Origin of the sequence: Nocardia mexicana NBRC 108244 (genome assembly GCF_001613165.1) — a bacterium.
In the GTDB taxonomy this organism is placed as follows: domain Bacteria; phylum Actinomycetota; class Actinomycetes; order Mycobacteriales; family Mycobacteriaceae; genus Nocardia; species Nocardia mexicana.
On record NZ_BDBV01000121.1, the window covers coordinates 1 to 41,092 of the forward strand.

Here is a 41,092-nt window from a genome sequence, read left to right on the forward strand (position 1 = left end):
GCCCCGCGCTGTGACGCCACCGCGGGCCGCGGCCGATCCGTCGGCAGCTCCAGGCATTCCGGCAGATCGGTGAGCCGGTTCATCCAGTAGCCCAGCTGCAGCGCGGACACACTCGCCGGATCGTCCTCGTCGCCCAGCACGGCGCGCTGCCACAGGCTGTAGTCGGCGTACTGCACCGGCAGCGGCTCCCAGCTCGGCGCCGCACCCGCGCATCGCGACGCGTACGCCGTGGCCAGATCGCGGGCCAGCGGCGGCAGCGACGCACCGTCGGCGGCGATGTGGTGGACCACCAGGCCCAGCACGTAGTCGTGAGTTCCCGTGCGCAGCAGGTGCGCGCGCAGCGGCGTCTCCGTCGTCACGTCGAATCCGCGACCGGCGATCCGGCGCAGCCGCGCCTCGGCCTCCGACGGCGGCACCTCCTCCACCGGGAGTTCCGGGGTGGCCTCCGCGACGACCACCTGGGACGGCCCCTCCGGACCGTCCGGGTAGACGGTCCGCAGCGACTCGTGCCGCGCCACCACGTCACCGAGCGCCGCGCTCAGCGCGGACACATCCGGCTCGCCGTGCAGCCGCAGGGCGATCGCGATGTTGTAGGCGCCCGAGTACGGGTCGAACCGGTTCAGGAACCATAGCCGCTGCTGCGCCGGTGACAGCGGAATCCGTTGCGGCCGTGTATTGCTCACCAGCGACGGCCGCTCGCGCGTACCCGTCTGCCGACCCACCAGCGCGGCCAGTGCCGACACGGTCGGCGCCTCGAACAGCGACCGCACACCGATCGGGGCGCGCGCCGCGGCGCTCAATCGCGCCGCCACCCGGGTGGCGGTGAGCGAGGTGCCGCCGAGGGCGAAGAAGTCGTCGTCGAGGCCGACCAGGGCCAGCCCCAGCACCTCCGCGTAGGCCCCGGCAACCAGCTGTTCGAGCGGCGTCACCGGCGCCCGGAACTCCGCGAGCTCGGCCGCCGGGACCGGCAGTGCGGTGCGGTCGAGCTTGCCGTTGGCGGTCAGCGGCAGCGCCTCGAGCACGACGAACGCGGCCGGGACCATGTACGACGGCAAGGCGGCGGCCAGCTGTGCCGGGACGGTCGTCGTATCGATCGTCTCCCCCGCGGCGGCCACCAGATAGGCGATCAGCCGGTCGCCGGTGTGCTCGTCGCCGTGCGCGACCACGGCGGCCGCGGCGATCTCGTCGAGTGCCAGCAGCGCCGCCTCGATCTCCCCCAGCTCGATCCGGAAGCCCCGGATCTTCACCTGGCAGTCGGTGCGGCCCAGATATTCCAGTTCGCCCGCGGTGGTCCACCGCACCAGATCGCCCGTGCGGTACAGGCGTTCGCCCGCCCGCTCCGAGAAGGGCTGGGCCACGAAGCGTTCCGCCGTCAGCCCGGGACGCCCGTGGTAGCCGTGGGCCACCTGCGTGCCCGCCAGGTACAGCTCGCCCGCGGTCCCCGGCGGCACCGGGCGCAGGCGTGAGTCCAGCACGTACACCTGGCTGTTCCATTCCGGCACGCCCAGCGGCACCGTTCCGGCGCAGTCGTCGACGACGCGGCGCGCGGTGATCGACACGGCGGTCTCGGTGGGGCCGTACAGGTTCCACAGATCCACGCCGGGATTGGATTCGCGGAATCGGCGGGCCGTCGGACCCGGCAGCGCCTCGCCGATCACCAGGACCGCGCGCAGCGAGGAGGGCAGGGACGCACCGGTGGACAGCAGCGCATCCAGGGTCGACGGCACCAGGTGCAGCACCGACACGCGGTGGGTCTCGATGGCCTTCGCCAGGTACACCGGGTCGCGATGGGTGTCCGGCGCGGTCACCACGATGCCGCCGCCGCTGACCGGGGCCGACCAGAATTCCCACACCGACAGGTCGAAGGTGGCCGGGGTCTTCACCAGCACCGTGTCGCCGACGCCCATCGCGAATTCCGCACGCTTCCAGAGCAATTGGTTCACGATCGCGCGATGCGGCACGGCGACGCCCTTGGGCCGCCCGGTCGATCCGGAGGTGAAGATGAGGTACGCGGTGTGCTGCGGCAGCAGCGCCGAGGGCCGGTCGCGGTCGGTCACCGGCGCCGCCGAGACCTCCGCCAGCTCGAGCTCGTCGACATCGACCATCGGGACGGACGCGGACAGCGACGACCGGTCCCGGCGGGTGGTCAGCACGCACAGCGGCGCGGCGACGTCGAGAATGTAGTCGCGCCGATCCGCGGGCTGATCCGGATCCAGCGGCACGTACACACCACCGGCCACCGACACCGCGTACATCGCGACGACCAGGTCCACGGAGCGGCGCATCCCCAGCGCCACCCGGGTCTCCGGCCGCACACCGAGCGAAATCAGGTGGCGCGCCAGGCGATTCACGCGGCCGGAGAACTCCGCGAAGGTCAGCGAGCGGGCCGGTTCCTCGCCGTCGGTCGAGACGGCCACGGCCTCCGGCGTGCGGGCCACCTGCTCGGCGAACAGGGCCGCCAGGGTGGTCTCCGGCACCCGCTGACGGGTTTCGTTCCACTCGTGCAGCATGGTGTGCCGCTCATGGGCGGCGAGCACCTCGAAGTCCCCCGCCGGGCGGTGCGGTGCCCGGACGATATCGCGCACCAGGCGCCGGAAGCGGTCGGCGATCACGGTCGCGGTCGACTCGTCGAAGAGGTCGGCCGCGTAGGCCAGGTGACCGGTGATCCCGGCGGGCGCCCCCGCCTCGTCGTAGCGGTCGGCGACGACCAGCTGCAGGTCGAATTGCGCTATCTGCAGGTCGATTTCGGCGGACGACACGGTGAGCCCGGGCAGGTCTATTTCCACCGGAGCCAGATTCTGGAACGAGAATCCGACCTGGACCAACGGGTGGCGCGCCGTCGACCGCACCGGATTGAGCGCCTCGACCAGCCGCTCGAACGGCACCTCCGCATGGGCGAACGCCCCGAGGTCGGCCTCGCGCTGGCGGTCGAGCAGGGCGGCGAACGAGTCGGCGCCGTCGACCCCGGTACGGAACACCAGGGTGTTGACGAACATGCCGATCACACCGTCGAGTTCGCGCTCACCGCGGCCCGCGATCGGCGTTCCCACCGCGATATCCGACATCCCCGACAGCCGGGCCAGCAGCATCGCGTACGCGGTGTGCACGGCCATGAACAGCGTCGCGCCGCCCGTATGCGCCAGCTCCACCAGTCCCGCGTGCAGCTCGGCATCGATCGACACCGGTACGCGCCCACCGCGGAACGACTGGGCGGCCGGCCGCGGCCGATCGCAGGGCAGGGTCAGTTCGTCCGGCAGGTCCGCGAGACACTTTGTCCAGTAGGCCAGCTGCACGGCGGCGCGGCTGCCCGGCCACGATTCGTCGCCGAGCGAATCCCGCTGCCAGACACTGTAATCCGCGTACTGCACGGGCAGCGGAGCCCAATCCGGCGCCTGGCCGGCGCGGCGGGAGCGGTAGGCCGCGGCCAGATCGTCGGCCAGCGGCGTCAGCGACCAGCCGTCCGCCGCGATGTGGTGCACGACGATGGCGAGCACATGATCGTCGGGGCCCGTGCGCAGCAACCGCACCCGCAGCGGGGTGTCGACGGTCAGATCGAAACCCGCGCTCGCGAACTCCCGCAACCGATCTCGCAGCTCGGCTGGGTCGACGTCGACGACCGGCAGCGACACCGCCGACTCGTCGGCGGGCACGATCACCTGGCTCGGCCCGTCGTCGCCGTCCGGGAAGACCGTGCGCAGCGTCTCGTGCCGCTCGACGAGATCGTCCACCGCCGCGCGCAGCGCGTCCGTATTCAGCTCACCGCGCATGAGCAGCGCGAACGGGATGTTGTAGGTGCTCGATTCGGGATCGAACCGGTTGATGAACCACAGGCGCTGCTGCGCGGGCGACAGCGGAATCCGCGCCGGGCGCGGCCGCGCCGCGAGCCGCACCGTCCGGGCCTCGCCGCCCATGTGCCGTCGCACCTGCGCCGCGAGTTCGGCGACGGTGGCGTCCTCGAGGAACAGGCGCACGGGCAGCCGCGCCCCCACCACCGCTCCGAGCCGGGCGGCGGCGCGCGCCGCCGACAGCGAATTGCCGCCGAGCGCGAAGAAACCGTCGTCCAGGCCCACCCGGTCCAGCCCGAGCACCTCGGCGACGGTTTGCGCGGTCGCATGCTCGATGGGCGTCCCGGGCGCACGGTAGGCCCGGACCTGCGCCGCGGGCGCGGGCAGCGCCCGCTGATCCAGTTTTCCGTTGGGGGTCAACGGAATCGCGTCGAGCACCACGTAGGCCGACGGCACCATGTACTCGGGCAGTACGGCGGCGACACCCGCGCCGACCGAGACCGTATCGGGCGCCGCGTCCGGGTTTCCGACCAGATAGGCCACGATCCGCCGGTCGCCGGGCACGTCCTCGCGCACGACGACGGCGGCCGACCGCACGCCGTCCTGGGTCAGCAGCGCGGCCTCGATCTCGCCGAGTTCGATGCGGAATCCGCGCATCTTCACCTGATCGTCGCCGCGGCCCAGGTAGTCCAGCCGCCGCTCGGCATTCCACCGCCCGCGATCGCCGGAGCGGTACATCCGGGATCCGGGCGCGCCGAACGGATTCGCCACGAACCTGGTGGCGGTCAGGCCCGGCCGCCCCAGATATCCGCGGGCCAGCTGTTCGCCCGCCACGTACATCTCACCCGGCACCTCCATCGGCACCGGCCGCAACCGGCTGTCCAGCAGCAGGGTCCGCAGGCTCGGCAGCGCCCGGCCGATGCCACCGGCGTGCCGCCGCGCCGTATCCGGCCGATACAGGCCGCGATGGGTCACGTGCACCGTGGTCTCGGTGATTCCGTACATGTTCACCAGCCGCGGCGCGCGGTCGCCGTGGCGGTCGAACCAACCTGCCAGTCGGCGTAATTCGAGTGCCTCGCCGCCGAATACGATGTATCGCAGAGCCAGTGGCGGTTCGGTCGGCGTATCCCGCTGCCCTGCGGCGGCTTCCGCGGCATCGAGCTGATAGAACGCCGACGGCGTCTGGTTGAGGACCGTCACCCGTTCGCGGCGCAGCAGGTCCAGTAGGTGTTCCGGCGACCGCGCGGTGTCGCGGTCGACGACCACCAGCGTGCCGCCGTACAGCAGTGCGCCCCACAGTTCCCACACCGAGAAGTCGAAGGCGTGGGAGTGGAACATCGTCCACACGTCCGAGGCGCCGAATCCGAACTCCGCCTGCGTGCTCGCGAACAGCGTCGTCACATTGCGATGCGGAATCTGCACGCCCTTCGGGCGGCCCGTCGAGCCCGAGGTGTAGATGACATAGGCGGTGTGGTCCGGCCGCAGTGCGACCCGGCGATCCGCATCGGTGACCGGTGACCGGCCGGCCGAATCCGCCGGGTACGGGTCGATCACCGGGAGGCCCGCGGGCACGACATCGCGCACCTCGTCGGTCGCCACCGCGCAGACCGGGCGCGCGTCGGCGAACAGGTACTCGATGCGTTCCGCCGGATACGACGGGTCGACCGGCAGATATCCGGCGCCGGACTGCACCACCGCGACGATGGCGACGACCAGCTCCACCGACCGCGGCAGCGCCACGGCCACCAGCGTCTCCGCTCCGGCTCCGGCCTCGATCAGGCTGTGCGCCAGCCGGTTCGCGCGCTGCCGCAGTTCACCGTAGGTGAGGCTGTCGTCGCCGCACCGCACCGCCACCGCGTCGGCGTGGGCCTGCGCCACGGCGTCGAACACCTCGGCCAGCGTGGTCTCGGCCGCGATCGCCGGCCCGGTCTCCGCGACCAGAAGCTGCTGCTCGTCCGCGCGCACCAGCGGCAGATCCGCGACCACCGCCTGCGGCCCGGCGGCCAGAAATCCGCTGAGGTAGTTCAGGAAACGCCGGTGGTGGGTCCCCAGCTCGGCGGCATCGTAGCGGTCGGGATTGGCGATGAAGTCGATGTGCAGCCCGTCGTCGCCCGCACCGTTGTAGAGGGTGATCGACAGGTCCTCCACCGGACCGGTGGAGACCATGTGGATGGTCGCGTCGGCGGCGCCGAGCCGAATTCGGTTGTGGAACAGCATCATATTGACGACGGGCCCGAAGAATCCGCGGCGGTTGTCGGCGATGCCCAGATCCCGCCGCATATCCTCGTGGCGGTAGCACTGGTGCCGCAGCGCCTCCTCCAGACGTTCCGCGACAGTGCCCACGAGCCGGTCCGCGGTGGCGCCGGATTCGACCGAGATGTGCAGCGGCACCACATTCGACACGTATCCCGCCGACGCGCGCAGCAGCGGTGTGGTGCGCGCCGTGACCGGCAGGCTCAGCACCACGTCGCGGGTCCCGGTGACGGCGGAGAAGTAACCGGCCAGCGCGGCGAGGAACAGCGCGGGGCGGGAGACCCCGAAACGCTCTCGCGCCGAACCGAAAAGCACGGTGGCCGCCCCATCGATGGTCCCCGCCTCGGTGCGGCGGCGCCCGCTCGCCGGAGCGGGGTTGTCGCTCAGGCCGAACCATTCGGGCAGCCCCCGCAGCCGCTCCGACCAGTACCGCCGATCCTCGGTGAAGGCCTCCGATTCGCGGTATTCCAGTTCCGCCGCGGCCACCGCGGACAGGTCCCCGGCCGAGGACCGGCTCAGCTCGGTGCCGCCGACGATCGCGTTGTACCGCTCCACGATTCGGGCGACCAGCAGCATCGAGCCGTAGCCGTCGATGGCGATGTGGTGCATCTTCGCGTACCACAGGTAGTGGGTGTCGGCGATCCGCAGCACCGCGGAGCGGAACAGCGGGCCCAGCACCGGCATCGGCGTACTCGCGTCGCGCTCCATCCAGCGCCGCGCGGCGGCCGACGGATCGGCCTGCGACCGGAGGTCGACCACCTCGGAGGCGAGCGGGGCCTCGGGGTCCACCAGCTGCCAGGGCGTGCCGTCGACCTCGACGATCCGCAGCCGGAAGCTCTGCAGATCGTCCGCGCACCCGCGGATCGCCTCGTCGAAGGACTCGATATCGAACCCACCGGGAACGTCGACGTACTGGGCGACCGTCAGCGGCACGTCCGGAGCGATGTACTGAGCGTTCCAAATTCCGGACTGAGCGGCCGAAAGGGGGAAGCGCCTCGGGGCCGCGGGCTCGGTACGGCCTGCGGACTCGGGGGCCAACGAGGTCATGCAGTCGCTCCATTCGAGGGTGGGGTGGTGCGAGACAGCGGTGACGCAAGGGATGGGCCCGGGGCCGGAATCGCATCGGCGGGCTCCACCTGGCAGTCGTTGCCCAGGGGTCATACGGATTGGTCGGTTTGCCTTGCACTCCGTCGGCACCCGGTGCCACCGGGGCGGCTCCCCCGATCCCGAGAAATGGTCACCGGCGCCAAGTACGCTCGGGTTATGCGCTCCATTTGGAAGGGCTCGATCGCCTTCGGACTGGTGAATGTCCCGGTAAAGGTCTATACGGCCACCGAGGACCACGACATCCGGTTCCATCAGGTGCACGCCAAGGACGGCGGGCGGATCAAATACGACCGCGTGTGCACCGTGTGCGGGCAGTCGGTGCAGTACGCCGATATCGATAAGGCGTACGAGTCGCCGGAGGGCGACAAGGTCATCCTGACCGACGAGGATTTCTCGAAGCTGCCCGTCGCGGAGAAGCACGAGATTCCGGTGCTGCAGTTCGTGCCGTCCGAGCAGATCGATCCGATCCTGTTCGACAAGAGCTATTACCTGGAGCCGGATTCCACCACCCCGAAGGCCTACGTGTTGCTGGCCACGACGCTCGAGGAAGTGGACCGGGTCGCCCTGGTGCATTTCACGCTGCGCCAGAAGACCAGGCTCGCCGCGCTGCGGGTACGCGACGGCGTCCTGCTGCTGCAGACGCTGCTGTGGCCCGACGAGGTGCGCGCGGTCGATTTCGAATCTCTCGACGGCGCCGCCGCCCCGCGCAAACAAGAGATTTCGATGGCCGAAACCCTGGTCGAGAGCATGTCCGACGATTTCGACCCGGGCCTGTACACCGACGAATATCAGATCGAGCTGAAGAAGATGCTCGACGAGGCCATCGCCTCGGGTTCCAACAAGGTGATCCGCCGCGAAGAGGAGGCGGCGCCCGCGGAAATGGATGCCGAGGTCGTCGACCTGGTCGCCGCGCTGCAGCGCAGCCTGGAGGCCACCGGCCGCCGGGGCTCCGATCCCGGCGGCAAGTCCGAGGAGAAGAAACCGGCGAAGAAGGCCGCGAAGAAGGCGCCCGCCAAGGCCGCGAGCAAGACCGCGAAAAAGGCCACCCGAAAAGGCGCCTGACGCGGCTCATCCATGCACCGCCCCCGGGCTGGCAAACTGTCGGCATGGAAGCCGATACCGCCATCGTCCCCATGGGCCTGGGCCATCTGCGTGAGGTGCTCGACCTCGGCACCGAGGTGTTCGACACCGAGGCCAAGCCGTACACCTCGTGGTCGCTGACCTCGGTGGCCGAACATCTCGACAGCCCGGACGGCTCGTGCTGGGTTGCCCTGGACTCGGACCGTGTGGTCGGTTTCGTGCTCGGTTCGATGGAGTTCGAGCTGCGCGACGACTGGGGGTATCTGGAGTGGATCGCCGTCGCGCCGGATATGCAGGGCCGCGGCATCGCCGGGCGCCTGGTCGACATCTGCTGTAAGACGCTGTTCGAGCGGGGCGCGCGCCGCATCGTCACCGACGTCGAATCCGGCAATACCGCCTCGGCGACGATGATGACCCGGCACGGCTTCACCGACACCACCGTCGTCACCCTGTTCGTTCGGCCCAACCCGGACGAGCCCGAGCCGGACACCGTGGCGCCGGGGCTGTCCCCCGCCACCAAGCGCACCTTGGCGCGCACGGGGCGGCTGCGGCGCTGAGGACGCGGTCATCCCGGCGCCCACTGTCATTTTCCGGTGGGCCGAAGTTGTCGGTGCCGCCGCATAGGGTGGGCGGCATGACATCAGCGGATGCGACCATGGCGGCGATCAACGAGGCGGTAACCCTTGGGCGGCAAGGAGATTCAGCCACCGCCCGGGACCGGCTGACGGCCCTGTGGGAGAAGATCGGCGCCGAGGGCGACCCGCTGCACCGCTGCACCCTCGCCCACTACCTGGCCGACCTGTTCGACCACGCCGCCGACTCGCTGACCTGGGACGTGCGCGCCCTGGACGCCGCCGACGCACTCACCGACGAACGCGCCCGACAGGAGCACGCCTCGCTGAGCGTGCAGGGCTTCTACCCGTCGCTCCACCTCAACCTGGCCGACAACTACCGCCGCCTGGGCGCCTTCGACACCGCCCGCCGCCACCTCGAGGCCGCCGAGGACAGGGCGGGCGTGCTGGCCGACGACGGGTACGGCGCGGGCGTGCGAGCCGGAATCACCAACGTACGCAACGCCATTGCCGACGGCTCCACCGACCGCCTGCCCACGCACTGACGTCTGATTCCGGCCGACAGCATGCCGGAAATGACGAGACGGGCACCGAGGCGCGGCACCTACTTCCGGAACTTGGTCTCCAATTCGTGCAGCGTCGCCTGCAACTCGGCGGGATCGTTCGTTTTGAAGATGCCGTCGTAGCCTGCCTCCTCCCGGACCGCCGCCTCGACCTCCGGGTCGTGGTACAGGCGGGTCACCTCGAGGAGTTTCGGGTCGTCCTTGTCCGCGGCGCGGGCGGCGAACACGTTGATGTACTGCTGTAGTTCGGGGCGCTGCGGATCGTCGGTGAATATCACCCGGTCCCGGCCCAATCCCGCCTGGCGGGCGAAGGTGTCGTCGACGAAGGCGGCGTCCACGCTGTCCAGCGACTGCGCGGTGAGCGTCGGGTCCAGGGTGGTGAGACGCACCTTCGACGCGGAGGCGTCGACATCCTCGAGTTTCGAGTCCCAGCTCGCGCCGCCCTTCAGCACGATCAGGCCCGCCGCCGCCAGCCCCAGCAGCGGTCGCACCTGGTTGGCGGGGTTGTTGCTGAGGGTTATCTGCCCGCCCGGCGGAATCTCCGCCGCCGATCGGTGCGCGGTCGAATACAGGGTCAGCGGGAAGATCTCCGTCGCGCCGATCGGCACCAGGGTGTCGTCGTTGCTCACGTTGTAATTCGCCAGGTACCGAATGTGCTGGAATTTGTTCAGATCGATACGACCTTGCGCCAGTGCGGGATTCGGCTGATTGTAGTCGGTGAAATTGACGTACTCGATCGTGATGCCCTGATCCGCGGCCTTCTTCTGCAGCACATCCCAGTGCGGGAGCGCACGATCGTTCACCCCGATCCGCACCACGTCCGGACGCTGCTCCGCACCGCAGGACACCGCGGTAGCGGCCAGGACGAACAGCACGGGAATCGCCAGAAATCGGCGCAGAGGTCGCATTGTCGGCAACCTAGCCTCGCGGTCGTCACGCGGCGAGAGTTCCGCTCATCACAATCGCAACCGTTGCCCCCGCCCGCCCGGCACCGCTTGGATTGCCGGGGCATATCGCGACGAACATTCGGGAGTACGAGTGAAATTCCATCGGATACCGGCGATCCCGGTGCTGATACTGGCCGCTGCCGCCACCCTCACGGCGTGCGGCGGCAGCGACGCGTCCTCCGACAATGTGGTCCGGATCGGCACCACCGACAGGGATTCGTCCTGGGACGTGTTCGAGCGGAAGGCGAAGGACAAGGGCATCACGCTGCGGATCACCAATTTCTCCGACTATCGGCAGCCGAATCTCGCACTGTCGCAAGGGCAGATCGATGTGAACCTCTTCCAGCATCTGCAATTCCTGGGCCAGTACAACGTCGCCAACAACGACGATCTCGCCCCGGTCGGCGCCACCTACATCGTGCCGCTGGGCCTGTATTCCAAGAAGCACAAGCAGGTTTCCGAAATCCCGCAGGGCGGCGAGATCGCCATTCCCAACGATCCGACCAATCAGGCGCGGGCACTCAACGTGCTGCAGAAGGCCGGGCTGATCAGGCTCGCTCCCGGAGTGCCACAGCCCACTCCGGCTGACGTGGACAAGAATGCCTCGAAGGTGAAGGTGACCACCGTCGACGCCGCCCAGACGGCGCTGTCCCTGGATTCGGTGGACGGATCGATCATCAACAACACCTTCCTGGACCGTTCGGGCGTCGACCCCAATTCGGCTCTGTTCAAGGACGATCCGACCGATGCGGCCGCCGAGCCCTACATCAACGTGGTGGTGTCGCGCGCGGCGGACAAGGACAAGCAGGCCTACCGGACCGTGGTCGACCTCTGGCACGACCCGGAGGTGCAGCAGGCGCACGCCGAGGTCACCAAGAGCACGGCGGTCGAGGTGCGCCGCAGCGGTCCCGAGGTCCAGCAGATCCTGCAGCGCGTGCAGGACGGCATCCGAGCGCAGAAGTGAGCCAGCAACCGGCCCCACCGGCGGTCGAATTCCGTTCGGTCACCAAGGTTTTCGCCACCGGAAAGCGGCGCGACACCGCACTCTCCGATATCGACCTGAGCATTGCCGCGGGCGAGATCTTCGGTGTCATAGGCTATTCCGGCGCGGGCAAGAGCACGCTGGTGCGCTTGATCAACGGCCTGGAGAAGCCGACGGAGGGCACCGTTCTCGTATCCGGGACGCCGATCACCGGCGTCGCCGAGTCCGACGTCCGCCGGCTGCGCCGCGATATCGGCATGGTGTTCCAGCAGTTCAACCTGTTCCGCTCGCGCACGGCGGCGGGCAATATCGAGTATCCGCTGAAGGTGGCGGGGCGGCCGCGGGCCGAGCGCAAGGCCCGGGTAGCGGAACTGCTGGAGTTCGTGGGGCTTTCGGACAAGGCGCGCAGCTATCCGGACCAGCTGTCGGGCGGGCAGAAGCAGCGCGTCGGCATCGCCCGCGCGCTGGCCACGTCCCCGTCGCTGCTGCTGGCCGACGAGGCCACCTCGGCGCTGGATCCGCAGACCACCGGCGAGGTGCTGCGCCTGCTGCGAAAGATCAACCGGGAGTTGGGCGTCACCATCGTCGTGATCACCCACGAGATGGACGTCATCCGGTCCGTGGCCGACCGGGTCGCGGTGCTCGCGGAGGGCCGCATCGTCGAACTCGCCGACACCTTCGACGTCTTCTCCGCGCCCCGGGCCGACGCCACCCGCACCTTCATCGATACCGTGCTGCACAACCGACCCGGCGCGGACGAGCTGCGGCGCCTCGGCGAACGCCACGCGGGGCGACTGGTCACCGTGCCCGTCGACGATCACCGGGGCGTCGGATCGGCGCTGACCACCGCCGTCCGTGCCGGGGTCCGATTCGAGGTGGTCTACGGCGGCGTGAGCGCGCTGCAGGACAAGACATTCGGCAGCATCACGCTCGCCCTGGACGGCCCCGATGACGCGGTCGCGCAGGTCGTCGACGACCTGGAACGGAGGACCGCGTGACTCTCGCTGCCGCACAGACCGATTGGGACAAGCTGCGGCCGGTCCTGACCGAATCCATCGGCACCACCCTCTATCTGGTGCTGGTCACCTTCGTCGTCGGCGGAATCATCGGGTTGCTGCTCGGCACGGCGCTCTACACCACGCGCAAGGGCGGCCTGCTGGCGAACGCACCGATCCACCTGCTGCTCAACGTCGTCGTCAATGTGGTGCGGCCGATCCCGTTCATCATCCTGCTGGCCGCGCTGGGACCCGTGACGCTGCAGGTGGTCGGCACCACGATCGGCACCGACGCGGCCGTCTTCGTCATGATCGTGGCCGCCTCGTTCGGCATCGCCCGCATCGTCGAACAGAACCTCGTCACCGTCGACCCGGGCGTCATCGAGGCGGCACGGTCGATGGGCGCGGGACCGCTGCGGATCATCTTCACGCTGCTCATCCCGGAAGCCCTGGGCCCCTTGGTCCTCGGCTACACCTTCGTGGTGATAGCGATCGTCGACATGTCCGCGATGGCCGGAACCGTCGGCGGCGGCGGGCTCGGAGATTTCGCCCTCGTCTACGGCTACCAGCGTTTCGACTGGCAGGTCACCCTCGTCGCGACACTCATCATCATCGCGGGCGTGCAGGGCGTGCAGTTCGCGGGCAACCTGCTGGCCCGGAAGGTGTTGCGCCGCTGACCTATACGCCCTTGGGCGCGCGCGAGGACATGAAGCCGAACAGATAACCGGCCACCCGCCGCATCTGGATCTCCTCGGCGCCCTCGGTGATCCGGTAGCGGCGGTGGTGGCGGTAGATGTGCTCGAAGGGCGCGTGCCGCGAATAGCCGAGGCCGCCGTGCACCTGCATGGCGCGGTCCGCGGCCTCGCAGCACAGCCGGTTGGCCCAGTAGTTGCACATCGAGACCTGTTCGGAGGCGGCGAAGGTGCCGCGGTTGTCCATCGTCCAGGCCGTCTTGTGGATCAGGGCGCGCAGCATCTCGCACTGGGTGTGCAGCTCCACCAGCGGGAACTGGATGGCCTGATTCTCGGCGAGTGCCTTGCCGAACGGCTTGCGCCGCTTGGCATACGCGACGGACCGATCGATGCAGTATTGCGCCGCACCGAGACTGGACGCGGCCTGGCGGATGCGGTTCTCGTTGAAGAAATGCTGGACCACCGCCAGGCCGCGCCCCTCCGCGCCGAATATCGCCTCGCCCGGCACCCGGACATCGCGCAGTGAGACCCGGCCGTGGTCGGTCGGCATGTTGAAGGTCCACAGGTATTCCTCGACCCGGAACCCCGGCGTCGTGGTGGGGACCAGGAATGCGGTGATTCCGGCGGCGTCCCCCGGCTCGCCCGCCGTCCGCGCGAAGATCAGGTCCGCCTCGGCGGCGTGTATGCCGCTGTTCCAGGTCTTCTCGCCGTTGATGATCCAGTCGTCACCGTCGCGGACGGCGGCGGTCGTCATGTGGGTGGCGTCGGAGCCGTGCTCGGGCTCGGTGATGCCGAAGGCGAAGAATCGCGTCCCCGAGGCCAGGCCGTCGACCCACTCGGCCCGCTGCCGCGGCGAACCGTACTCCAGCATCAGCAGCAGGCCCACGTTGTTGGCGACCACGGCGTGCTCGTTCTGCAGATCGCAGTGCAGGCCCAGGCCGCGGCGGGCCAGATGTTCGCGGATCACGGCCATGCCGAGGTTGGTGCCGTCGCGGCCGCCGTACTCCTCCGGAAAGGCGTACCGGTAGTGCCCGGCGGCGTCGGCGCGTCGGCGCGCCTCGGCGAGCAGCGCCTCCCATTCCTCGGTGGGCAGCCCGCCCCGCTCCCAATCGGTGCGGGCGTTCTCGCGGCGGTGGTCGAAGAAGCGGATGTTGTCGTCGGCCCGCTCCAGCGGGGCGATCTCGCGCTCGATGAACTCGTCCAGTTCCGCGAGATAGTCGACCAGTTCCTTCGGTAGCTCGAAATCCACTGCCGCTACTGCCTTTCCGGGCGTATCTGCATGAGCAGATCCCACTCGATCTCCGGGATGCGCCGTCCGCTGGCGGCCATGACGATATCCCGGACCGTACCGTCCAGGTAGGCGGCGGCCTGCTGGGCCAGGCCCACGCCCCAGCCGAGCGTGCACAGCACCTTCCACCACCGGAACCGGTCCTGATCGAAGCGGCCGCCGCCCAGCTCGTAGCCGCGGACGAACGGTTCGCGGCCGCCGAACCCACCGAATTCGGCGGCGTCGGCCCGGAATCGCCACATGCGCAGCGCCGCCCAGGCCGCATCGCGCATCGGGTCGCCGAAGCGCCGCGCGCCCTCCCAGTCGAGCACCGCGCGCAGGCCGTCGCCGTCGACGATCAGGTTGCCGTTGCGCATGTCGGTGTGCAACAGGGCCTTTCGCTCCGGCGGGGACGGCACGCGGTGTTCCAGCCAGCGCAGCGCGGCGGCGAACACCGGCCGGTCGGACAGCAGCGCCCGCACTCCGCGCTCGGCCTCGGCCAGTTCCGTTGCCGCCGGGTCGCTTTCGGCGTCCCCCGGCAGCCGGTCCGGCGCCGCGCCCGGATCCACGATGTGCAGGTGCGCCATCGCCTGCCCCAGCTGGTAGGCCACCCGCTCCCCGATCCCCGCGGCCTGCACCAGCCGCAGCACCTTGCGCGGCACGGTCTCGCCGTCGACGTGTTCGGAGATCAGGAACGGCGCGCCCAGGTAGCCGTCCTCGGTGCAGGTGGCGACCACGGGCGGCGCCGGAACGCCGTGCTTGCGGGCCAGTTCACGCACCGCCGCCTCGGCCTCGACCGGAATCTGCTCGATGGCGGCGGGGACGATGGTGGCCACCAGCCGCACCGACCGCCCCTGCCGCTGCGCGTCGAAGACCACGGTCCGCCGACGCGCACCCGCCGACACCTGCCGCACGTTCGAAACCATCACGGCACCACCGAGTTCCGTCGCCAGGAAGCGGCTCAGGCCGGGTCCGATATTGCCGTTCACTCCCCCTCCCACGCATCGTATCCGGGCTTGGCGACCGCCAGATCCGCCCGCACGACCTCCACCATCGCCTGCCACCGCGCCAACTCCGATTCGTCGGCAGCCGGCAAGGGCTGCTCGCGATCCGCGACCGGCGGTGCCAACTCGAGTTCCCGGCCCAGCATTCGCGCCAGATTCGCGCCCACCCGCGCCCGATGCTGCAGATTCTCCGGCAGCTCCGGCAGCAGCACATCCTGCAGCAGCTCGGCCAATGCCTCCAACAGTTCCGCCGACGACGGTCGATACTGCATCTACGGCGCCTCCTCACACCAGAACTTCAGCATGACACGAATTGCAGCATCGCCCACTGGGTTTCGCACCCCGTAACGACATTCCCGCGACCGCATCCCCTACCGGCCGGTTCCGGCGCCGAAACCGGAATCGAGAGCCCGGCATCTGATCACAGCACCCGCAGCACGTCATCCCGGCCCGCTTGTGGCCGGGATCCACCACGGACAGTGGATTCCGGCCACAAGCATGCCGGAATGACGAGGCTCAGCCGCTGAGCCGGGCGCACACGGCCGTGTCGACTCGCAGCGCCGAGATTCGCCAGGCGCGACGCCGCCCGCCCGCGCCGAGCCGCTTGCCCCAGCTGGAACCCGCGGCGGCGATATCGGCGGGTTCGAGGGCCCGGATCCCGGTGACGGCCAGTCCGTGGTCCGCGTACGGGGCGATCAGGTCCGCCACGGTGGCGGCGTCCTCGATCGCGGGCAGGCCGGGCAGGCCGTCGCGTTCGGTGACCGATAGCAGGATGTCCAGTGCCGCACCGGGTTTCATGATTCGCGACAGCCCATTGAGCACCGCCGCATCGCCGGTCAGCAGGCCGCGCAGCAGGGAGCCCCACGGAAAGTTCACCGTCACCTCGTCGGCGATACCGTCGAGTTCCGGCGGCAGATTCTCCGCGGCGGCCGCGACGAACAAGACGTTGGGCAGGCCGCCGCGGGGCCGCAGCGCGCGGCGCGACGATTCCGCCATACCGGCCGCGTTCGCGTCCACGCCGATCACCAGGCGCTGCGCGTCGGCCGCCGCGGCCGCGAGCACCGCACGTCCGTCACCCGTGCCCATATCGATCCGCACGGACCGATACCGGGCGACCAGGTCCCCGGCTTAACCGATGTCTACGTCCCGGATCTTCTTTCCACACACGATTCGCATGCACCGGACGTTATATGCACGCGACCGATAGGCGCACGCCATTTTCGCGGGATCGACCGCCCACGATCGGTGCCGCGCGGCCGGACGCGAACCCCGCCGCGCGGCGACTCAGCCCGCGTTCTTCGTGCAGGCGGTCAGCACGATGTTCGCCGGGCGGGGGCTGGCGCTGCCCAGGTCCGGGAACGGCGGCGCGGTCGGGCCCAGCACGTCGCGGGCCTGCTTCTCCGCCTCCACCGTGGTCGGGCCCCACCCGACGGCCACCCGCCGGTCCGCGCCCTGCGCCACGGCGCCGCAGCCGTCGGTGAAGTGCAGGACGACGCGGCAGTCACCGATACCGCAGTGGCCGACGGCCGCACCGTCGGCGGCGCCGGCGTTGTCGTAGTTGGCCGCCGACGCCACCGTTCCGGTGCTGTCGGACAGCGCGATCGCACCGTGCAGCGCGCCTTCGGCCGCCGCGGGCCCGGCGGCGCCGAACCCGGCGATCGCCGAACCGGCCAGCACGACAGACGCTTTGGACAACAAGGACATGAAGGGATCCACCCCGTTCCTGAAGGGAATTCTGACGGCTGGATCCTTCTCCTAACCAGGAGATCTGTCCAACTCACCTTCGTGACAAGGCATTTCCTCAGACTCGCTGCGCGATCACCAGCAGCACGTGCACGGGCCGGTCGTCGACGAGGTGCCAGCGGTCGCGCATGGTCGACGGGAAGTTCATGAAATCCCGTGGGCCGAGCCGGAACCGGCCCGCGCCGACCACCTCCACCTCCAACTGTCCCGACACCACATACACCCCGCTGATCCCGGTCGATTCGAACCAGCCTCCGACGAACTGCCCGGGTTCGATGAGGTACTCGATCACCTCCAGTGGGCTGTTCGGCCGCATGTGCAGCGCACGCCCCAGCGCGGCGTCGGGGCGATCCGCCACCGGCAGCCGCACGCCCTCGTCGGCGCGCACCACCGCCACCCGATCGGAGCCCGGCGCGGGCAGGAGATCACCCGGCGCCACCCCCAGCGCCGACGCCAGCCGGTATGTCGTGATCATCGACGGAGCGCTGACGCCCCGTTCGATCTGGCTCAGGAACGGCTGGCTGATCCCGGCCCGCCGGGCCAGGTCGCGCATCGACAGCCCCAGCTTCTCCCGCAAATCCCGAACCACCCCGCCGACCAGCTCCGACAGTGTCGCTTCGTCGGGAGTCCCCGTCCCCGCTCCGGTTTCGTTCACAACGCGAGTCTGCCCGATCGGCCGCCCGGCCGCCGCCGCGGCGTTTACACGATCGTGATCCGAATGAACGTTCACGACATACAAATACCCGATTCTGACTGCTGTTGCTTATCAGCCCTCGCATAATCGGAGCGTGCCGATGTCCGTCATCGAAGGCGATCCCCCGCTGCACCCACCCGCACCGCCCGGTACCGCACCGCGGTCACTGGTCGAACAGCGCGGCATCGACCACATTCCCGACTCCGAGCGCCGCGGCACCGTGCGCCAACTCGGCCTCATGTGGAGCGGGGTGATCCTCAACGTTCAGGTGGTGGTGTACGGCACCCTGCTGGCCGTCCTCGGCCTGAACCTGTGGCAGGCCGCCGCGGCGATCGCGATCGGCGCCTCGACCTGGGTCATCGCCGGACTCGCCAGTCTGCCCGGCCCCGCCGCCGGGACGACCACCTTCGCCGTCAGCCGCGCCCCGTTCGGCCGAAACGGGATGCGCCCCATCGCATTCTGCAACTGGCTGCAGCAGATCGGATACGAGGTCCTCGATCTCGTGCTGCTGGTACTGGCCGGGTCGGCGCTGCTCGACATGGCGGGTGTGCACGTCGGCACGGGCACGAAAGTGGTTCTGCTGGTGGTGTTCTCGATCGCGCAGAGCGTGCTGCCGAGCCTGGGGCACGCGGCCATCACCCGCGTGCTGCACCTGCTGGTCGCACCGTTCGCCGCGCTGTTTCTCGTCATGGCCTGGCTGACCGTCGACAAACTGCAGCTCACCGGCGGCCAGCCCGCGAGCTGGACCGTATTCCTCGGCGGTATCGCCTTGGCGTGCAGCGCCAGTGGCCTGGGCTGGAGCCCGAACGGCACCGACTTCTCCCGCTATCTGCCGCGATCGACCTCGCGCATTCGCATCGTCGCGGCGGTGACCCTCGGCGGTGCGGTCCCGCAGGCCCTGCTCATGCTGCTCGGCGTGGGTGTCGCGCTGCTGACCACGACCGCATCCGATCCGATCAGCGGGTTGCCGAGCGTATATCCGGGCTGGTTCCTCGCGCCGTACCTGGTCCTGGTGATCGCGCAGATGATCTCGCTCAACGCGATCGATCTCTACTCCTCCGGAGTCACGCTGCAGGCCATCGGGATTCGGATCGGGCGCTGGCAGGCTGTGGTGCTGGACGGGGTGATCTGCGCGGTCATCGGTGCGGTCGTGGTGTTCTCCGCGGACTTCAACACCTTCGTCGGCAACTTCCTGCTGTTCATGATCGCCTGGTTCGCGCCGTGGGTCGCGATCTTCGTCGTCGACTACTTCCTGCGCCGCGGCCGCTACGACCGCGATTCGCTCGGCCCGACCGGCGGACGCTACCGGCGTCCGCTCGGCCTGCACGCACCCGGAGTCGCCGCGCAGGCCGCGGGCACCCTCGCGGCGCTGTGCTGGATCGACACCTCCGTGTTCACCGGACCGCTCGCACACCTGTGCGGCGGTGCGGATCTCAGCGTCCCCGCCGGGCTCCTGGTCGGCGGGGCCGTGTACTACCTCGCCGCCCGCAAGTCCGTGGTGGCCGAATCGGGCGACGATGCCGAGAGGTCGCCGCGGTGAGCATTCCGATCGCCGACATCGACACGCCGTTATCATCATCTCGAGAAGGAGCACCCATGGAATTCCATGTGCCCGTCATTGATATCTCGCCCTACGTCGGCGCCGGCACTGCCGCCGAACGCGGACGGGTCGCCCGGCAGCTCGACGAGGCCGCACGCACGGTCGGCTTCATGCAGATCGTCGGGCATACGGTGCCGCAGCGTGTGATCGACGATTTCGCCGCCGCGCTCGACGCATTCTTCGGCCTCGATCTCGGCACCAAGAACGGCTATCGGACCCCGCCGGAGATCAACCGCGGCTACTCACCGCCGAAGAGCGAGAGCCTCAGCCTGAGCCTGGGTGTGGAGTCGGCGAGTCGGATGAACGACTTCTTCGAGGCCTTCAATATCGGTGCCGCGGCCTCCGACTATCCGGGCATCGACCTGCCTGCCGTCGACTATGCGGAAAACCTGTGGCCGCAACAGATTCCGCAGTTCCGCGCGCCGGTGCAGGCGTACTTCGCCGAGGCGGCCCGGGTCGCCCGCACCCTCACCACCGTCTTCGCCGACGCCCTCGAGCTTCCGGCCGGGTACTTCGACCGATTCACCGATCACTCCCTGGATGTGCTGCGCATGAACAACTACGCGCTGCCACCCGGCACGGTCGACCTCGACGGCGATCTGATCGGTATGGGCGAGCACACCGATTACGGCATCGTGACGGTGCTCTGGGCCGACCAGGCGCCCGGGCTGCAGGTACTCGGCGCCGACCGCCGCTGGCACGACGTCCGGCCCGCCGACGGTGCCCTGCTGGTGAATCTCGGGGATCTGATGGCGCGCTGGACCAATGAGCGCTGGCTGTCGACTTTGCACCGTGTGGTGCCGCCCATCGTGGACGGCACCATCGAAAGGCGCCGCAGCGCGGCCTATTTCCACGACGGCAATATCGACGCCGTCATCGCCACGCTCCCCTCCTGTCTCGGCGAGGGCAGCAAGTACGAGCCCACCACCGTCGCCGAGCATATTCGCGCGAAGCTCGCGGGATCGCGTGCACTGCAACCGAATACGAATGCCGAGCGCGAGGCCGCCCGGGTCCGCGCCGCCGCCGGGACGAAGCGGTGAACGGCGGGGGGCTCCGGCGAAAAACAAGCCGGAGCGAGGAAGTACCGTCAGCGTCCCTGAGCGACGAAGTACCGTCAGCATGCCGGAGCGAGGAAGTACCGACGGCGTCCCGGAGCGGCCGAGTATCTATTTTCGCCGCGCTGCCGAAGGTGAGCCTGCACTGTCACCTCACCGGGTCGGTCTTGCCCGCGACCGTTGTGGAACTGGCCGCCAAGTACGGCGTCCCGGTGCCCGGCGGCCGGACCGCCGACACCCTCTACGACATCGACAGCCACGAGGATCTCGACGAGTTCCTGCGCGTCTACGACATGGTCGGGCAGGCGGTTCGCGAGGCCGACGACTTCCGCCGTATCACCTATGAATCCCTGACCACACTGGGCGCCGACCACGGCGTGCTGTACCGGGAGATCTTCGTCAGCCCGCCCGCACATCCGCACGCCGACTACCGCACCCTTCTCGACGGCGTCCGGGCCGGAATGCGGGAAGCGAAGCAGGACACCGGAATCGACAGCCGCATCATCGTCGCGATCAACCGTGAGGACACCCCGCAAGCCGCCGTGGACCTGGTGCGGGAGGTGATCGAACACCGCCGCGACGAGGTGGTCGGCATCGGGCTGGACTATGCCGAAGTGCACGGCCCGCCCGGACAGTTCCACGAGGCGTACCGGCTGGCCGGGCAGGCGGGCCTGCACCGCACGGCGCACTCGGAATCCGGACCGCCGCCGAATATCGAAATCCTCCTGGATGTGCTCGGCTGCACCCGCGTCGACCACGGCTACCACGTCGTCGACGACCCCCGGATCACCGAGCGCTGCGTCACCGAGGGCATCGTATTCACCTGCACCCCGGTCAGTTCCGATATCGGCCGCTACTCCGGCAGCGGCAACGGCAAACACGAGAAGATCGCCGCCATGGTGGACGCCGGGCTGCGGGTCACCGTCGATTCCGACGACCCGCCGATGTTCGGCACCGACCCCACCAACGATTTCGCCGTGCTGTCGAATGCCCTCGGCTACGGCCCCGAGCAGTTGCTGAGGTTCACGATGAACGGTGTCGAAGGCTGCTGGCTCGACGACACCGAGCGCGCCGCCCTGCATCGACGCGTGCTGGCGCGTGCGGCCGAGGCAGACGCTCACGACCTGACAGCAGCCACCCGCCGCGGACCGGGATGACAGGCCGTCTCGGGGTACCGATCACCAAGGCCCGACGAAGAATTCGAGTGTCGCCAGCGCCAGCGCGCCCAATAGGGCCACGGCGAATCCGGCGCCCGCGCAGGCCCAGCCCACCCGCGCCGAATCGGTCCCGGCGGTGCGCTGCACCAGCCATCCCGCGACCGTGCCCCCGAGCGCCAGCACCATCACACCGCCGAGTATCAGATAGAACACGCTCGCGAACGCCGCGTTTCCGGCCTCCGACAGCCCGCGCGCGTAATCGCCGAACGGAACGGGGAACCGGTACACGGTCGCCACCACCGCCGCCGCCAGCGGCGCGGTCACCACGGCCGCCATACCGCCCACCAACGGCCCTATCCAACTGATACGTCCCGGAGCGCTCATCGCCGCGAGCCTACGGTACGAACCGGCGCGGCCCGCGGCGAGCGATCACACCGGACGTATCACACCGTGAAACCGAGGGCTCGCAGCTGTTCCCGCCCGTCCTCGGTGATCTTGTCCGGACCCCACGGCGGCATCCAGACCCAGTTGATCTTCATATCCTCGACCAGGCCGCTGCGCACCAAGGCGTTGCGGGACTGATCCTCGATGACATCGGTCAGCGGGCACGCCGCCGACGTCAGCGTCATGTCGAGGATCGCGGTGTCCTCCTCCAGCCGCATGCCGTAGACCAGGCCGAGGTCGACGACATTGATACCCAGCTCCGGGTCGACGACGTCGCGCATCGCCTCTTCGATGTTCTCGAGCTGCTCCATCTCCTCGGCGGAGAGCTGCCGCTCGTCTGCGGGTGTTTCACTCATGCCGTTCCACCGTTCCCCATCACGCGCTTGGCCTCCTCTGCAGAGGTTATCCGGACCACGGCGTCCTTGAACGCCATCCAGCCCAGCAGCGCGCATTTCACGCGTGCCGGATACTTCGAGACGCCCGCCAGCGCGACCCCGTCGCCGAGCACGTCCTCGTCGCCCTCGACGGTCCCGCGGCTGGAGATCATCTCGTTGTAGGCGTCGACGACCTTCAGCGCCTGCTGCACCGGCATGCCGATGACCTGGTCGGTCAGGATCGAGGTGGCGGCCTGGCTGATCGAGCAGCCCTGGCCGTCGTAGGACACGTCGGCGACGTCACCGTTGTCGTCGATGTGGACGCGCAGGGTGACCTCGTCGCCGCAGGTGGGGTTGACGTGGTGCACCTCGGCACCGAACGGCTCCCGCAGCCCGCGGCGATGCGGGTGCTTGTAGTGGTCCAGGATCACTTCCTGGTACATCTGCTCCATGCGCATGTCTTATGCAACTCCAAAGAACTGCTGAGCCTTCCGCACCGCGGCGACCAGCGCGTCCACCTCGTCGAGGGTGTTGTAGGCCGCGAACGTGGCACGTGCGGTGGCCGGAATGCCGAGGCGGCGCATCAGCGGCCACGCGCAGTGGTGGCCGACGCGGATCGCGACGCCCTCGTCGTCCAGGATCTGGCCGACGTCGTGCGCGTGGATGCCGTCGACCACGAACGACACCGCGCCGCCGCGGCCCGCGTTCTCGACGGGGCCGATGATCCGCACGCCGTCGATGGCGCCCAGGCCCTCCAGCGCGGCGCCGACGAGCGCATGCTCGTGTGCCGCAACGGCGTCCATGCCCAGCCCCTCCAGGTACCGCACCGCCGCGGCCAGCCCGATCACCTGCGAGGTCATCGGCACACCGGCCTCGAACCGCTGCGGCGGCGGGGCGTAGGTGGTGCCCTCCATGGTGACCGTCTCGATCATGGAGCCGCCGGTGATGAACGGCGGGGTCTCCTCCAGCAGGGCGCGGCGGCCGTAGAGCACGCCGACGCCGGAGGGGCCGAACATCTTGTGCCCGGAGAAGGCCGCGAAATCGACTCCCAACTCGCGGAAGTCCACCGGCATGTGCGGCACCGACTGGCAGGCGTCGAGCACCGTCAGCGCGCCGACTTCCTTTGCGCGGCGGACCATTTCGGCGACATCGGTGATCGCACCGGTCACGTTGGACTGGTGGGTGAACGCGACGACCTTGGTGGCGGGCGACAATTCGAGCGAATCGAGGTCGATCCGGCCGTCGTCGGTGATGCCGTACCACTTCAGGGTCGCACCGGTGCGGCGCGCGAGTTCCTGCCACGGAACGAGATTCGCGTGATGCTCCAGCTCGGTGATCACGATCTCGTCACCCGGGCCGACGTGGTACGGGAACCGGTCGTCGGCGAAGGAGAACGTCACCAGGTTCAGCGATTCGGTGGCGTTCTTGGTGAACACGATCTCGTCGGCGTCCACGCCGACGAAGCGGCCGACGTCGGCGCGCGCCGCCTCGTAGGCGTCGGTCGCCTCCTCCGACAGCTGATGCGCGCCGCGGTGCACCGCCGAATTGTGGGTCGTCAGGAAGTCGCGTTCCGCGTCGAGCACCGACAGGGGGCGCTGCGAGGTCGCGCCGGAGTCCAGATACACCAACGGTTTTCCGTCCCGGACCGTGCGGTTCAGGATCGGGAAGTCGGCCCGCACGCGGGCCACGTCGAGGGTGCGGCCCGCGGCGGGCTGCACGGCATTGGACACCGTAGCGGTCATATCAGGCTCCAGCGGTAGCGGTCTGAGTGAAACGCACGTAGCCATTCGCGTCGAGTTCCTCGGCGAGTTCGGGACCGCCCTCGGCGACGATGCGGCCGCCGACGAACACGTGCACGAACTGCGGCTGGATGTAGCGCAGGATGCGGGTGTAGTGGGTGATCAGGAGGACGCCGCCGTTCTCGCGCTCCTTGTAGGCGTTGACGCCCTCGGAGACGATGCGCAGCGCGTCCACGTCCAGGCCCGAGTCGGTCTCGTCGAGGATGGCGATCTTCGGCTTGAGCAGGCCCAGCTGCAGGATCTCGTGGCGCTTCTTCTCACCGCCGGAGAAGCCCTCGTTGACCGAGCGGTCGGCGAAGGCCTGGTCGATCTCCAGCTCGGACATCGACTGCTTGACCTCCTTGACCCAGTGCCGCAGCTTCGGGGCCTCGCCCCGGACCGCGGTGGCGGCAGTGCGCAGGAAGTTCGACATCGAGACGCCCGGGACCTCGACCGGGTACTGCATGGCCAGGAACAGGCCCGCGCGGGCGCGCTCGTCGACCGACATTTCCAGCACGTCCTCGCCGTCCAGGGTGATCGACCCCTGGGTCACCGTGTACTTCGGATGCCCGGCGATGGCGTAGGACAGCGTCGACTTGCCGGAGCCGTTGGGGCCCATGATGGCGTGCGTCTCACCGGATTTCACGGTCAGGTTCACGCCCTTGAGGATCTCCTTCGTCTCCTCTTCCGGCGTGGTGATCTCGACGTGCAGATCCTTGATTTCGAGGGTGGTCATGTAATTCCTTCGGGACTCGGAGTGTGGATGGCTAGGCGCCGACGGCGGCGAGTTCGGCCTCGACGGCCGCCTCGAGCCGCTCCCGGACCTCGGGAACCGCGATCTTCTGGATGATCTCGTGGAAGAACCCGCGCACCACCAGGCGCCGCGCGGCCTCCTCCGGGATGCCGCGAGCGCGCAGGTAGAACAGCTGCTCGTCGTCGAAACGGCCGGTGGCCGAGGCGTGTCCGGCGCCCACGATCTCGCCGGTCTCGATCTCCAGGTTCGGCACCGAGTCGGCGCGGGCGCCGTCGGTGAGCACCAGGTTGCGGTTCACCTCGAAGGTGTCGGTGCCCTCGGCCGCCGCGCGGATCAGCACGTCGCCCACCCACACCGTGCGGGCATCGGGCTTCTTCGACTGCGGATCACCCTGCAGCGCACCCTTGTACAGCACGTTCGACTTGCAGTTGGGCACCGCGTGGTCGACCAGCAGCCGCTGCTCGAAATGCTGCCCGTCGTCGGCGAAGTACAGGCCCAGCAGTTCGGCGTCGCCGCCGGGGCCGTCGTAGCGGACGGTCTCGGTGAGGCGCACCAGGTCGCCGCCGAGGGTGACGTTGGTGTGCCGCAGGCTGGCGTCGCGGCCCAGCTTGGCGTGCTGCGCGGTGGCGTGCACCGCGTCGTCGGCCCAGTCCTGGACGGCGACGACGGTCAGCCGGGCGCTGTCGCCGAGCACGAATTCGATGTTCTCCGCGTAGGTTCCGCTGCCGCGCTGATCGATGACCACGGTGGCGACGGCGAAGGCGTCCAGGCGGATCTGCAGGTGGCCGTAGGCGGTCTTGCCCTCGCCGGGGCCAGTCACCGTCACCGAAATCGGTTCGGCGACTTCGGTTTCCTTGCCGACGGAGATGACGGTGGCCTGTTCGAAGCCGGAGTATGCCTGCGCGGCAACGCGATCCGACGGCACGCCGCCCTCGCCGAGCCGGGAGTCGGTGCGGTCCACCGTCTCCACGGTCACACCCGCGACCGGGGCGACCTCGACGGTCGCCGCGCCGTCGCGGGTGGCGGTGCCGTCGTGCAGCCCGCGCAGGCGGCGCAGCGGGGTGAACCGCCACGCCTCGTCCTTCGCCGAGGGCACCTCGAAGGCGGCGACGTCGAAGGACGCGAACACCTCGCCCTTGTTGATCGCCGGAACCTTGGCCTCCCCGGCCTCTGCCACGTTCTCGACCGGCATCAGCCGACGGCTCCTTCCATCTGCAGTTCGATCAGGCGGTTCAGCTCGAGCGCGTACTCCATCGGGAGTTCCTTGGCGATCGGCTCGACGAAGCCGCGCACCACCATCGCCATCGCCTCGTCCTCGGTCAGTCCGCGGCTCATCAGATAGAACAGCTGATCCTCGGACACCTTGGAGACCGTGGCCTCGTGGCCCATGGTCACGTCGTCCTCGCGGATGTCGACGTACGGGTAGGTGTCGGAGCGGCTGATCGTATCCACCAGCAGCGCATCGCATTTCACGGTGGACCGCGACCCGTGCGCGCCCTTGTTCACCTGGACCAGGCCGCGGTAGGAGGCCCGGCCACCGCCGCGCGCCACCGACTTGCTGATGATGGTCGAGGAGGTGTGCGGCGCCAGGTGCAGCATCTTCGCGCCGGTGTCCTGGTGCTGGCCGACACCGGCGAACGCCACCGACAGCACCTCGCCCTTGGCGTGCTCGCCGGTCATCCAGACCGCCGGGTACTTCATGGTGACCTTGGAGCCGATATTGCCGTCGACCCACTCCATGGTCGCGCCCGCCTCCGCCTTGGCCCGCTTGGTGACCAGGTTGTAGACGTTGTTCGACCAGTTCTGGATGGTGGTGTAGCGGCAGCGGCCGCCCTTCTTCACGATGATCTCCACGACCGCCGAGTGCAGCGAGTCGGACTTGTAGATCGGCGCGGTGCAGCCCTCGACGTAGTGCACGTAGGCGCCCTCGTCGACGATGATCAGCGTGCGCTCGAACTGGCCCATGTTCTCGGTGTTGATCCGGAAGTAGGCCTGCAGCGGGATGTCGACGTGCACGCCCGGCGGCACGTAGATGAACGAGCCGCCCGACCACACCGCGGTGTTCAGCGCGGAGAACTTGTTGTCGCCGGCCGGGATCACCGTGCCGAAGTACTGCTGGAAGATCTCCGGGTGCTCGCGCAGCGCCGTATCGGTGTCGAGGAAGATGACGCCCTGGGCCTCCAGGTCCTCGCGGATCTGGTGGTAGACGACCTCGCTCTCGTACTGCGCGGCGACACCGGAGACCAGCCGCTGCTTCTCCGCCTCCGGGATGCCCAGCTTGTCGTAGGTGCTCTTGATGTCCTCGGGCAGGTCGTCCCAGGTGGCGGCCTGCTTCTCGGTCGAGCGCACGAAGTACTTGATGTTGTCGAAGTCGATGCCGTCGAGATTGGAACCCCAGCCCGGCATCGGCTTGCGGTCGAAGATGCGCAGCGCCTTCAGGCGGATGTCGAGCATCCACTCGGGCTCGTTCTTCTTGGCCGAGATGTCGCGCACGACGTCCTCGGACAGGCCGCGCTTGGCGCTGGCGCCCGCGGCATCCGAGTCGGCCCAGCCGTAGCCGTACTTGCCCAGAGACGCGATGGTCTCCTCCTGGGTCAGCGGCTGCACCTGGTCGGCGGTGGTCGTCATTCGGCACTCCTTCCGGAGTCGTTCGTCTTCACCGTTGCGGGCTGTGCAACGGTTCGAGGGGCGTTCGGTACATCGTTGGGCAGCACGAACAGCGGTACGTGCGTGGTGCACGCACAGTCTCCGTTGGCGATGGTCGCCAGCCGCTGCACGTGGGTGCCCAGTAGCTCGCGGAACGCCTCCAGTTCGGCGGCGCACAGTTCCGGGAACTCCTCGGCCACGTGGGCCACCGGGCAGTGGTGCTGGCAGATCTGCACGCCCGCACCCACCTTCCGGGTGGACGCCGCGAAGCCCGCCTCGGTGAACGCCTCGGCGATCTCCTCGGCCTTCGCGGCGGTGGATTCCGGCGTGTGCCGGGCCAGTTTGTCGATTCCGGCGACGATCGTGCCGACCCGCTGGCGGGCGAAGGCGGCGATCGCGGAATCCCCGCCGAGCTCGCGCAGCTGGCGCATGGCCGCACCGGCGAGATCGTCGTAGGCGTGACCCAGGCGGCCCCGGCCCGTGGCGGTGAGCTGATACTGCTTGGCGGGACGGCCGCGGCCCTGCTGCTGCCACGGCGCCGAGCGGGTCGCGCGGGCCTCCCCGGATTCGATCAGCGCGTCCAGGTGCCGCCGGACACCGGCCGGGCTCAGGCCCAGCCGCTTGCCGACGGCGGTCGCGGTGATCGGGCCCTCCTCCAGCAGCAGCTGGACGACGGATTCCCGGGTGTGCCCGTCACCCGCGGGCGCCGCGGGCGCGGCAGTGTTCCGGGCGCCCTTGCGGCGCCCGGTGCCTGCTTCCGTCCGCAAACCCACGGTTTTCACAACATCAGTGTGACGGAATTCCTTCCCGCATTCTAGTAAGGGTCACCTGAGTCGACCTGCCGCGAACGCCGATCGCGCCCGTCACCTGGCGGTTGCCGGTGCGCGGCGAGCGAGTCGCCCGGCCGCGATCGTGGCCGCGGGCGGCGTGAACGACCTTCCGCCGCAGCGCATTCCGGCAGCACGACGCCGGCGTCGACGTTTGCCCCGGCATTCGCCGAGCCCGGGGACTCCGGCCCGGCGCCGAGAACTGCGACAAACCCCACAGCTCACGGCGCATAACGAGGTTTGATAACGAAACGGACGAGGAAGGCCATACCGCCCCGCCGTTCCGGCACCGGTCCCGTCGTTCCGGCGGACGCCCGGGGACCAATCGCTCCTCCACCCGGGGAGGCGTCCCGCATCGGCGCGCCCGCGAACTAGGCTCAGTGCTCGTGGTGGCATTGGAGGACGCGCGGCGCAGGATCATCGAGCTGGGGCGCCGGGCCTTGGGCCTGGACGTACCGGCCGCCGATCACACCATCGCGGTGCTGCACACCGTCGAGTCCGAGGTGCCCGGCCTCGATCCGCGGGAGACCGTGCAGTTCAAGCGGATTCGGCTGCTGGGCGCGACCGGGTCGGTGCTGATGGCGATCAGCGCGCTCGGGGTGGCCGCGCAGCCGGTGGTGCAGAATCCGGTGTCGGGCGTGCGGGTGATCGGGGTGTTCGCCCGCTGGCAGACCTCGTCGCTGGCGCTGTGCATGATCGGCACGGTGCTGGTGGTGATGGCCTGGCTGCTGCTGGGCCGCTTCGCCGTCGGCGGCTTCGGCCGCTCGCCGCTGCACCGGCTCAGCCGCTCGCAACTGGACCGGACGCTGCTGCTGTGGATCATTCCGCTGTCGGTGGCGCCGCCGCTGTTCTCCAACGACGTGTACTCCTATCTGGCGCAGAGCGAGATCGCCGCGCGCGGGCTGGACCCCTACGAGGTGGGCCCGGCGACCGGGCTCGGACTGCACAACGTCCTCACCTACAACGTTCCCAACATCTGGCGCGACACCCCCGCCCCGTACGGTCCGCTGTTCCTGTGGATCGGGCGCGGCATCGCGCATCTGACCGGCGACAACATCATCGTCGGCGTGTGGGCGCACCGCCTGCTGGCGCTGGCGGGCGTCGCGCTGATCGTGTGGGCGCTGCCGCGGCTGTCGCGGCGGTGCGGCGTCGCGCCGGTGAGCGCGCTGTGGCTCGGGGCCGCCAATCCGCTGGTGCTGTTCCATCTGGTGGGCGGCGTGCACAACGACGGCCTGATGCTCGGCCTGATGCTCGCGGGCATGGAATTCTGCCTGCGGGCGATCTCGCGCGGGAGCCGGGACGCCATCGACATCGGGCCCGGCGCGGCGGTCGCCACCGGCGGCGACCCCGGACCGCATTCCGCGGGTACCGCCCGATTCCACCGATGGCTGGGCATCACGACCCGGTTCGACCGCCGGGCATGGGCACTGCTGATATTCGGCGCCGTCGTCATCGCGCTGTCGTCCACGGTCAAGTTCACCTCGATCATCGCGCTCGGATTCGTGGGCATGGCGCTTGCCCGGCGGTGGGGCCGCGGGCTGCGTCCGATGATCGGCGCCGCGTTCGTGCTGGGCGTCATCGCCGTCGTGACAACCGTATTCGTGGCCTACGCCAGCGGGCTCGGGTTCGGCTGGACCCACACCCTCGGCACCGCCAACGCGGTTCGCAGCTGGATGTCGCTGCCGACGGCGCTGGGTATCGTCACCGGATTCGGCGGCGTGCTGCTCGGCCTGGGCGATCACACCACCGCCCTGCTCAGCATCACCCGGCCGATCGCGGCGGCGGTGGCGGGGTTCATCACCCTGCGCATGCTGGTGGCGACCTGGATCGGGCGGTTGCATTCCGTTGGGGCCCTGGGTGTTTCGCTGGCGGCGATCGTGCTGCTGTTCCCCGTGGTGCAGCCGTGGTATCTGCTGTGGGCGATCGTGCCGCTGGCCGCCTGGGCCACCACGTCGGCGTTCCGCGTACCGGCCGTGGTGTTCTCGGCGGTGGTGAGCGTGATGCTGATGCCGCGGGGCGCGGACTTCGGCGTCTTCCAGATCATCGAGGCGGCGGTCGCGGTCGTGATCGTGGCCGTGGGATTCATCGTGCTCACCCGGAACCTGCTGCCCTGGCGTAACCCCGCGGGGGTGTCTGCTCGGTCACAGCCGCCCGCCGCTTACGGTGTTTCTTCGTGACATCGGAACCGGCCGTCCGCCTCGACGGCGTCGTGAAACGCTTCGGCGACACCACCGCCGTGGACGGGATCGGGTTCGAGGTGCGGCGGGCGGAGGTGCTGGCCCTGCTCGGACCGAACGGCGCGGGGAAGACCACCACGGTCGAGATGTGCGAGGGCTTCACCGCCCCCGATGCGGGTTCGGTGCGGGTGCTGGGCCTCGATCCGATCGCCGATTCGGATCGGCTGCGCCCGCGCATCGGCGTCATGCTGCAGGGCGGCGGCGCCTATCCGGGATCGCGGGCGGGCGAGATGCTCGATCTGGTCGCCTCCTACTCCGCCGATCCGCTGGATCCGGACTGGCTGCTGCACACCCTCGGCCTGCACGACGCGCGCCGGACCCCGTACCGCCGGTTGTCGGGCGGCCAGCAGCAGCGACTCGCGCTCGCGTGCGCGCTGGTGGGGCGCCCGGAGATGGTGTTCCTCGACGAGCCGACCGCCGGAATGGACGCACAGGCACGGCATCTGGTGTGGGAGCTGATCGACGCGCTGCGCCGCGACGGCGTCGGCGTGCTGCTCACCACGCACATGATGGACGAGGCCGAGCAGCTCGCCGACCGCCTGATCATCATCGACCACGGGCGCATCGTGGCCGCCGGAACGCCCGCCGAGGTCACCTCCACCGGCGCCGAGGGGCAGCTGCGCTTCACCGCCCCACCCAAACTCCGGCTCGGCCTGCTGCAGGACGCCCTGCCGGAAGGCTTCTCACCCTGCGAGACCTCCCCCGGCTCCTACCTGCTGCGCGGCGACATCACGCCGCAGGTGCTGGCCACCGTCACGGCCTGGTGCGCACGAATAGACGTGCTCCCCACCGACATACGCATCGACCAGCGCCGCCTCGAGGACGTATTCCTCGAACTCACCGGCCGCGAGCTCCGCGGATGACCCCCACCCCGCGCCCCGAACACAGCCGCACCCCTTCCCCGTTCCCGCACCTCTTCCAGAGCGCTGCAGGGCGTGCGCGAACACGCACGGGGTGCGTGGCGGGCGGGTGCGCCGCCGAGGACTCCACGATCGGAGGATTCCAGTGACTGCAGAGGCCGCGGAGCGGTTCCAGCCCGGCACGTTCGCCCCTGCTCCGCAGCCCGCGCCGCGGGCGGCGATGCTGACCGCGCAGACGCGCATGGAGCTGATCCTGTTGCTGCGCAACGGGGAACAGTTGCTGCTGACCATGTTCATCCCGATCACGCTGCTGATCGGGCTGACGCTGCTGCCGCTGGGCAGCCTCGGCGACGATCGGGTGAACCGGGTCGTTCCGGCGGTGATGATGGTGGCGATCATGTCCACCGCGTTCACCGGGCAGGCCATCGCGGTCGGCTTCGATCGCCGCTACGGCGCGCTGAAACGGCTGGGCGCCACCGCATTACCGCGCTGGGGCATCGTGGGCGGGAAGTGTGCCGCGGTGCTGATCGTGGTGGTGATGCAGTCGATCCTGCTGGGCGCCATAGGGTTCGCCCTGGGCTGGCGGCCCTCGCTCGGCGGACTGGCCTTCGGCGCGCTCGTGATCGCCCTGGGCACCGCCACTTTCGCGGCCATGGGCCTGCTGCTCGGCGGTACGCTGAAGGCCGAGATCGTGCTGGCCCTGGCCAATATCCTGTGGTTCATCATGCTGGGCACCTCCAGCCTGGTGTTCGCCGCCGACGACATCCCGGGCTGGCTGAGCATCCTCGCCCGCCTCATCCCCTCCGGCGCCCTCGCCGAGGCCCTCGAACAGGCCATGCACCTGAGCGTCGACTGGTACGGCCTGATCTTGCTCGCGCTCTGGGGCGTGATCACCGGCACGCTGGCCGTGCGCTGGTTCCGCTTCGAGTAACCGGGACCGCCGACAGCCGGGCGGTCACCGGCTCCGAATAGGTCAGACCGCCCGCAGCGGTCCGACGAAGGTGCCCGGATGGGTGGCGGCGTCCTGGCGCTGGATGGTCAGGTATGCCGCGGGCCACGGGGTCTGCAGCTGGGTGGTGGTGTCGGGCGGGGTCACCACGATGGTGCCCGGGGTCCAGCTGTTCGGATCCTCCGGCGGAGCGGTGAGGTAGGTGAGGACGCTGATGGCCCTTCGGCCCGGCTCGATCGTCACCGGCGCGGCGTCGGCGACCTGGCGGGGAATCTGATAGACGGGCCCGAAGGTCGGATGCTCGGCGCCGACCAGATCGACTCCCGGAAAGCCTTGCAGCGCACAGGCTTGCGCCGACGTGTTGGTCAGCTCCAGCTCCAGATGATTCTGCGCGTTCGGACCGGAGACCTCCGTGATCCTGGTGTTCAGGCTCAGCGCGTCGGCCGCGCACGCCGGTGCCGCGGCCGTGCCGACCGCCGCCGGGAACACCGATACCGCCAGGGCCGCGATCCCCGCCGCTCCTACTGCACCCCACCGCATAGACATGGTCCTTTCGATACGCGTTCGTACAACTCCCACCGACGCGTGACCGGTTCCGGACGCGGCCCACGCGGACGCACCAGCCACGCTACACGACCGCGAACTACCCCTTGCGCCCGGTGAATTCGTCCATGGAGTGATAGACACCGACCGTATTCAGGTAGAAATCGCGCACCTTCAGCGGCAGCAGGCCGGAGATGGCGCGGTTGAAGCGGGAGGTCCAGGGCATGACCACCAGCGGCGAGCCCTTCTTCATCTCCGTCCACGCGGCGTCGACGGCGGCGTCCTGCTCGATGATCGGGGTGAACCAGAAACCCTTGGCGCCGTCGAACATTCCGGTGTCGATGTAGGTCGGGCAGAAGGTGGTGACCTTGACGTGGTCGTTGCCGGACTGCTCGAGCTCCAGGCGCACCGAATCCGACCAGCCCAGCGCCGCCCACTTGGAGCCGGCGTAGACGCTCATGCGCGGATTGGCCACCAGCGCGGCCGAGGAGGCGATGGTCAGCACCCGGGCCGGGGTCTCGCGCGACACCATCGCGGGCAGGAACTCCAGCGTGATGTACATGGGCGCAAGGGAATTGATCGCCATCGTCTTGTCGATGTCGGAACGGTTCTCCGTCTCCCAGAAGTACCCGTTGCCGCGGACGATCCCCGCGTTGTTGACCAGCACGTCGATATCGCCGACCTCGGCGCGGACCGTCGCCGCCGTCTCGGCGATGGCCGCCGAGTCCGATACGTCCACCACGTGGTGGTGAATCCGGCTGCCGCCCGGCGCCGCGAGCTCCGCGGCCGTTTCCTTCAGCGCCGTCTCGTTGACGTCCCACAGCACCACGTCGGCGGCCCGCTCCCGCACCGCCCGTTCGGCGAAGGACTTGCCCAGCCCCATCGCTGCGCCGGTGACCAGCACCTTCTTTCCGGCTACCGTGTCCATACCCATCACTACCCCTGTCGTTCCCGCCGAATCACTTCTGCCGCAAGGCCTTCATCACACCGAAGTACAGCGTCATCGTCTTCGCCCACAGCGCCTCGGACATTCCGGGCAGCGGCGCGATCGGCAGCGCCCGCTGCACCGCGATGGTCTGGGTGTCGATGTACTTCAGCAGCCCCTCGGGGCCGTGCCTCCGCCCGCCACCGGAGATCCCGAGCCCGCCCGACGGCGCCGCGACGCTGCCCCAGGCGGCGATGAAACCCTCGTTCACATTCACCGACCCGGCGGTGATGCGGGCGGCGATCTCGCGGGCGCGTTCCGTATCCCGGCTCCACACACTGGCATTGAGCCCGTAGGCGGTGTCGTTGGCCTGCTCGACCGCCTCGTCGTCGCTGTGCACCCGGTACACCGACACCACCGGCCCGAAGGTTTCCTCGCGGTACACCGTCATCCCCGGCCGCACGCCCTCGAGAACGGTCGGCTCGTAGAAGTAGGGCCCCAGGTCCGGGCGGGCGCGCCCACCGGCCACGACGGTCGCGCCCTTGGCCACCGCATCGTCGACATGCGCTGCGACGGTGTCGATCTGACGCTGGAAGCTCAGCGAGCCCATCTCGTAGGAGTAGTCGAGCGCCGAGCCGAGCGTCAAAGCCCGGGTGTTGGCGACGAATTCGGCCAGGAACCGCTCGTACACCGTGTCGTGCACATAGATTCGCTCGATCGATTCGCACAGCTGCCCGGACGAGGCGAAGCAGGCCCGCACCGCGATCTTCGCCGCCGCGGACACATCCGCGTCGGCGAGCACCAGCAGCGGGTTCTTGCCGCCCAATTCGAGCGAGTAGCCGATCAACCGCTCCCCCGCCTGCCGGGCGATGGTGCGGCCGGTCGCGCTGGATCCGGTGTAGTCGACGTAGTCCGCGCGGGCGATCACCTCACCGCCGATCTCGCGGCCGCGCCCGAGTACCGCCTGCCACAACCCCTTCGGCAGCCCCGCGCGCTCGGCGGCGTCGACGGCCCACAGCGCGGTGAGCGCGGTCTGGTTGTCCGGGCGCGCCACCACGGCGTTCCCCGCCATCAGCGCGGGCAGCGCATCGGAGGCGGCCAGCGCCAGCGGGTAGTTCCACGGCGAGATCACCGCGACCACACCCTTCGGTCGGTGCCGCACCTCCACCTTCGTGAGTACCGGCAGCACGCCCCGCGGCGTCCGCGCGGCGAGCAGGCGCTCCGCCTCGGCGGCGTAGTAGCGGGCGTTCACCGCGACGTCGCCCACCTCGTCGAAGGCGTGTACCCGGGACTTGCCGGTCTCGGTCTGCACGATGTCGAGGATGGTGTCCTGCTCGGCCAGCACCAGATCGTGGAAGCGGCGCAGTACCGCGGCCCGCTCGCGCACCGGCGTCCGCGCCCACTGCCGCTGGGCCCGCCGCGCCAGGCCGAACGCCTCCTCGATATCGGCGGTCGACGACTGCGGGAGGTCTGCGATCTTGCGGCCGGTGGCCGGGGCGAACACCTCGACCGCGGGCGCACCGCCGGCGGTCGCGTGCGCGAGCAACCTTCGGACCAGCGACTCCGGGAGCGCGTCGGCGGGGGCGAGCTGCGGGGCGGTCGTCATCGTCGGCCCTCTCGATCGGCGGGAACGCGTCCCACGAATTAACTGAACACCAGTGTTAGCTTAACACTGGTGTTAGATTAATCGAGTCCACGCGCGTGCTGTCAAGACCGGCGCCGCCGAGCAGGGAGGAGTCACAACGTGTCGCGTGACACCGTGGCCGCGGCTCACAGCGGCACCCGCCGCGGGCGGCCGCCGCAGACCCAGGAGCAGGCCGACGAGGTGCGGGCGCGCATCGTCGTCGCCACCGCCGCGGTATTCACCGAGCACGGGTCGCGCGGCCTGAGCGTCGCGCGCATCCTCGAGCGCGCGGGCATCTCCCGGCCCACCTTCTACCGCTATTTCGGCAATGCCGAGGCGCCGCTGCACGTGGTGCTCACCGCCTCCAACGAGGGGCTCGTCGGCGGCATCCGCGCCGCGCTGGAGCGCTCCGACGAACCGGTCCAGCTCGGTATCGGGATCATCGACGCGTATCTGGACTGGGCGCGCGGGCACGGTCCGATGCTGCGGCCGGTGTTCGCCGAACTGCACGACCCCTCCTCACCGGTGTCGACCTACCGGGAGGAGGCGTTCGACGACATCCGCGCGCTGGTCCGCGCGAAGTTCACCGCGCTCGAGCGGCCGCTGCCCAGCCCGCTGGACCTCGACACCGCTCTGCAGGTGTGCGAGTTCGTCGTGTACCGGGTCTCGGCCGCGGCCGGTCCCGGCGGGGAACCCGCTCCCGGGGAGGTCGCAGCGGCGCGGCTGACCATGATCCGCAGCGTCCTGGTCACCCTGGGCCGCCGCGACGACGTCCAGCAGGCGCTGAAACTGCCGGGAATCTTCGAGTAGGGCTAGTCCAGGTACACCGGCAGCGCCGCGTGACCATTGGAGATGAAGCTCGCCACCGGCGCCAACTCCGAAGGCTCCGTAGCGAATCGGGCATTCGGGAACCGCTCGAACAGGGCCGGGAGCGCGATGGTCGCCTCCAGCCGCGCCAGCGGTGCGCCGAGGCAGTGGTGCGCGCCGTAACCGAAGGCCACGTGCTGGTCCTTGGTCGCGCGGTGCACATCGAACCGATCGGTGGTGTCGCCGTGCACCTTCGGGTCGCGGCTGGCGCCGGCGTACGAGGCGAGGATGGCGTCGCCCTTCGGAATGCGGTGGCCGCCATCGACTTCGATGTCCTCGACCGCGTAGCGCAGCGGCAGATGCGCGACCGGCGCCTGGTAGCGCAGCGTCTCCTCCACCAGATCCGACCAGGGCACCTTGCCGGACACCACGTCGGCGCGCTGCTCCGGATGGGTCAGCAGGGCGAAGATCGCCTGGTCGAGCAGGTTGACCGTGGTCTCGTGCCCGGCGTTGATCACCAGCATCAGGGTGTCGACCATCTCCTTCTCGGTCAGTCGCGACCCGTCGTCGTCCCTGGTGGTGATCAGCACGCTGGTGATGTCGTCGCCGGGCTGCTCACGGCGGTACGCCACCAATTCGCTGACCAGGCCGAACATCTCGACGTAATTGGCCTGCGCCTGTTCGGGGGTGAACGAGGTGTCGAAGAATCCGTCCACGCACTTGTGCATCGGCGGACCGAGATGCTCGGGCACGCCCATCAATTCGGTGATCGTCCGGATCGGGACCGGATAGGCGTACCCGGTGCGCAGGTCGACCGGCGCACCCGCGGGCGCGGCCGCCAGATCGTCGAGCAGGCTCGCGGTGATCTCCTCGATCCGCGGACGCAGCGCCGTGGTCCGACGATGAGTGAACGCCGGGGACACCAGCTTTCGCAGCCGCCGGTGATCGGGACCGTAGGCCGTGAACATGTTGTCCACCGCCACCCACGGCAGCAGCGGCCACGCCTCGGTGATCTCGCCGTTGATGAATGCCGACCAGTGCTGGCGCGGATCCTTGGAGACCCGCGGGTCGGCCAGCAGGCTCCGCAGCACCGCCTGGTCGGTGGCCGACCAGGCGGGCACGCCGCCGGGCAGGATCACCTGGGCCACCGGTCCCTGCTCGCGGATCCGGGCCGACTCGCCCTGGATATCGGCTCCCGTCAGGTCCAGAACAATCGGATCATGCGCCATCGGATGCTCCTTTACGCCAGATTCAACGGAGGGGATGCCGGGAAGGTCACCGGCAGCGCGGCCATCGCCCGGTGGAACGGGCCCGGCCGCCAGGTGATTTCGCCCTTGGACCCGGACAGCTGCAGTTCGGGCAGGGCGTCGAGCAGCTGATCGATCGCGTCCTGGGCGACCAGGTACGCCACCGATCGGGCGGGGCACGCGTGCGGCCCGGCGCTCCACGCCAGATGCGATCGGTTGCCCGTGCGGTCGCCGCCGGCGATCGCCGGGTCGTTGTTGCAACCGGCCAGGCTGATCACGACGGGCTGGTGCGCGGGTAGCCAGACGTTATCGATCAGGATCGGCTGGCGCGGATAGGTGATGGAGAAGTTGGCCATCGGCGGGTCGGTGAACAACACCTCGTCCAGCGCGTCGCGGGTGGACATGCTGCCGCCGAGCATGCCGCCGCCGAACCGGTCGTCGGTGAGCATCAGCAGCAGGGTGTTGCTGATCAGGTTCTGCATGGGCTCGATACCCGCGCCGTAGAAGCTGATCAGCTGGTAAAGCATCTCCTCGTCGGTGAGCTCGGCCGAATGGTGCGCCAGGCGCGAGGTGACGTCGTCACCGGGTTCGGCGCGCCGCATGGTGATCAGCTCCATCAGCGCCTCGGACAGGTGCTGCATGCCCCACGCCGCGTTGACCGTGTCGAACAGCGCGGCCATGCCGTTGGCGACCCGCTGCCCGATATCGGCCGAGCAGCCGACCATCCGGTTCAGCGACTCGAACACCAGCGGAAACGCGTACTGCATCACCAGGTCCGCCGAGCCGGCCTCGCAGAAGGTGTTGATCAGCGGCACCGCGATAGACTCCACCGTCGCGTGCAGGGCGTGCAGGTCGATGCCGTCGACCGCCGCCACGTAGGCCTGGCGGTAGCGCACGTGCGTGGACCCGGAGTTGCGCAGGGCGTTGGGGTACCACTGCATCATCGGGCGCACCGGACAGTCCTCGGGCACGGTGTCCTGCCAGTGGCGCGGATCGGCGGGGAAGTGCTCCGGATCGTTGAGAATGCGCAGCGCGGTGCGGTATCCGACCACCAGCGTGGCCGGAACCCCCGGCGCCAGCTCGATGGGAGCCATCGAGCCGAACTGCTTGCGCATGGACCGGTAGAAGCCGTGCGGATCGGCGGCGAATTCCGGAGTGTCCAGCAGGGTGCGGGGACCGTCGGAATCAATGGGAGACCCCTGGACCGGACAGAATCCGGTCGTGACTATCTGCGGGCCGGACGACACAGGAAATTCACCTCACAACCATTGCAGCACAACAGGCTTCGCCGATCATTGACCGGGAAGTGGATCGTTACCAACCGAAAGAACCGGGCGGCCGCCTCAGATTAGCAGCAGGGTTATGAATTCTCTCCGGAATGCCCAGCGGCCCTGCGGAACTCACGCCCGCAAGGGCCGCTAACCACGAAATATGTTGAGCTGCTATGGATTGCGAGACGTTGTGAGCACCCGATCGGCCCGCGGTGCCCGCGCGAATTTCAATGTCCCGTCCGCGATCCTGCCGAAGCGGAATGTGGGGATGTCGCGCAGGTAGTTCATATACAGCCGCCACGGCCTGCGATCCCCCGCCGCCGGGAGCCGATCGGCCGCGCGCAGCACATAGCCCGGGGTGAATCCGGCCATGAACGCCGCGGTGCCGATCGACGGGTCGCGCACCGGGGTGGCGCTGGCGTAGCCGTGTGCGTCCAGGTACCGCAGCAGGCGAACGACGTACTCGCACACCAGGTCCGCCTTCAATGTCCACGACGCGTTGGTGTAGCCGATGATGTAGGCGAAGTTCGGCACGTCCGACAGCATCATCGCCTTGTAGGCCATGGTCTTCGGCAGCTCCACCGCCGCACCGTCCACCGTCATCCGCACGCCGCCGAAGATCAGCAGGTCCAGACCGGTTGCGGTGATCACGATGTCGGCCTCCAGCTCGGTGCCGGAGGCCAGGCGCAGGCCGGTCTCGGTGAAGGTGTCGATGCGGTCGGTCACCATGTCCAGGCGGCCCTTGCGGATGGCCCGGAACAGATCGCCGTTGGGCACCAGGCACAGGCGCTGATCCCACGGGTCGTAGTTCGGCGTGAAGTGGGTGTCGATGTCGTAGCCCTCGGGCAGCCAGCGTTCCTGCAGGCCCCGGATCCAGTTCCGCATGCGTTCCGGATAGCGTTGCGACAGTTGGTAGATCGCGGTGCTGAAGGCGATGTTCTTGGCGCGGGCGAGGGCGTAGGCGGCCTTGGCGGGCAGCAGCTTGCGCATCCGCTCGGCGAAATCGTCGCGGGCCGGGGCGGACAGGATATAGCTGGGCGAGCGCTGCAGCATGCGGACCTGGGCGCCCAGCTTGGTCAACGCCGGGCCGAGCGTCACCGCGGTGGCGCCCGAGCCGATGATGACGACCCGCTTGCCGTCGACATCGAGGTCCTCCGGCCACTGCTGCGGGTGCACGATCGTGCCGCCGAACCGGTCGATGCCCGGGAACTGCGGGGTGTAGCCCTGGTCGTAGCGGTAGTAGCCGGAGCAGCAGAACAGGAAATTCGCCGTGAGCGTGACCGTTTCGCCGATATCCGCCCGCTCCGCGGTGACCGTCCACCGCTGCTCCGCGGACGACCAGTCGGCACGCTGCACGCGGTGCCCGAACCGGATGTGCCTGTCGATGCCGCCCTCGGTCGCCGTCTCCCGGACGTAGGTCAGGATCGACTCGCCGTCGGCGATCGCCTTGTCGCCCAGCCAGGGACGGAACCGGTACCCGAGGGTGAACATGTCCGAATCCGAGCGGATGCCCGGATACCGGAACAGATCCCAGGTGCCGCCGATGGCGTCGCGCGCCTCCAGGATCGTGTAGGTCCGCCGCGGAAACGCCCGCTGCAGGTGGTGGGCGGCCCCGATCCCGGACAGTCCGGCGCCGACGATGAGCACGTCGACGTGCTCGGGCGTACTGGTCATGGCTACGCATCCTTCGATGGACGGATCCCTCACCTGGATCTACTCCAGCCTAAACATGAAGGATACGTTTCCGAATCGGCCCGGGGTCGGAGAATACGCGGCATGTCCTCCGCATCGGCGCTTACGCGCGCAGTCCGCTCGCCCGCAGGACACGCCGGTCGATGCCCGCGCGAATGGCCTCCTCCGTCCCGATGATGCGGACGTGGTGGCGGGCCCGGGTGATGGCGGTATAGAGCAGTTCCCTGGTGAGCAGGGTGGATTCGGGGCCCGGCAGCACCACCGAGACCGTGCCGTACTGGCTGCCCTGGCTGCGGTGGATGGTCATGGCGTAGACCGTGGTGACGCCCGGGAACTGTGTCGGGTGCACCAGGTACGGCTCGGTGCCGCGCTGCAGGGCCGCGCGCAGCGAACCGTCGGTGTCGCGGACGATGACGCCGGTATCGCCGTTGTAGATGCGGGCCTCGTGATCGTTCGCCGTGACCAGCAGCGGCTGTCCCGGAAACCAGTGGCCCGCACCCGGTTCGGCGCCGATGCCCGCCGCGGCGACCCATCCGGCCGCCAGCCGGTCCCAGCGCTCGACGCCGAATTGGCCCTGCCGGTGCGCGCACAGCAGCCGGTGTGATTCCATCGCGGCCA

The 41,092-nt window shown here is 69.3% G+C and carries 36 protein-coding genes; 13 read left to right on the plus strand and 23 right to left on the minus strand.

From position 1 onward, the window contains the following. Positions 1-6,971, minus strand: a 6,971-nt coding sequence (locus NM1_RS36690) for a non-ribosomal peptide synthetase (protein WP_169814388.1), incomplete at its 3' end; no start/stop codon positions are given. A gap of 330 nt (positions 6,972-7,301) precedes the next feature. Here NM1_RS36690 and ku point away from each other — a divergent pair. The 3 genes from ku (at position 7,302) to NM1_RS36705 (ending at position 9,342) form a co-directional block, all read left to right on the plus strand. Then, positions 7,302-8,207: a non-homologous end joining protein Ku gene (gene ku / locus NM1_RS36695; protein WP_068031332.1), complete on the plus strand. Its 906-nt coding sequence runs from the start codon at positions 7,302-7,304 to the stop codon at positions 8,205-8,207. A 44-nt stretch (positions 8,208-8,251) separates the two neighbouring features. Beyond that, positions 8,252-8,782: a GNAT family N-acetyltransferase gene (locus NM1_RS36700; protein ID WP_068031254.1), complete on the plus strand. Its 531-nt coding sequence runs from the start codon at positions 8,252-8,254 to the stop codon at positions 8,780-8,782. 77 nt (positions 8,783-8,859) lie between these two features. After that, positions 8,860-9,342 (plus strand): hypothetical protein, encoded by a 483-nt coding sequence (locus NM1_RS36705; RefSeq protein WP_068031257.1) that lies wholly within the window; start codon positions 8,860-8,862, stop codon positions 9,340-9,342. A 59-nt stretch (positions 9,343-9,401) separates the two neighbouring features. On the opposite strand, the gene NM1_RS36710 is transcribed toward NM1_RS36705, so the two are convergent. Continuing rightward, complete coding sequence (locus tag NM1_RS36710) at positions 9,402-10,268, minus strand: MetQ/NlpA family ABC transporter substrate-binding protein (RefSeq protein WP_068031261.1); 867 nt, start codon at positions 10,266-10,268, stop codon at positions 9,402-9,404. 130 nt (positions 10,269-10,398) lie between these two features. On the opposite strand from NM1_RS36710, the gene NM1_RS36715 reads away from it, so the two are divergent. From NM1_RS36715 to NM1_RS36725, 3 genes are read left to right on the plus strand one after another with little or no spacing between them, the layout of a single operon-like run. After that, positions 10,399-11,271 (plus strand): MetQ/NlpA family ABC transporter substrate-binding protein, encoded by an 873-nt coding sequence (locus NM1_RS36715; protein WP_068031263.1) that lies wholly within the window; start codon positions 10,399-10,401, stop codon positions 11,269-11,271. Then, positions 11,268-12,287: a methionine ABC transporter ATP-binding protein gene (locus NM1_RS36720; RefSeq protein WP_068031266.1), complete on the plus strand. Its 1,020-nt coding sequence runs from the start codon at positions 11,268-11,270 to the stop codon at positions 12,285-12,287. The genes NM1_RS36715 and NM1_RS36720 overlap by 4 nt, the downstream gene beginning before the upstream one ends. Beyond that, on the plus strand, positions 12,284-12,961 hold the full coding sequence (locus NM1_RS36725; RefSeq protein WP_068031268.1) for a methionine ABC transporter permease: 678 nt from the start codon (positions 12,284-12,286) through the stop codon (positions 12,959-12,961). The genes NM1_RS36720 and NM1_RS36725 overlap by 4 nt, the downstream gene beginning before the upstream one ends. A gap of 1 nt (position 12,962) precedes the next feature. Here the strand turns inward: NM1_RS36725 and NM1_RS36730 are convergent, their stop codons facing one another. From NM1_RS36730 to NM1_RS36755, 6 genes are all read right to left on the minus strand, one after another. Continuing rightward, complete coding sequence (locus NM1_RS36730; protein ID WP_068031271.1) at positions 12,963-14,225, minus strand: acyl-CoA dehydrogenase family protein; 1,263 nt, start codon at positions 14,223-14,225, stop codon at positions 12,963-12,965. Between the two features lie 5 nt (positions 14,226-14,230). Further along, positions 14,231-15,169, minus strand: a complete 939-nt coding sequence (locus tag NM1_RS36735; RefSeq protein WP_068031335.1) for a phosphotransferase family protein — start codon at positions 15,167-15,169, stop codon at positions 14,231-14,233. Positions 15,170-15,228: 59 nt separating this feature from the next. Beyond that, complete coding sequence (locus NM1_RS36740) at positions 15,229-15,519, minus strand: hypothetical protein (protein ID WP_068031273.1); 291 nt, start codon at positions 15,517-15,519, stop codon at positions 15,229-15,231. A 244-nt stretch (positions 15,520-15,763) separates the two neighbouring features. Continuing rightward, positions 15,764-16,366, minus strand: coding sequence for a 16S rRNA (adenine(1408)-N(1))-methyltransferase WarA (gene warA, locus NM1_RS36745; protein ID WP_425454304.1), 603 nt, complete (start codon positions 16,364-16,366; stop codon positions 15,764-15,766). Between the two features lie 165 nt (positions 16,367-16,531). Next, positions 16,532-16,951 (minus strand): DUF4189 domain-containing protein, encoded by a 420-nt coding sequence (locus NM1_RS36750; RefSeq protein ID WP_068031338.1) that lies wholly within the window; start codon positions 16,949-16,951, stop codon positions 16,532-16,534. 97 nt (positions 16,952-17,048) lie between these two features. Continuing rightward, positions 17,049-17,645, minus strand: coding sequence for a helix-turn-helix domain-containing protein (locus NM1_RS36755; protein ID WP_068031341.1), 597 nt, complete (start codon positions 17,643-17,645; stop codon positions 17,049-17,051). 139 nt (positions 17,646-17,784) lie between these two features. Here NM1_RS36755 and NM1_RS36760 point away from each other — a divergent pair, with 139 nt between their 5' ends. The 3 genes from NM1_RS36760 to add are packed head-to-tail and all read left to right on the plus strand — an operon-like array spanning position 17,785 to position 21,496. After that, positions 17,785-19,224, plus strand: coding sequence for a purine-cytosine permease family protein (locus tag NM1_RS36760; RefSeq protein ID WP_068031277.1), 1,440 nt, complete (start codon positions 17,785-17,787; stop codon positions 19,222-19,224). Positions 19,225-19,280: 56 nt separating this feature from the next. Further along, positions 19,281-20,324: an isopenicillin N synthase family dioxygenase gene (locus NM1_RS36765; RefSeq protein ID WP_068031280.1), complete on the plus strand. Its 1,044-nt coding sequence runs from the start codon at positions 19,281-19,283 to the stop codon at positions 20,322-20,324. Then, positions 20,321-21,496: an adenosine deaminase gene (gene add, locus NM1_RS36770; protein ID WP_373864093.1), complete on the plus strand. Its 1,176-nt coding sequence runs from the start codon at positions 20,321-20,323 to the stop codon at positions 21,494-21,496. The genes NM1_RS36765 and add overlap by 4 nt, the downstream gene beginning before the upstream one ends. A 21-nt stretch (positions 21,497-21,517) precedes the next feature. On the opposite strand, the gene NM1_RS36775 is transcribed toward add, so the two are convergent. From NM1_RS36775 to NM1_RS36810, 8 genes are read right to left on the minus strand one after another with little or no spacing between them, the layout of a single operon-like run. Next, positions 21,518-21,880 (minus strand): hypothetical protein, encoded by a 363-nt coding sequence (locus NM1_RS36775; protein ID WP_147288812.1) that lies wholly within the window; start codon positions 21,878-21,880, stop codon positions 21,518-21,520. A 59-nt stretch (positions 21,881-21,939) separates the two neighbouring features. After that, positions 21,940-22,296, minus strand: coding sequence for a metal-sulfur cluster assembly factor (locus NM1_RS36780; protein WP_068031287.1), 357 nt, complete (start codon positions 22,294-22,296; stop codon positions 21,940-21,942). Beyond that, on the minus strand, positions 22,293-22,772 hold the full coding sequence (gene sufU / locus NM1_RS36785; RefSeq protein WP_068031289.1) for a Fe-S cluster assembly sulfur transfer protein SufU: 480 nt from the start codon (positions 22,770-22,772) through the stop codon (positions 22,293-22,295). Before sufU ends, NM1_RS36780 begins: the two co-directional genes overlap by 4 nt. 3 nt (positions 22,773-22,775) lie before the next feature. Next, a complete protein-coding gene (locus NM1_RS36790) occupies positions 22,776-24,056 on the minus strand; it encodes a cysteine desulfurase (RefSeq protein ID WP_068031293.1) in 1,281 nt (426 codons plus the stop codon). Position 24,057: 1 nt separating this feature from the next. Next, on the minus strand, positions 24,058-24,828 hold the full coding sequence (gene sufC, locus NM1_RS36795; protein WP_068031296.1) for a Fe-S cluster assembly ATPase SufC: 771 nt from the start codon (positions 24,826-24,828) through the stop codon (positions 24,058-24,060). Positions 24,829-24,859: 31 nt separating this feature from the next. Further along, entirely contained in the window at positions 24,860-26,038 is a 1,179-nt protein-coding gene (gene sufD / locus NM1_RS36800; protein ID WP_068031299.1) for a Fe-S cluster assembly protein SufD, read from the minus strand. Beyond that, positions 26,038-27,474 carry a Fe-S cluster assembly protein SufB gene (sufB, locus tag NM1_RS36805; RefSeq protein WP_068031302.1) on the minus strand — a complete coding sequence of 479 codons (1,437 nt, stop codon included), beginning with the start codon at positions 27,472-27,474 and terminating at the stop codon, positions 26,038-26,040. Before sufB ends, sufD begins: the two co-directional genes overlap by 1 nt. Further along, a complete protein-coding gene (locus NM1_RS36810) occupies positions 27,471-28,274 on the minus strand; it encodes a helix-turn-helix transcriptional regulator (RefSeq protein ID WP_068031305.1) in 804 nt (267 codons plus the stop codon). Before NM1_RS36810 ends, sufB begins: the two co-directional genes overlap by 4 nt. A 431-nt stretch (positions 28,275-28,705) precedes the next feature. Here NM1_RS36810 and mptB point away from each other — a divergent pair, with 431 nt between their 5' ends. The 3 genes from mptB to NM1_RS36825 all read left to right on the plus strand — a co-directional run bounded on the left by mptB (position 28,706) and on the right by NM1_RS36825 (position 32,347). Continuing rightward, positions 28,706-30,496, plus strand: coding sequence for a polyprenol phosphomannose-dependent alpha 1,6 mannosyltransferase MptB (mptB, locus tag NM1_RS36815; RefSeq protein ID WP_114699410.1), 1,791 nt, complete (start codon positions 28,706-28,708; stop codon positions 30,494-30,496). Beyond that, positions 30,493-31,419, plus strand: coding sequence for an ABC transporter ATP-binding protein (locus NM1_RS36820; protein ID WP_068031308.1), 927 nt, complete (start codon positions 30,493-30,495; stop codon positions 31,417-31,419). The genes mptB and NM1_RS36820 overlap by 4 nt, the downstream gene beginning before the upstream one ends. A gap of 136 nt (positions 31,420-31,555) precedes the next feature. Next, complete coding sequence (locus NM1_RS36825) at positions 31,556-32,347, plus strand: ABC transporter permease (RefSeq protein ID WP_068031352.1); 792 nt, start codon at positions 31,556-31,558, stop codon at positions 32,345-32,347. A gap of 42 nt (positions 32,348-32,389) precedes the next feature. Here NM1_RS36825 and NM1_RS36830 read toward each other — a convergent pair whose 3' ends face one another. The 3 genes from NM1_RS36830 to NM1_RS36840 form a co-directional block, all read right to left on the minus strand. Then, on the minus strand, positions 32,390-32,905 hold the full coding sequence (locus NM1_RS36830; RefSeq protein ID WP_084520392.1) for a DUF4232 domain-containing protein: 516 nt from the start codon (positions 32,903-32,905) through the stop codon (positions 32,390-32,392). A gap of 103 nt (positions 32,906-33,008) precedes the next feature. Beyond that, entirely contained in the window at positions 33,009-33,842 is an 834-nt protein-coding gene (locus tag NM1_RS36835; protein WP_068031315.1) for an SDR family NAD(P)-dependent oxidoreductase, read from the minus strand. 25 nt (positions 33,843-33,867) lie between these two features. After that, positions 33,868-35,439: a succinic semialdehyde dehydrogenase gene (locus tag NM1_RS36840; protein ID WP_068031318.1), complete on the minus strand. Its 1,572-nt coding sequence runs from the start codon at positions 35,437-35,439 to the stop codon at positions 33,868-33,870. Positions 35,440-35,577: 138 nt separating this feature from the next. Here NM1_RS36840 and NM1_RS36845 point away from each other — a divergent pair, with 138 nt between their 5' ends. Continuing rightward, entirely contained in the window at positions 35,578-36,267 is a 690-nt protein-coding gene (locus tag NM1_RS36845) for a TetR/AcrR family transcriptional regulator (RefSeq protein WP_246010715.1), read from the plus strand. Positions 36,268-36,269: 2 nt separating this feature from the next. Here NM1_RS36845 and NM1_RS36850 read toward each other — a convergent pair whose 3' ends face one another. The 4 genes from NM1_RS36850 to NM1_RS36865 all read right to left on the minus strand — a co-directional run. After that, positions 36,270-37,493 carry a cytochrome P450 family protein gene (locus NM1_RS36850; RefSeq protein WP_068031321.1) on the minus strand — a complete coding sequence of 408 codons (1,224 nt, stop codon included), beginning with the start codon at positions 37,491-37,493 and terminating at the stop codon, positions 36,270-36,272. An 11-nt stretch (positions 37,494-37,504) separates the two neighbouring features. Further along, positions 37,505-38,758 (minus strand): cytochrome P450 family protein, encoded by a 1,254-nt coding sequence (locus tag NM1_RS36855; RefSeq protein ID WP_068031324.1) that lies wholly within the window; start codon positions 38,756-38,758, stop codon positions 37,505-37,507. A gap of 195 nt (positions 38,759-38,953) precedes the next feature. Continuing rightward, complete coding sequence (locus NM1_RS36860; RefSeq protein ID WP_068031327.1) at positions 38,954-40,456, minus strand: flavin-containing monooxygenase; 1,503 nt, start codon at positions 40,454-40,456, stop codon at positions 38,954-38,956. A gap of 121 nt (positions 40,457-40,577) precedes the next feature. Then, positions 40,578-41,092, minus strand: a 515-nt coding sequence (locus tag NM1_RS36865; RefSeq protein ID WP_169814389.1) for an ATP-binding domain-containing protein, incomplete at its 5' end; no start/stop codon positions are given.

Bases quoted from the DNA above. Each gene is read 5' to 3' on its own strand.
- NM1_RS36705 (WP_068031257.1), top strand. From the start codon at position 8,860: ATGACATCAGCGGATGCGACCATGGCGGCGATCAACGAGGCGGTAACC.
- NM1_RS36860 (WP_068031327.1), bottom strand. From the start codon at position 40,456: ATGACCAGTACGCCCGAGCACGTCGACGTGCTCATCGTCGGCGCCGGA.
- NM1_RS36840 (WP_068031318.1), bottom strand. From the start codon at position 35,439: ATGACGACCGCCCCGCAGCTCGCCCCCGCCGACGCGCTCCCGGAGTCG.
- NM1_RS36830 (WP_084520392.1), bottom strand. From the start codon at position 32,905: ATGCGGTGGGGTGCAGTAGGAGCGGCGGGGATCGCGGCCCTGGCGGTA.
- NM1_RS36710 (WP_068031261.1), bottom strand. From the start codon at position 10,268: ATGCGACCTCTGCGCCGATTTCTGGCGATTCCCGTGCTGTTCGTCCTG.
- sufB (WP_068031302.1), bottom strand. From the start codon at position 27,474: ATGACGACCACCGCCGACCAGGTGCAGCCGCTGACCCAGGAGGAGACC.
- NM1_RS36850 (WP_068031321.1), bottom strand. From the start codon at position 37,493: ATGGCGCATGATCCGATTGTTCTGGACCTGACGGGAGCCGATATCCAG.
- NM1_RS36700 (WP_068031254.1), top strand. From the start codon at position 8,252: ATGGAAGCCGATACCGCCATCGTCCCCATGGGCCTGGGCCATCTGCGT.
- NM1_RS36835 (WP_068031315.1), bottom strand. From the start codon at position 33,842: ATGGGTATGGACACGGTAGCCGGAAAGAAGGTGCTGGTCACCGGCGCA.
- sufU (WP_068031289.1), bottom strand. From the start codon at position 22,772: ATGCGCATGGAGCAGATGTACCAGGAAGTGATCCTGGACCACTACAAG.
- NM1_RS36790 (WP_068031293.1), bottom strand. From the start codon at position 24,056: ATGACCGCTACGGTGTCCAATGCCGTGCAGCCCGCCGCGGGCCGCACC.
- ku (WP_068031332.1), top strand. From the start codon at position 7,302: ATGCGCTCCATTTGGAAGGGCTCGATCGCCTTCGGACTGGTGAATGTC.
- NM1_RS36740 (WP_068031273.1), bottom strand. From the start codon at position 15,519: ATGCAGTATCGACCGTCGTCGGCGGAACTGTTGGAGGCATTGGCCGAG.
- NM1_RS36775 (WP_147288812.1), bottom strand. From the start codon at position 21,880: ATGAGCGCTCCGGGACGTATCAGTTGGATAGGGCCGTTGGTGGGCGGT.
- NM1_RS36735 (WP_068031335.1), bottom strand. From the start codon at position 15,169: ATGGTTTCGAACGTGCGGCAGGTGTCGGCGGGTGCGCGTCGGCGGACC.
- NM1_RS36760 (WP_068031277.1), top strand. From the start codon at position 17,785: ATGTCCGTCATCGAAGGCGATCCCCCGCTGCACCCACCCGCACCGCCC.
- sufC (WP_068031296.1), bottom strand. From the start codon at position 24,828: ATGACCACCCTCGAAATCAAGGATCTGCACGTCGAGATCACCACGCCG.
- sufD (WP_068031299.1), bottom strand. From the start codon at position 26,038: ATGCCGGTCGAGAACGTGGCAGAGGCCGGGGAGGCCAAGGTTCCGGCG.
- NM1_RS36750 (WP_068031338.1), bottom strand. From the start codon at position 16,951: ATGTCCTTGTTGTCCAAAGCGTCTGTCGTGCTGGCCGGTTCGGCGATC.
- NM1_RS36780 (WP_068031287.1), bottom strand. From the start codon at position 22,296: ATGAGTGAAACACCCGCAGACGAGCGGCAGCTCTCCGCCGAGGAGATG.
- NM1_RS36765 (WP_068031280.1), top strand. From the start codon at position 19,281: ATGGAATTCCATGTGCCCGTCATTGATATCTCGCCCTACGTCGGCGCC.